This is a genomic window from Prosthecobacter sp. SYSU 5D2, from assembly GCF_039655865.1.
Lineage (GTDB): Bacteria > Verrucomicrobiota > Verrucomicrobiia > Verrucomicrobiales > Verrucomicrobiaceae > Prosthecobacter.
In genome coordinates this window covers 1-54,461 of the sequence record NZ_JBBYXL010000017.1, presented here as the reverse complement: position 1 = coordinate 54,461, position 54,461 = coordinate 1, and the positions used below count along the sequence as shown (strand labels likewise).

The following is a 54,461-nucleotide window of genomic DNA, read 5'->3' as shown; positions in this document are numbered from 1 at the left end:
CTGCTGGAGGCTGCCTTTGACAAAGGAGCCGGGCAGCAGGACCAGGGAGGGCCAGTCCACGAGGGCAGCGGTTTCAGCAGGCAGGTGGCGCTGGAAAAACGCCGTGGCATAGACAGGGTCGGAGAAGACGGCCTTGAAGTAGGCATCGTTAGGTTGGGCGGCCAGGTCAGCGTCGAGCACAAGGACACGGTGAACAATGCCGCCCGAAAACGCAAGGCCAGGGTGAGGGGACCAGAGCGAGGATCTCGGAGTTCGCCGGGACGTTCGCCGACGATTAGTAAGGCTTGTCCATCGCTTGGCTGTCAGCTTTAGGCAGTGCCAAAATAGTTTTGAAAACTTAAAATTCTATCAATTACGTTATTGATAATTACAAGATCGAGATATAATTTCCATATTGAGTGAGATCCTTACCCATGTGGAGCCTTCACGTCGCCCAATGTCAGCCCCTTCATTGTCATGAAAATCCCCCTTCTTCATCGCCTGGTTGTTCCCTTGGCTGCCCTGGCAGTTTTCCATGGGATTCCACGGGCGGATGCCAGCACCATCTTTTGGGAAAGTAATTTTAATGACCTGCTTTTTGATGCCAGTGAGCAGCCGCTAGACGGCGGTTTTACCTTTGAAGCGGGCATTTTTGCCGGCGGATTTGTCCCGACCTCGGAAAATCTGAATGACTGGGCGGCCAACTGGCAGGTCTTTGCCACGGCTTCTGAAAGTGATGGAAGCTGGGACCCTGGAGTCCAGTCATTTTCGAAAACCATTGATCACAATCCGGATGGAACCTCCAGTGATGCGCCCGTCCCCACGGACATCTTCACTCAGGGTGAGGTGGTCTATTTTTGGGTCTATAACACCAAAAACCGGGAGGCTGGCACCGAGTGGGCGCTCGTCGCAGACGGTACGAATGTGGGGGACAATGGCGACAACTGGATCATTCCAGATCCGGCAGATCCCATTGGTACTGTCTCCTACGTCTGGCTTCTGGACGATGCCAACACCGCCATTTACGGCAATCTGGACGGCACCTTCGGCGGTGGCCAGGGCTACACCCTCCAGACCAGTCTGGTGCCTGTCCCGGAACCGGGATCCGTGCTGCTGCTGGGCGTGGCCATGCTGGGCGGGCTGGTCCGCAGAAGGCGGGGCCGCGCCTGCAGCCTGAACCTGGCCCATTGATCGAGAATCCGCTGCCGCATGATCCGCCGTCCTTGTCATCTCTACTTCAGCCGCGCCATTTTATGGGGGCGGCTTTTTGCCTGGATGGCGGCACTGGTGGCCGGGTTTTTGCTGCTTTCAGCCGGAGAGGTGGCGGCTCAGACGTCGGATTTTGGGGATTACAGCTTGTTCGGCAGTGCCAGCAGCACCCGCAATGCCAACATCCGTTTGGGGGCCACCGTGGATGCCGAATCCACCGCCCAGACCAACGCAACGGCGACCGGGGATGACATCCACGGCAGCGATGACGAAGACGGGGTGACCTTGCCGGTCGCCTTCCGCAGGGGGGAGTCGAATTCCATCGTCGTCAATTTGACCAATCTGGGAACCTCCACCGTTTATTTAAACGCCTGGATTGATTACAACCAGAACGGTACGCTGACCAGTGATGAGCAGATCGCCAATAACATCACGGTGGCCAAGGGTACCTCGAACAGCAACCGCACGATCAACTTCACCATTCCCAGCACCGCTCTTTTAGGGAATGCCGGACTGCGCGTGCGCCTGACCACCAACAGCAGCCCCGGCCCGCTCGGTGCGGATGGCAGCGGGGAGGTGGAGGATTATCTGGTCTCCATCACCACCGGTCTCAGCGCGGGTAACCTCATCTGGAATGACACCAATGACAATGGTCGCTTTGATTCTGGTGAAAGCGGCATCAACAACGTACTGGTAGAGCTTTGGTCTCCTGGGGCAGACAATGCCATTGGCGGCACGGGCAGCAATGCCGATACCAAGCTGGCCACCACGACCACATCAGGCGGGGGCGGCTATTTGTTTACAGGCCTCACCGCAGGGAGGTACTTTGTCAAGGTGCCCACGCCGCCTCTGTCTCGGGTGAGCTCGGTCGTCGGCCCTGCGGACAATGTTTTTGACAATGACAATAACGGGTCACAACCGGGAGGCTCCGGCACGGCGGCCTACAGCGGCGTGTTCCAGCTCACTGCGGGAACGGAGCCGGGTTTTGGAGGTAATGTGGATGATACGATTGACTTCGGTTTCGTCTCCAACGTGGGCGCCCCCTTCGTCTGCGACAACCGCTTTTACATCATCCAGAACGTGCAGACGGCAGGAGTGTGGGACACCACTTTATATTATATTAATGAAGACCAGTCACTTGAGCCGCTTTTCATCTTCAGCGGCAAGAAGCTGAACGGACTTGCGGCCTACGGGGGCTACCTTTACTGCATTGATCAAAATGGTGCGCACCTGTATCGCATCAACGCTCTGGGCACCTTGGTGGACATGGGGGAAATCCCCGGCCTGCCCACTTCTGAAACGGACGGCCAGTGGGGCGGGGGGACGACTCTGACCAACGGGCAGATGATCATCAACCGCTATACTTTCAGCAATGCCAGGACCACCCTTTACACCATTGACCTGGGTTCTGCCACCCTGGTGGGCAGCCCGCTCGTCACCAGGTATGCCAGCACTGGCAATAATACGACGGGTAACTTTGGTGACATCGTCTGGGATCCGCTGACGGATAAAATTTACGGTTACAACACGAACGATTCCAACAACCTGGGCCTTCATGAAATCAATCTGGTCACCGGGCTTTGCACTCGGATCGCCTCCTCTTACCTGTCCACTTTCGGTTCCTTGACCATTGACGCGAACGGCCTGGCCTATGGTTACGGAAGCCAGAGCAGCTCCACCTCCCAGGATACCCTCTATGTCTTCAACCGGACCAACGGCGTGCTCAATGGCACCGTGACCATTATTGGCAGCGGCCCGGTGGTGACCAACTCCGATGGCGCGGCCTGTCCCGGGGCGGCCCCGTCCATGAAAATTGGCAACCACGTGTGGCATGATGCGAATAACAACGGCATCAAAGACGGCGGGGAGTCCGGTATAGATGGCGTAGCGGTGCAGCTCTTCTTGGGCGGGGAAAATCCCCTCACGGCAGCCCCGGCCGCTACCTCTACCACGGCAGGGGGCGGGGTTTATACTTTCAATGACCTTTCTCCCGGCCAGTATTTTGTTTACATTCCCACTCCACCGGCGGCCTTCCCTCTCAGCAGCACGAATACCGATACGGCAGACAATGGGGAGGACAATGATGACAACGGCATCCAGACCTCCCAGGGGCAGCCGGTCCGCAGTCCGCTGATCTCCCTCGTTGCCGGCACGGAGCCGACCAACGATGGTGACAACGACAGCAATACCAATTTGACCATTGATTTTGGTTTCCTGGCCTGTCCCTCCATCACTCTCAGCGGACAGCCGCCCAGCGTGATCATCAATACGGCCTACAGCCACACGTTGACAGCCAGCGGCGGCACCGCTCCCTACACATGGTCCGTGGTCAGCGGCACACTCCCTTCTGGCTTGAGCCTCAGCAGTGCGGGCGTGCTCAGCGGCACCGCCTCCGCACTGAACGGTAGCGGCGTATCCGTGACTTTCCGGGCCACCGATGCGCTGGGCTGTCAGGCCAGTGCGGCGCGGACCGTTGTGGTCACAACGAACACCGATTTCGGCGACTATGCCTCTTTTCCTAGCGCCTCCAGTATCATAAGTACCAACCTGCGCATAGGAGCACTGGTAGATGCTGAGGCCACCGCCACCACGAATGCCACCGCGACGGGAGATGACATCACCGGCACGGATGATGAAGACGGCGTGCTGATGCCCGCCACCCTGGAGCAGGGGGCCGCCGGCAGTGCCGCCGTGACCGTCACCAATACCAGCGGCGCGGCCGCCTACCTGAATGTCTGGATTGATTTCAACCGCAATGGCAGCCTGGCAGATTCCGGGGAGCAGATCGCGAGTAACATTGTCATTGCCAACGGCACTTCCAACGTGGCGCGCACCCTGAACTTCACCGTTCCTGCCGGTGCCAGCCTGGGAGCCACAGCCTTGCGTGCCCGGCTGACCAGTGTCAGCAGCCCCGGCCCTGACGGGGCAGACGGCATCGGAGAGGTGGAAGATCACGCCACGACCATTGTGCAGTCCATGCTGGATTTCGGAGACTTCTCCAGTTTCGGCAGTGCTTCGGCAATGGTGGATGCCAGCCTGCGCCTGGGTGCGCTGGTGGATAAGGAAAGCACGGCCACCACCACCGCCACCGCCACCGGGGATGATATCACGGGCCTGGATGATGAGGACGGCGTCGTCATGCCCGCGGGGATCGAGGTCGGAAAAACCGTCACTCTTCCTGTCACCGTGGTGAATGACACCGGCGCACCTGCCTACCTGCATGCGTGGATTGATTTTAACAATGACGGTGTGCTGAACAATGCCACCGTCACCAGCGGCGGCGAGCGGCTGGAACCGGCGCGTCTCATCACCGGTGTGACCAAGGGCGGCATCCTGCGGGAGTGGTGGCTGGGCATTGGTGGTACAGCCATTTCCGACCTGACCAACAATGCGGCCTACCCAAACAATCCGACAGGCTCTGATGTCCCCACCAGCTTTGAAGCCCCGGTCAACTGGGCGGACAACATGGGCCAGCGCATGCGCGGCTGGGTGTATCCGCCTGTCACCGGCACCTACACCTTTTATGTCGCGGGGGATGACGAGTCGCGGCTGCTGCTGAGCAGTGATGCCACCCCGGCCAATGCAGTGACCATCGCCAGTGTGCCGGGCTGGACCAATTCCCGTTCCTGGACCACCTATGCCCAGCAGAAATCCGTCGCCATCAACCTGGAAGGCGGCAAGCCCTATTATATTGAGGCGCTGATGAAAGAAGGCGGTGGCGGGGATAACTTGGCCGTTGCCTGGGAGCTTTCCGGTCTTGCAACTGGACCCGTGGTGATTGATGGCGCCTATCTGGCCCCCTGGTCTGCGTCCGGACCTTTCCTGACCAGCCAGGACATCACCTTTACCGTGCCGATGAATGCCAGCATCGGCAGCAACCGGGGCGTTCGCTTGCGGGTCAGTGACAGCGCCACCACCCTGCCCACCGGCGCAGCAGGTCTTGGGGAGGTGGAAGATTACGTCGTGGAGATCCAGGGGCCTGCCCTGGACTTCGGGGACTGGAGCGGCGCCGCAGATGCCTCCAGCATCGCCAGCAACAATCTCCGCCTCGGGGCCACTGTGGATACGGAATTTGTATCGGTGCGGAATGCGGGTGCAACGGGAGACGACATCACCGGCAGTGATGATGAAGACGGCGTGAGCCTTCCTTCCAGCGTCAGCCTGGGCAGCTCAGGCACGGCGGGTTATACGCTGACCAATACCAGCGGTGCACCTGCCTATCTGAATGCCTGGATAGACTTTAACGGCAATGGCAGCTTCACCGATTCCGGGGAGCAGATTGTCACCAACAACCTTGTGGCCAGCGGAACCGCCGGCGTCCTGCGCAATCTCAATTTCAGCGTGCCCAACAATGCCCTGCCCGGTGTGAGGGGCGTGCGCGTCCGGCTGACCAATTTACAGAATCCAGGACCCACAGGAGCCGCAGGCACGGGGGAGGTGGAGGACTATGTCATGACGCTGAATTGTCCCCAGCTGTCCCTCAGTCCGTCCAGCCTGACCACACCCACCGTAGGCTTCTCTTACAGTCAGGGCTTCACGGCCAATGGCGGCACCGGACCTTACACCTTCACCGTCTCCAGCGGCAGCCTGCCCACGGGGATGAGCCTCAGCAGCAGCGGCACTCTTACCGGACCGGCGGTGAATACAAATACGGCGAATTTCACCATCACCGCCACGGATGCCAACGGCTGCTTCATCACCAACAATTATACCGTCACCCCGGTATGCCCGGTCATCGCAGTGAGTCCTTCCTCGGTGCCGAATCCGGTCGTTGGCAGCTTTTACAGCCAGACCTTCACCGCCTCCGGCGGGAATGCGCCCTATACCTTCAGCCTCGCCAGCGGCGGGTTGCCGCCCGGACTGAATCTGGCCGGCAACGGCGTCCTCAGCGGCACCACCTCCCAGGCAGGAGCCCTCACCTTCACACTGCGCGTGGTGGATGCCTATGGGTGCGCCACCAATTCCCAAAGCTACACAGTCACACCTTCCTGCCCCACCGTCACCATCTCCCCCTCCAGCATGCCTGCGGCCACGGTGGGGACTAACTACAGCCAGAACGTTTCTGCATCCGGAGGATCCGGCTCCTTTACTTATACGGTGAGCGCCGGCAGCCTGCCTGCGGGCCTGAGCCTGAACAGCAGTTCAGGCCAGCTTTCCGGCATACCCACCAGCAGTGCATCCGCCAGTTTCATCATCCGGGCGACCAGCGCCAGCGGCTGTGCCGGTACCCGTGCCTATTCCTTCACCCCTACTTGCCCGACACTGAGCCTGAGCCCCAGCTCCCTTCAGAATGCGACGGTCGGGACCTCCTACAGCCAGACCATTTCCACCAGCGGCGGCAGCCAGCCTTACACGTACGCTTTTACCACCGGCAGCCTGCCTGATGGCCTGGTTCTGAACTCCAGCAGCGGTGCCATCACCGGTGCCGCCACGGAGGAGGGGACTTTTAACCTGACCCTTCTGGTCACCGACCAGTATGGCTGCTCCATCAGCCGGAACTACACCCTGACCACGGCCTGCCCGGTTTTGAGCATCAGCCCCGGTTCACTCCAGAATGCCACCGTCGGCAGCTCCTACAGCCAGACCATCTCTGTCAGCAATGGCAACCAACCTTACGTCTTCAGCATCAGCAGCGGAACCTTCCCGCCAGGGCTGAGCCTGAACTCCAGTACTGGAACCATCACCGGAGCCGTGTCGGAAGCCGGGACGTATAACTTCAACCTGCGGATCACGGACCCCTACGGCTGCGCGACCACCCGGAACTATACCTTAACGGCGGCCTGCCCCAACATGAGCATCAGTCCCGGCTCACTGCCAAACACGGCCGCCGGGGCCGCCTATAACCAGACCATCTCCGTCAGCAATGGCAACCAGCCTTACGTTTACAGCATCAGCAGCGGAACCTTCCCTCCGGGTCTGAACCTGAATGCCAGCACAGGGTCCATCACCGGCAGGGTGTCGCAGGCAGGAACCTATAACTTCACCATGCTGGTCACGGATGCATTCGGCTGCACCATCTCGCAGAATTATACGGTCAATGCGACATGCTCCACCATCACCATGACTCCCAGCAGCCTGTCAGCAGCCACGGCAGGCAGCGCATATAACCAGACAGTGAGCGCCAGCGGCGGCACCGCGCCTTATACTTATGCCATCAGCAGCGGCAGCCTGCCAGCAGGGCTTAGCCTCAGCAGCAGCGGGGCCATCACGGGCACTCCCACCAGCACCACGACCGCCTCGTTTATCATCCGCGCTACGGATGCAGGCGGCTGCACTGGCACGCGCGCTTATTCGCTGACACCCGGCTGTGCACCGGTCAGCATCAGCACTGCGTCGCTGCCCTTTGCCTATCTCAGTTCGTCCTATTCCACCACCCTGGTGGCTGCCTCCGGGGTAAGCCCTTATGCCTGGTCTCTCAGCGGCGGCAGTTTGCCCAATGGCCTGAGCCTCAGCAGCTCAGGTGTCATCAGTGGCACTCCCACGGCTCTGGGGAGCAGCACTTTCACCGTGCGGGCGGCGGATGCCAATGGCTGCGCCGGCACACGCTCGCTGACCCTCACAGTGAAGACCCTTTCTCTCGGCAATCTGGTCTGGCTGGACAGTAACAATGACGGCCTCAAGAACGGCAATGAAACCGGTGTCGCCGGGGCGACGGTGCAGCTTTTCAGGCCCGGCACGGACAATGCCATCGGCGGTACAGGCGGCGCGGCGGATACGCAGGTGGGTTCCGATATCGTCACCCCCTCCAGCGGAGCTTATCTCTTCACCAATCTGCAGCCGGGTAACTACTATGTGAAGGTCACCCCTCCTTATGGTTATACCCACACGGGTGGCACGCCTGTCACATTGGATAACAATGTGGATAACAACAATGACGGTGCCCAGCCTGCCGGACCCGGCACACCGTTGTTCAGCCCCATCATTGCCCTGCAGCCGGGCACGGAATCCATTACCGACAATGATTCCGATGCGGATACCAACCTCACCGTGGACTTTGGCCTGTGGGCACCTCTGGCCATCGGCAACCGGGTCTTCATGGACATCAACGGCGACAGCCGAATGAATCCCAACGAGGGCATCCGCAATGTCTTTGTGCAGCTCTTCCGCGCGGGTGATGATGTGAACACGGCAGAGGCCGTGAATGCCGCCATCACCGATGAAGGCGGCCGCTACCTGATGACGGACATTGACCCCGGCTCCTACTTCCTGCACCTGGCAGCCATCCAGTTTGAAAACGGAGGCGCTTTAAAATGGGCCAAACCCCTGACCAGCGTCGTCCCCGGAGATGACGATGTGGGGCAGGATCTGCTGTTCAACAGCAGCCCCATCATCAATGGGGCGAGCACGGCCGTCTTCACTCTCATTCCTGGGCAGCTCGCCGCAGGAAGTGCCGAATCCGGCGCAGACGGCATGGCGGATGATGAGGGCATTGATGAGAACACGGACCTCACTTATGACCTTGGCCTGGAGTGCCTGGACTGCTCGGAATTAGCCGCCGCTCCCATGGCCATGTCCATGGCGTTCTTCAACGAGGAAAGCCCTTCATCAGAGTCCGCCGGACCGGCATCCACCTTTGCGTCCTGGCAGGAGAGCCAGTCTCTGGGCGGACTGGCCGCACCTCTGGACAATCCCGATGCGGACCTTTACCCGAACCTGCTGGAATACGCCCTCGGCACCGATCCGGCAGATGGTCGCAGCGGGTCTGGACGTTTCCGACTGGAGATTCAGCCGGATACCGGCATGACCGATGTGCTGGTGAGCCAGCCGATGGCAGGCCGTCCGGACCTTTTCTTTATCCTGGAGACCAGCACCGACGCGGAGAACTGGAGCCCTGCACGAGTGCCGTCTGAGACCACCTTTGACGCCACTGGCGGACAGACCCAGCGTTACGCCCGGGTGGACAGCACTTTGTTCGCCGGGGCGGCACGCGGTCTGGTGCGCCTGAAAGTCAGCCTGGATGTGGATTTAAACGGCACGCCTGAAGCCTCCGCCACCACTCCGGCCTGGATGTTCAGCCGGGAGACTTTCCCGGTGGGCACCCGCAGCTTTTCCATGCCGCTGGAGCAGCCCGAGCTTTACGCCGGCCGGGTGGCGAGCCGGGAAGGGGAGCAGTCGGTCCGGCTGGAAGGCCTGTCCGGCCTGGAGCTGGAAGTGCCTGCGGATCTGGAGATTCTTGACGGCCCTTACAGCGGCCAGCGCTTCACTCTGGAAGCCGTGGAAGGCAGTCTCGTCACCACGGCTGAAGGACTGCCGGCGGACCTGACGGGCACCCGCGTTGCCATGCGTCCGGTGTGGACCCTGGAGAAGCTTTTTCCTACTGAACAGTTTGTTAGCGGAGCCGGTGAAGAAACCTCTGACCGTGTGCTTCATTATGATGCGGCCACCAACGGTTTTGCATCCAGTTGGTTAGGCTTGTCCGGCTGGAATTTCAATGCAGGTGCCTCATCCGTTCTTCGTCCGGGCGATGCCGTGCTGGTGCAGGCCCGCACGCAGGAAATCACCGTCCTGCTGGCCGGCCAGGTGCCCCAGGTCATCCGGCCGCTGCTGCCACAGGCAGGTACGCGTTTCGTCGGCACGCATCAGGTCATGGAAAAATCACCGCTGAATGTGAAGCTGACCGCTGCCGATGGATTCACCCCCAGCCCCGAGCCTGCCGGTGCCACGAAGTTACGCTTATGGTTAGGTGATGCGAATGCCGGCGCCAGCGGCTATGACAGCCTCTATCTGGCCCCAGCGCCCGGCGGCTCCGCCTGGCTGCGGGAAGGCGACATCTCCGGCACCGACCTTAGCGGCGAAGACCTGCTGAAACCCTTCCAAGGCCTGTTCCTCGTGCAGCCCCGCTGAAGAAGGAAGCACTCAGGAGGCAGCAGCTCTCCCCGCGCCCTCTTTTAAACCCGCAGCATAGGCACCGAAGACCAGACGGATCTGGTCCCGCACGCGCCGGAAATCGGCGAGGATTTCCTCCTCAGTGCCGGTGGTGTGGGCAGGATCGTCAAAACCCCAGTGATGCCGGTTCACCTGGCCCGGATACATGGGGCAGACCTGGTCGGCATTGCCACACACCGTGATGACGGTCGCAATGTCGCGGTCCAGAAATTCATTCATGTGCTTGGAGCTATGGGCGGAGATATCAATGCCGATCTCCGCCAGTGCCGCTATGGCCTTTGGATGTACGTACCCGGCCGGTTTGGACCCGGCGCTGTGGACTTCAATCAGATCCCCCGCCGCCTGGCGTAGGATGCCCTCCGCCATGTGGCTGCGGCAGGAGTTTCCGGTACAAAGAATCAGAACGCGAGGTTTCGTCAAGGTGTTCATCTCGAGTGATTAGCAGCAGCCGCTGCCCGGTGCGCAGCCGAGCAGATTCACAGTGGGGACCGGGCCGCACACGCCGGGCAGGCACAGTTCCTTGGCCAGGCAGTCGGTGTGTTTGAGTCCAAGCTGGAAGACAAGCACTCCGTCGGAAACGGAGGCATCCGTCACTGGAAACTGGCTGACGGAGAAGTCTTCATACTCCACTTCTACGGGCAGTTCATGGCTGGGCAGCACATCGCCTGCGCGGCCAAAGATCATGCTCAGTTTTCCGGCAACGAGGCGGTGGTCCGTATCGTCTGCGGTCCAGGTTTGTAGCAGGCAGCTCTCCGCGCTGCGGCGCGTACCGCCGCAATCAATGAAGTTCTTTTTCACATGGCCCACTTCCGTGATGTGAAAGTGCGCCGGGATGAAGCCGCCATCCGGCAGCACAAAGAGCAGCGGCTTGTCCGCGTGGGCAGTGAGGTGGGAGAGAAATTCGGTGATATTCATGGTGGTTGGGTTTTCGTTAAAGTCAGTCGCAGCAGTTGGTCCCGCAGGCCTCGGCCTCGGGGGCCAGTTCATCCACGCAGCGCAGAAAGCTGCCCAGGCAGGAGCAGGCCAGGCGGTAGTAAATATTGAGACCGCGTTTTTCACAGGCAAGGACGCCCGCCTTTCGCATCAGCGTCAGGTGCTTGGAGACGGTGGACATGTCCGCGCCGACGAGGGCTTGGAGGTCGCAGACACACTTCTCGCCGCTCATCAGGGTCTCTGCGATCAGCATGCGGGAAGGGTGTGCCAGGGCCTTGATCACCTCCACACGGCGCTGTGTGGTTGCTGTTGAAGATTGTTGAGTGACTGTTGACATTCTGCTTGGCTATTTAGCCAAATAGAGGGCTTTTTGCAAGTGGCAAATTTGATGACGGCTTGTGCTTGCCAGTTTCCACCTATCCTGCTTGCATGGCCTTGCATGAGAACTGCACCTACCTTCCTCCTCGTCGCCTCCCTTGCCGCCATCACCGGTCTGACCAGTTGTGGTACTTCTGAAGCTCCCGCTTCCGCCGCCACCAGCTCCCCGGCCGGATCCGCCCCGCCAGCCACGGCAGCACCTGCCACCAATGCCGAGGGAGACGTGACCAATCCTCTCAATGCCCGGAAAAGCTCACACCTGACCAAGGCTGCCGCCAAGATCCAGAACGGCGTGACCACGCGCCGCGATATCGTCGGCAAGCTGGGCCTTTTTTATACCAAGGGCACCAATGCTGCCGGGCAGGCCACCGGCACCTGGACCTTCAAGCCAAGCGAGACCACCGGCAAGGCCTGGATCCCTGGCTCCGCTTTCATCCCCGGCGCGATCATCACCTATTACCAGTCCGTCACCGCTGTGTTTGATGCCAATGACGTGGTCATCTCCCACAGCTTCCTGGAAACCACCAAGGAGAAGACTGGCATGGGCTTCAGCTACGGTTCATAAAACGAGTTTCGCCGTGGCGTGTGCGGGCTTTCTGCCTGCACACGCTTTTTTTATGCAATGATGGTTAGGGGGTGCCGGGGTAAAAAAGGGTTGATTCAGCGCCCAACGGAGGGCAAGTGACTGACTGCCAATCCCCATGCCCCGTCCGTTTAAAACCGCCATCACCTGCGCCACGCTTCCGCAGGTGAGTCCGCCATAGCCTGTCAAATCCCGCCACCTCACGCAGGTGGCTGACATGTATGTCAACCCCGGTGCAACCATGCAGCACCGTGGACCTGCCTTCACACCCCGGACTTTATTACTGGCCGGGCACGTCGATTTTCTTCCGTCTCCCCCCACTCACTCCTACTTCTCTGTGTTCTCCAAAAATCTCTCTCAAGAATGGTTCTCCAACATCCGCGGTGACTTGCTCGCGGGCATCGTCGTCGCCCTGGCTCTCATCCCGGAGGCGATCGCCTTTTCAATCATCGCCGGGGTGGATCCCAAGGTGGGGCTGTACGCCTCATTTTGCATCGCCGTGGTCACTGCCATCTTCGGTGGTCGTCCGGGCATGATCTCGGCTGCCACCGGGGCCATGGCACTGCTGATGGTCACCCTGGTCAAGGAGCACGGCCTGCAATATCTCTTGGCGGCCACGCTCTTGACAGGTGTCATCCAGATCATTGCCGGCATCGCCCGCATCGGCGATGTCATGCGCTTTGTTTCCAAATCGGTCATGACGGGTTTTGTCAATGCCCTGGCCATCCTCATCTTCATGGCGCAGTTGCCGGAGTTCAAAGGCGCAGGCTGGATGGTCTATGCCATGGTGGCGGGTGCACTGGCCATCATCTACCTGCTGCCGCGCGTAACCAAGGTGGTGCCCTCGCCCCTGGTTGCCATCATTGTGATGACCGTGCTGGCCATTGTTTTCAAACTGGATGTGCGCCGCGTGGGGGACCTGGGTTCCCTGCCGGATTCTCTGCCCATCTTCCTCTGGCCGCAGGTGGCGTGGACGCTGGAGACCTTTTGGATCATCCTGCCGTACTCGGCCGGCCTGGCCGCTGTGGGCCTGCTGGAATCTCTGATGACCGCGCAGATCGTGGATGAGATGACGGATACGCCGAGCAATAAAAACCGCGAATGCAGCGGCCAGGGTCTGGCCAACATCGCCGCCGGTCTGTTCGGCGGCATGGCAGGCTGCGCCATGATCGGCCAGTCCGTCATCAATGTGAAGTCCGGCGGCCGTGGCCGTCTGTCCACCTTTGTGGCCGGCGTGTTTCTGCTCATTTTGTTAGTCGTGCTCGGCCCCTGGGTGAAGCAGATCCCCATGCCTGCCCTGGTGGCCGTGATGATCATGGTGTCCATCGGCACTTTCTCCTGGGCATCGTTTAAGAACATGCGCCTGCATCCGAAGAGTTCCAGCACGGTCATGCTCTCCACCGTCATCGTCGTGGTGGCCACGCATAACCTGGCCATCGGTGTGGGCGTCGGCGTGCTGCTCAGTGCGCTGTTCTTCGCCCGGAAGGTCGCCCAGATCCTGCGCGTACGCAGCAGCCTGGATGCTGAGAAAGACTCCCGCACCTACACCGTTGCCGGGCAGCTTTTCTTCGCTTCATCGGGGGCGTTCATCACGCAGTTCGACTTCAAAGAAGTGCTGGCGAAAGTGGTCATTGACGTCAGCCATGCGCATTTCTGGGATCTCACCGCCGTCTCTGCGTTGGACAAAGTGGTGCTGAAATTCCGCCGCGAAGGCACGGAGGTGGAAATTCTGGGAATGAACGAAGCCAGCGCCACGCTCGTTGACAAGCTTGCGATTCACGACAAGCCCGATGCGCTGGACCGTCTGCTCGACCATTAAGTCAACCCGTCAGGAAACATCCAACCAAGATACACCCAACTTATGTCAACGATTCTTGCCTGCACCGACGGTTCCCAATACGCGCCGAGCGTTTATCAACACAGCGCCTGGGCGGCCTCACGCATGGGCGCTGGCATCCGCGTTTTACACGTGCTCGATCCCCATCGTGAACATGCCATGGGGGCGGATTTCACCGGTGCCATCGGCTTCGATGCCTCGGCTGAACTTACCGCAGAACTGGTCAAGCTGGAGGAAAATCAGGCCCGTGTGGCCCGCCTGAAGGGCAAGGCCATTCTGGAAGATGCCGAAAAGCAGCTCCAGGCCGCAGGCATCTCCCAGGTGGAGACTGTGCAGCGCCATGGTTCGCTGGCGGAAACGCTGGAGGAACTGGAGCCTGCCGCTGAGCTGGTGGTCATCGGCAAGCGCGGCGAGCACGCCAATTTTGCCAAAGGCCACCTCGGTGGCCAGGTGGAGCGCGTCATCCGTACCAGCGTGCGTCCTGTGCTTGTTGCCGCCCGTGCATTCAAGCCCATCCAGCGTTTCCTCATCGCCTATGATGGCGGCCCCAGTGTGCTGAAGGCGGTGGATTTTGTGATGAACAGCCCGCTGCTGAAAGGCTGTCATTGCCACCTCCTGCGGGCTGGCAAGGTGGATGACAACGCCCGTTACTTTCTGGAGGAAGCGGCTGAGAAACTGCGGAGCGTCGGTTTCACTGTCGTTGCTGCGGCAGAAGCGGGTTCCCCTGAGGAGATCATCGCCAACGTTGTCAAGACCAGCGAGATTGACCTCCTGGTCATGGGTGCCTATGGCCACAGCCCCATCCGCCAGTTCATCCTCGGCAGCACCACTACCACGATGGTGCGCACCTGCCAGATCCCGGTGCTGATGTTCCGGTAATGGAGGGCTGCTGATTCTGCCTTACTCTTTGTTATTCTCCTTGGCCCATTCCAGGTATTCCTGGACGGTGTAAAAGGTGCTGTTCTTATACAGGCGGCCGCCTTCTTCGACGATTTCAGAGGAGTTAAAGCTCCAGGCATCGCCATGTTTTTTCATCAGCGCGGTGAGCTGGGCATCCAGCTTTTCACGCAGGGGGGAGGCAGCGGCATCCGACGCCAGGTTTGTCATCTGGTGCGGGTCAGCTTTGTCATTAAACAGCACCCATGGCTCCTCCTCATACCGCGCATAGGTGTAGTCTGCGGTGATGATGCCGCGCCAGGGTCTGGCGATGCCATCGGGGTTAAAAGGGACGAAGATTTGCAGCAGCACGGCCTCGGGTCCTTCGGTCGTTTCACCCAGCGCCACGCGGGACAGGTCGGCGCCTTGCATCACCTCTGGCACGGGCAGTCCGGCCAGGGCCAAGAGGGTCGGGGGCATGTCCACATGGCTGAAAAGGGTGTCCACGGACTTGCCCTTCGGCACGCGGGCGGGCCAGCGGATGATGCCCGGCACGCGGGCGGATTCATCGTGCGGCTTGCGCTTGCGCCGCATGCCATGATTGCCCAGCATGTCGCCATGATCCGAGGTGAAAAGGATGATGGTGTTTTCATCCGCGCCGGTTTCTTTCAGGGTGGCCAGCAGGCGGCCCACCTGGTCATCAATGGCCGTGATCGCCGCATAGTAGGCGGCGATTTCCTCCTTGCCGCCGAGCGGGACAAAGCGGTTGGCCAGCGGTCCCCGGCGAAGACCCTTCTTCGGTGTCGGGCGAGTTTCGCTGCCCTCTTGCCAGCTTTTATCCGGCGTCAGTTTGGGGGCATCGTATTGATTCATGTATTCCTCCGGAGCGCCGTAGGGATCATGCGGCGGCCCCATCTGCACGGTCAGGAAAAACGGCCTCTCTTTGGGCTGTGATTTCAGGAACTCCACGGCAAAATCACAGGAGGCTTCCGGCTCAAATTTGTTCACCACGATGCGCTCCGGTGTATCCCGGAAGTAGTCCGGCTCAAAGTGCTTGTGATGGCACTCATAGGCGGCCCAAAATTCAAAACCCTGCCGGCGCGGCCCCGGTGGCACAAATCCGGGATCACGCGGCCCGCCATCCAGGTGCCATTTGCCGATGAACCCGGTGCGGTAGCCCGCCTCCTGGAGCTGCTCGGCAATGGTCACGTGCTCCTCCCGCAGCCGCAGATCATTGGCCACCATGCCGTTCACATGTGGATAAGTGCCCGTCATCAAAATGGCCCGCGCCGGACAGCACACCGGCACGTTGGCATAGGTGCGCTTAAACATCATGCCTTCCGCCGCCAGCCGGTCAATGTGCGGTGTTTTGACCTCTTCATTGCCATCGCAGCCCATGGCACTGGCACGCATCTGGTCCGGCAGTATCAGCAGGATGTTAGGCCGCTCAGCGAAGCCTGATGAGGCAATGGCAAGCGTGAGGAGGCAGGTTGAGAAAAGGGAAAAAAGGCGCACGGGCATCGCTACGGAACGCTGGAAGAAGGACGGTCTTGCGACCATCCTCGGCTGATATCCAGCTTCAGCACTCTTTGCAGGAGGCCCTCTTTTTCGGCTCGCACTCGACGATGCCGCCGCGCCGGTCGAATTCAAAACGGCAGCACTCCAGCAGCATCTCCTTCAGCAGTGCCCGGCCCCGTTGCACGCGGGATTTCGCGCCGGAAAGGGAGATGCCCATTCGTTCCGCCAGCTCCTGCTGGGTGAGGCCTTGCAGCTCGGTGAGTTCTATCGCTTCACGATACGTCTCCGGCAGCTCGCTGATCATCCGGCGAAAGGCCGCCAGCAAGGTGATGGCCTCCGGATCATCGCGGAAGCTGGAGAGCATCTCCGCAGGTGCGGTCTCCTCATCCAGCGGCTCAGCAGGTTTTACCTGGCGGTGATGGTCCACAATGGCATTGCGGGTGATTTGAAAAATCCAGCTCTCCAGTTTCTCCAGTCCACGCAACTGGCCAAGCCGCTGCTGGATCTTCACAAAAACATTTTGCAGGATGTCCTCGGCGGCTGATTCATCCGCCACCCGCCCGCGTATGAAATGACGCAGACGGGTGGCGAACTGGGACCAGATGTCTTCCAGGGTGACGGTCATGCTCAGGCGATGGCGGCGGGTTTGACAGCCTCAAGGGTGGCGGAGGCGAACAGTTCCTCCAGTCCTTTTCCAGGGAACCAGTCACGGATCACCTCGCGGCTTTCCGGCTTGGGCGTGATGCGGATGTTTTCAAAACCGGCTTCACCCAGCAGCTTTTCCAGCTCAGCGATCTCTGCCGCGCCGGAGGCACAGCCGGCATACAGCAGCATGTCCGTGCGCATCTCCTCCGGCACCGGCTTCAGCGCCACCACATCGGAGATGGCCAGTCTGCCGCCGGGTTTCAGAACACGTGCGGCCTCGGCAAAGACCTGGCCTTTGTCCGGAGAAAGATTGATCACACAGTTGGACAGAATCACGTCCACCGTCGCATCCGCCACGGGCAGATGCTCGATCTCACCCAGCCGAAAATCCGTGTTTTCCAGGCCGGTCTTCAGCGCATTTTCCCGTGCCTTGGAGATCATGACCGGTGTCATGTCCACACCGATGACCCGGCCCGCAGGCCCCACGGCACGGGCTGCCAGGAAGACATCGAATCCCGCGCCGCTGCCCAGATCCAGCACCGTCTGTCCGGCCTGCAAGGCGGCGATGGCATGCGGATTGCCACAGCCCACTCCCAGGTTGGCCCCTTCCGGCACGGCCCCTGTCTGCTCGGCACTGTAGCCCAGTTTTTGGGAAACCTCCGCCACATCCCGTTGATCTGCGCCCGGCGTGCAGCAGGTGGGCGCACAGCCGCAGCCGGTGGATTCCACAATCTTGGCGTAATGCTCCCGCACTCCCTGCCGCAGGCTGTCGTTCTGGTGCGTCTGTTTTTGAGTCATCGTTGTCATGGTCTTTTACTTTGATGGGTTTGGTTTGCCGTCCGGCGGAATGCCGTTGCGGTTCAGCGGGGGAGACGGGCCGAGGTGAAAAAGGACGCAGACTTTTTACGTCGCGGCACTGAGTCGGGCAGATGGGGTGCCTGCATAAGCCATTCATTTGGTAAAATTGCCAAATAAATCTTTACTTGGCCATAAAGCCAAACAACGGTGGTGCACCATGAGCAACGAAACCAAATCCATGAGTCTCTTTGAGCGCCAGCTCACCCTTTGGGTCGGCCTGTGCATCGTCGCCGGCATTGCCTTGGGCAAGGTGGCACCCGGGCTGGCGCAGACGCTTGATGGCATGTCCATCTACGTGAACGGCGCGCCGGTCGTCTCCATTCCCATCGCCATCTGCCTGTTTTTTATGATGTATCCCATCATGGTGAAAATTGATTTTGGAGAGGTGGTGAAGGCTGGGCGCAATCCCCGTCCGGTGTTCCTGACCCTCTTTGTCAACTGGGCTGTCAAGCCCTTCACCATGCTGGCTATCGCGACGCTCTTTCTTGGATTCTTTTTCAAGGACCTGCTGCCTGGCACGGAGGTCGTGAAAGACGGTTCGGAAGTTGAACTTTACCGCTCCTACATCGCCGGGGCCATCCTGCTTGGCATTGCCCCGTGCACGGCCATGGTGCTGGTCTGGAGTTACCTGGCCAAAGGCAACCAGGGGCACACGCTCATCATGGTGGCGGTGAATTCACTCACCATGCTTTTCCTTTACGGCCTGCTCGGCGGCTGGCTTCTGGGCATCAATCAAATGCCTGTGCCGTGGGAGGCGCTGCTGCTCTCCGTGGGCATTTATGTGGCGCTGCCATTGGTGGCGGGTTACGCCTCGCGCCTGTGGATCATGAAGGTGAAAGGGCCGGAGTGGTTCGCGAAGAAATTTCTGCACTTCCTCACGCCCGTCTCCATCATCGCCCTGCTCGCCACCCTGGTGCTTCTGTTCAGCTTCAAAGGTGAGACCATCCTGGCCAATCCGCTGACGATCCTGTGGATCGCTGTTCCGCTGACCCTGCAGACGCTGCTCATTTTTGGCATCACCTATCTGGCCGCCAAGGTCATGAAATTCAGTTACGAGGATGCAGCCCCCAGCGCCATGATTGGGGCCTCCAATCATTTTGAAGTGGCCATTGCGACGGCCGTCATGCTCTTTGGCCTCAGTTCCGGCGCGGCCCTGGCCACGGTCGTCGGAGTGCTCATTGAGGTGCCGCTCATGCTTTTCCTGGTGCGTGTGTGCCAGCGCACCCGGGGCTGGTTTCCTTTCGAGACGAAGACTGCCTGATGCAAAAGCAGCCCCTCTGACCGGAGGGCACAAAGGGGCTGTCATTGAAATGGCGCGCGGTAATGCCGCCGCCGGATCAGTCGTCAATTTTCAGAATACGGCCATCTGCGGCGACCTCAATGTCAATATCTTTGCCGCCGCTTTTGATCTCCACTTCATACTTCACCACACCGTTTTCAGTTTCTGCCTCAGCCTCGGTAAAACGGGCGTCAGGGAAACGGTCCAGGATGGCGAGGGTCACCGGCGGTGGTAGATTGACAATGGCCACTTTTTCGCCGGCATTGGCGTCAGGAAGGCTGGCGGCGACGGCAGCCAGGACTATCGCCAGGATGCCGACTTTTACATTGGAGCAGGGGAAGGTTTTCATAAGGATAGAAGGATTCAATGAAAGAGCGCCCGATGAACAAAAATGGCGCACATGACCAATTCGCCTCCGCCCTGGAAGATGGCTGTAAGTTTTACTTTCCCCTGTTGCGTGACTTCCCGTTAAAACAAATCTGCCTCCTGCGAATATCCGCGTCCGCCGTGACGTTTGACTCCTCCCTCCCAACCTCACTGATGAAGCTTCAATCCATCCTGCTTTTCGTCCTCACCGCCGTCTGTCTGCCTGGCATCCAGGCCGCCGCCCCGAACCCACCACCGAAACTCGTCGTCGCCATCGTGGTGGACCAGTTGTGCTATGAATACCTGGAGCGCTTTCATCACCAGTTTGAAGATGGCGGCCTGAAGCTGCTGACGGATGGCGGCGCGTTCATGACCGCCGCGCAGTATGATTACGGGCCCACCGTCACGGCCCCGGGCCATGCCAGTTTTTTCAGCGGCAGCTCCCCCATGATGCACGGCATCATCGGCAATGACTGGTATGACAAGCGTACCGGCCAGAGCATGTACTGTGTGCAGGACACTGATGTCACTGGCGTGGGCACGGACCCTGAAACCAAAGCTGGCAAGATGTCCCCGCGCAATTTTATCGGCTCCACCGTGGCTGACCAGATGCGCCTGCACTGGGGGTCCAAGGTGGTGGCCATGGCCATCAAGGACCGGGGCGCCATCCTGCCGGGCGGCAAAAAGCCTGCCGGGGCCTTTTGGTTCGAGTCCGCCACGGGCAACTTCATCACCAGCAGCTACTACATGAAGGAGCTGCCTGCCTGGGTGCAGACCTTCAACGAGCGCAAGCTGCCGGAGTCCTTCATCGGCCAGACCTGGGACCGCCTGCTGGATGCCAAGGAATATCCGAATCCCGATGACGTCGAAAGTGAGAACACCCTGAGTGGTGAGACCACCCGCACCTTTCCGCACAAAGTGCTCCAGGAGAAAAAAGGCGGCTACGAGGCCGTGCTCTCCACGCCGTTTGGCAACCAGCTTCTGGCGGAGTTTGCCAAGGCCGCCATCGAGGGTGAAAAACTGGGGCAGGGGAGCCAGCCGGACCTGCTTTGCATCTCCTTTTCCTCCAATGACTACTGCGGCCACAAGTTCGGCCCGTATTCCCAGGAAGTGCATGACCTCACCCTGCGCATGGACCGGCAGTTCAAGGATCTCTTTGCCTTCCTGGATCAGAAGATCGGCATGGAAAATATCTCCCTGGTTTTGACGGCTGACCACGCCGTCTGCCCCATCCCGGAGCAGGCCCGCACCCAGGGCCTGGACGGTGGCCGCCCGCCGATGTCTGAGATGATGACCGACCTGCAAAACAAACTGGTCGAGCGTTTCGGCCCCGGCCGATATTTCCTGGGAGCCAAGATTGGGAACAAGCCGACGCTCAGCAATAACAGCCTGTTCTTCAACCACCCTGCGCTGCTGGAAAAACAGCTCACCCCGGAAACCGTCACCGCCTTTGTCCGTGAGTGGGCTTTTTCCACCGGGGTGATCCACGCCGTGTATGGCCGCGACCAGCTCCTGGACGGTCGGGCGCCTGGCGTCATCGGCCAGCGCATAACCAAAGGCTTCAATGGTGAGCGCAGCGGAGACATCGTGTTTGTGCTAAAGCCCTACCTCATCCCCGGCAGCGGCAAGGCGGGCACCGGCACCACCCACGGTTCCCCTTATTCCTATGACACGCATGTGCCGGTGATCTTTTACGGCTCCGCTTTCAAGCCAGGCCGGTATGCCGATGCGTTTGGTATCTCCGATATCGCCTCCACACTGTGTGCGGCGCTGGGCATCCTGGAGCCTCCGATGAACATGGGCACGCCCATGGTGCGGATCCTGAAATAATCGTCTGTCCGGTGGCAGTGTGCGGTCAGAGCGTGCATATTTGGGGCTGGTCCAGTCAATGAACGCTCATTGACCGGCAGCAAACGCGCATCAAATTCATGCCGTCTTTCAGCGGCATTCGTTATTCTAGTTTACGCTTATGAAAACCAAGACCGCCCCGCCTCTCATTGACATTGGAATCAGCGAAAAGGACCGCACCAAGATCGCCGCCGGGCTTTCCCGCCTGCTGGCCGACAGCTACACGCTCTATCTGCAGACGCATAATTTCCATTGGAACGTCACGGGACCTATGTTCCAGACGCTGCATGTGATGTTTGAGACGCATTACACGGAGCTGGCGCTCGCCGTGGACACCATCGCGGAGCGCATCCGATCCCTGGGCATGCATGCGCCTGGCACGTATGCGGACTTTGTGAAGCTGAGCAGCATCAAGGAGGTCTCCGGCGTGCCGAAGGCCAAGGAGATGGTGGCGATTCTGGTCACCAGTCATGAGGCCGTCGTCCGCACCGCCCGCTCCATCTTCCCGGTGGTGGAAAAAGCCGCCGATGAAGCCAGTGCCGACCTCCTTACCCAGCGCATCCAGCTTCATGAAAAGACGGCCTGGATGCTCCGCAGCCTCCTGGAGGAATAACCACAAGTGCATTCACCGGTTCAGCTTGCCCGTTTATGAAATCTCTCTGCACCCTCCTCGCCAGCCTCCTGCTTGCCGCCTCCCTGGGGGCCCAGGAGACCAGTGTCAAACCGGGCATCAATGACAAGTTTCTCGACCCTCAGCTGAAGGTGGAGGAATGGACGCAAAGGTTCGAGGTCGAAAGCCGCGAGATCTATCACAACCGTGACCAGATCGTCTCAGCGCTCGGCCTCAAGCCGGGTATGACCGTGGCGGACATTGGTGCAGGCACGGGCCTTTTTATTCTGCCCTTTGCCCAGGCGGTGGGGGATGGAGGCAAGGTGTATGCCGTCGAGATCGCCAAAAACTTTCTCGAGCACATCCGTGCACGGGCCTCCAAGGCCAGCCTAACCAATGTTGAAACGGTGCTGGGCACGGAGCGCAGTGTGGAGCTGCCGGAGGCCTCCATTGATCTTGCCTTCATCTGTGATGTTTATCATCACTTTGAGTATCCCCAGGCCAGCCTGGCCACCCTGCACAAAGCCATCAAACCGGGCGGTGAAATTGTCCTCATTGATTTTAAACGCATCCCCGGTGAGAGCAGCGAATTCATCCTGGGCCATGTCCGCGCCGGGCAGGAAGTCTTTGAGGCCGAATTTACCGCCGCCGGTTTTGAAAAAATCAGCGAGGTGAAGGACCTTCTCAAAGAAAACTACCTGGTGCGGTTTCGCCGGAAGTAGCCTGTTCCGCACCCATCCTCTTTGCCATCCCATGCCTGCTGAATTTAAAGATTACTACGCCAGCCTCGGAGTCGCCCGGGAGGCCAGCGATGATGACATCAAAAAGGCCTTCCGCAAACTGGCCCGCAAGCATCACCCGGATGTGGCCAAGGACAAGCAGGGAGCCGAGGAAAAGTTCAAGGAGATCAACGAGGCCTATGAGGTCCTGAGCGACCCGGACAAACGGAAAAAATACGACCTCCTCGGCGCGCGTTGGCGCGATGATGAGGGCGGGTATTCACCACCGCCGCCGCCGCCCGGCAGCGGCCCGCAGCAGGAGTTCCACTTTGGCGGCACCGGCTTCAGCGACTTCTTTGAGCAATACTTCAGCGGCGGCACCCGCTACGGCTTCCCGCAGGATGAGGCCGGCTTCAGCCAGGCTTATGCCCAGCAAGGCAGCCCGCGCCCCCGCCGGGGCAGCGACATTGAGGGCGACATCCTGGTCACCCTTTCAGAGGCCATGCACGGCACCATCCGCCCCATTTCCATGCAGACGGTCAACCGCCAGACCGGCCAGGTGCAGACGCAGGAATTCCAGGTCCGCATCCCCCCGGGTGCCACCGACGGCCGCCGCATCCGCGTGCCCGGTCATGGGGAGCCCGGCCATGGTGGTGGCTCTGCGGGAGATCTCTTCCTGCGCGTCCGCCACGCCACCCATCCCGACTTCAGCAGCCGCGAGGCGGACATTTATCATGAGCTGGACATCGCCCCGTGGGAGGCCGTGCTCGGTGCCGAAGTCGTCGTTCCCACCCTGGACGGCTCCATCAAACTGCGCATCCCCGCCGGGGCCGAAAACGGCCAGAAGCTCCGTGCCCGGAACAAGGGCCTGCCCAAAGGCAAAAGCGGTGACCGGGGTGATTTTTACGTCGTCCTCAACGTCCAGCTTCCCACCAGCCTCAGCGATGAAGAGCGCGCTCTTTGGGAACAACTCCGCGCCACCTCCACCTTCCGCCCACGCGCCGTCTGATCACCTTTCGCCCCCTCCGCACGCCATGCCCGCTGATCCCACTTCCCACCGTGCAGACCTGCCTCTTTACGAGGCCGAAACGGATGCCCAATACACTCTGGATGTCATCACCAGCCTCACCGGCCTGGATGGCCAGACCATCATCCGTTATCAGGAGCAGGGCTTCATCCGCGCCGTCCCGGCCCCGGCGGAAGAGGCTCCCCTCTTCGATGAAGAAACGCTGCGCCAGCTCCGCCGCATCGAGCATCTCCGCGCCACCTGCGCCGTCAACGACACCGGCCTCAAGCTCATTCTCGACTTGCTTCATGAAGTCGAATGCCTGCGCCAGGAGCGCCTGCAGAGCTTGCGTTGATTTCACCGCTTCACCCTTCCCGAGCTGTCCCCACCCATCAGTGCCTCCACCTCTGCGCGGGTGGTGTAATTAAAATCTCCCTGGATGGAATGCGCCAGGCAGGAGGCCGCCACGGCGAAGGCCACGGCCGTTTCCGGCTCCTGCAAATCAGGTGTTGTGAGCGCAAAGAGCAGTCCGGCTGTGAAGGCATCGCCGCCGCCCAGACGGTCCACCATGTGGCGGATCTCATACGGCTCCAGCATGCCGTCCTCCTGCCGTAGAGGAGCCTGGAAAGCGGCATCCAAATCCGCCATATAGAGCAGGCCTGCCCAATTGTTATGCGTGGCGGAGATCCCCTCCCGCAGCGTCATCGCCACGCGCCGGATGCGGGGATATTCCTGCACGATGCGCCGTGCCACTTCCTCCGGCTCCAGCCCATCCACCTCCAGGCCCAGCATCTGCACCGCATCCTCCCGCCCGCCGATGAACAGGTCCACCATCGGCATCAGCTCCCGCATCGTCCGGGTGGCCAGTTCCGGTGCGCTGAGGCTAGGTTCCCAGCGCCATAGCTTGCTGCGGAAATTCATGTCACAGGCCACCTTCACGCCACGGCTGGAGGCCTCTTCCATGGCCACCCGCGCTACCTCCGCCGCGTTTTTAGATATCGCCGGCGTGATGCCTGAGATGAGCAACCATTCCGCCCTTTCGAAAATGCCCGCCCAGTCATAAGCCTCTGCCGGAGTCACTGCCATGGACGAGCCCTCGCGGTCATAGATCACCTGGCCTGCGCGCTGGTTTGCCCCTGTTTCCAGGAAGTACAAACCCAGCCGGCCCTCCGCTGTGCGCACGATGTGCCGCGTCTCCACACCCACGGCGCGCAGATTCGCCACACAGGCATCGGCGATGGCATGGTCCGGCAGCGCTGTCACAAACACCGCCTCACCGCCCAGATGTGCAATGGACATGGCCACACTCGCCTCCGCTCCCGCAAAGGTCACCTCCAGGCTGCCCGGCATCGCCTGCTGGAAGCGCAGATGCCCTGGTGCCGCCAGCCGCGCCATGATCTCCCCCAGCGTCACCACCCGGTTCATGATTCACCCCCGCGCAAACGGTTGACGATCTCCCGCACCGCCCGCGCATTCGCCGTGATGGCCTGCCAGTCCTTTTTCAGGATCAGCTCCCTCGGCGCCAGCCAGGATCCGCCGAGAGCCTGCACACAGGGCTCCTGCAAATAGGCCTCCGCATTGCCCAGATTCACCCCGCCTAACGGAATGTATTTCACGTCCAGATGCGCAAACGGGGCTGCAATTGCCCGCAGATAGTTCAGCCCGCCGGAAGGCTCTGAAGGGAAAAACTTCAGCAACCGGCAGCCCTGCTCCACCGCCAGCTCAATGTCCGTCGGCGTGCAGATGCCTGGCGCAAACGGCAGGCCGATGCGCTGCGCCTCCGCCACCACCTTCGGGTTCATCCCCGGGGCCACGCCAAAGGACGCTCCTGCCTCCTTCACCTCATTCACCTGGCCCAGCGTCAGGATGGTCCCCACGCCCACTTGCATCTCCGGCACTTCCGTCCGCAGGCAGCGCAGTACATCCATCGCCACCGGTGTGCGCAGCGTCAGCTCGATGCAGTCCACCCCGCCCGCCAGGAGTGCCCGTGCCACAGGCACCGCATCAGGTACCTCATCCACCACCAGCACCGCGATCACGCCCCGGGGATGGAGGAATTTTTTCAGAGAGTCAGAAAAGCCAGTTGTCATGCAGACCTCCGTCTTACCACCGGGAAGGCGTCCCAAGCAAGCCTGGAACCCTGTCTTCCACCACCCTGCCTCCCGGTCATGAACGAGATGACAAACTCCCCTCAAAATCACTTGCAGCCCGTCTGAGAAGGCACCATGGTATTAGCCCGCTGCCAGAAACGGCATCGGTAAACGGACAGATGCCAGAGTGGTCGATCGGGCTCGCCTGGAAAGCGTGTGAACAGTAAAATGTTCCGAGGGTTCGAATCCCTCTCTGTCCGCCATTCTTCGCCGACTTTGGGAGGTGAAGAATGCCCTCCGAAGCTCGAAGAGCGAAGGACCGGGCTGATCTTTACCCGCCCGGCTTCGAATGGCACGCCATCTTTCCCGATACGAAATGCTATGTACTACGTCTATCTGATCCGCAGCCAGGCAGCAACAGACCAAGTTTACACGGGATTCACCGAGGATCTGCGGCAGAGGCTGTTGGATCACAATGCGGGAAAGTCCGTTCATACCAAGAAATACCTGCCCTGGACTCTGGAAACTTACCTTGCTTTTTCAGATCGAAATCAAGCGTTGGATTTTGAGCGTTATATCAAAACAGGCTCAGGCATTGCATTTGCCAAAAAGCGGCTGCGCCCATCCCGGACAAACTCTTCGAAAATGCAGAATTTAGAGAGGTGATTCGAGTTTAGAATGCCCTCCGAAGCTCGTGGAGCGAAGGACGGGCTGATCTTCTCCCGCCCGGCTTCGAATGGCACGCCCGCTTTGTCCACCTAATGTCTTTTATGCCAGGGTTAACACAAAGCAATGCTTGCACAGTTGTGATACTCCATTTTTAAAATCATCCGGCGTTCCCTCCTGCGATAAAATCAGCCCAGCCGGCAGCGCAATAATCTCAGCATCTTCGCAAGGTGCCTTCCGTGAGCGCTGCTATCATGAGCCTATGAGAGCACCATTCCAGCTACATCCGGTGGTTTGCCGACATCACCATTGCTGACGTGCCTCTGGTGGGTTGCAAGAATGCTTCGCTCGGGGAGATGGTGCACAAGCTTTCTGCCAAGGGGGGGGCAAGGTGCCGGACGGCTTTGCCATCGCTGCTGAGGCCTACCGCAACTTTATTCCCGAAGCCGGGCTGGATGCCTTTATCTGGGCGACCCTGGCCGATCTGAATACACGGGAGATGGCCAATCTGAGCCAGTGCGGCCATAGGGTGCGGGAGGCGATTGGCCCTGGCGGCGCATCTGTAGCGGCTCATTGGGGAGGCCTCTGCACAGCTTCAGGGCGGCCGTGCCATACCGCTGGATGTGGCGGTGCGTTCCTCGGCCATGGCTGAGGATCTGCCGGATGCGAGCTTTGCCGGGCAGCTGCCTGAGATCATCGCCTGATGTTCATCAGTTAAGCAGTCGCTCAAGGGGGGCAAGTCACAAAAAACCCGCATCATGAAAACCGTGAGGCTTAAACGATGCGGGTTCGGAACAGGTTTTTAGGCTGTCAGCAGGGATTAATAACGGCCACCGCCGCCACCACCACCGTAGCCGCCACGGCCACCGCCGCCGCCACGGTTGCCACCACCGCCACCGCCGGAATAGGCAGGACGGTCTTCTTTCGGACGGGCTTCATTGATGGTCAGGGCGCGACCACCGAAGTCTTTGCCATTGAGAGCTGTGATAGCCTCATTCATGGCCATGGCAGAATCCATGGTGACGAAAGCAAAACCACGCGGCCGGCCGGTGGCATGATCCATCGGCAGGTGCATATCGGTCACGGTGCCGTAGTCATTGAAGAGGGCACGGAGTTCGGACTCCATGGCTGTGAAGGGCAGGTTGCCCACATACATTTTGGTATTCATAACGTTAACTTGAGCCGTTCCTCCTGATGAACACCACTCAAGCTCCGTTATCGGATTTCAGAACATCACCGAATCCAAAGAATCACCTGATGAACAACTTAGCTTAGCCTTCACCAGGGTAACTTGCAGGCGCAGACTCGTCCCGTTCCTGGCAATAGCAAATCATTGTTACGATTGTTTCGCGGCTCCGGCTTGACGGGCGGGCTCTCTGAGCGCAGGCGTGTGTGGTGCGCAGCCTCCTTCCCAGCCACCGTCCGGCCCTCGTCCTTGCCCCCATGCAGGACGTAACGGACCTGCCGTTCATGCGGCTCATCGCCCGATATGGCGCGCCGGATCTGTTTGTGACGGAATACTTCCGCGTCACCCCGGACTCCAAGCCGGATGCCACCATCCTCAAATCCATCACGGAAAATGAAACGGGGGTGCCGGTCATCGCGCAGATGATCGGCCAGGACATCCCCGCCCTCATCCGCACGGCGCAGCAGCTGGAAAAGTATCCCGTCGCCGGGATCGACCTCAATCTCGGCTGCCCCGCGCCGGTCGTCTGCCGCAAGGATGCCGGTGGCGGTCTTTTGCGCCAGCCCGAGCGTGTGGATGAGATCCTGCGAGTGCTGCGGGACACCGTGCAGGGCCGTTTCACCGTGAAATGCCGGCTCGGCTTCACGGACAAGGCCGAGTTTCCCCGGCTGCTGGAGGTTTTTCAAAAACACGCCATCAACGGCCTCACCGTCCACGGCCGCACCGTGCGGGATGCTTATAAAACGGCGGTGCATCCGGAATGTGTGGCCATGGCGGTGCAGGCGATGCCCTGTCCGGTCATCGCCAATGGCAATGTGGTGGATGTGCCCACGGGCATTGCTTACCTTCAGCAAACCGGAGCCGCCGGGCTCATGCTCGGGCGCGGGGCCATCCGTCATCCCTGGCTGTTTGACCACCTGCGCGCGCATTGGGAAGGCCGCCCTGTCCAGACCCGCACGGGCCGTAACATGCTGGAATACATCCAGGCCCTGTATGACGTCACCGCCGCTTTCCATCCGCACTTCGAGACGAACCTCCATGTGCAAAAGATGAAGCGTTACATGGTCTATATCACCACCGGCATCGCTGAGGGCCAGCTCGAATACCGCATCCGCCGTGTCAGCACGGAGCCGGAGTTCTTCGCCGCCTGCCGCGAATACCTGGACAATGATGAGCCGCTGCCTCTGCGCCCGCCGGAGAGCTCCAGTGTCTTCTGCGGATTCGCTGAACTAAAATAAGTTAGGCGCTGGGTCAAAAAAAGACCGGCCTGGAGATTCCGGGCCGGTCAGTCTAACAAGGGATAAAATAAGATTAGTGCTTGCCATGACCGCCGCCGCCACCTGTTGGCGACTGCCGCTGGGCGGCCTCACGGTCCAGGACGAGAAGGCTGGCAGGATCTGTGCCGGCCAGCTTCAGGCGGTCCAGCATGTCACGCACCGTTTTTTCCTCCTCGATCTGCTCATTGAGGAACCAGAGGAGCAGGTTCTTGGAGGAGTGATCTTTCACCTGCTCGGCCACATCATACAGGTCATTGATCTGCTGGGTGACCAGTTGCTCCTGCTTCAGGCTGTGCTCAAACACGTCAATCGGGGATTCAAAAACGGCCTTCGGTTTGGCGATGGGCTCCAGCACCACGACGGCATCACGGTCCACCACGTATTGGTAGAATTTCAGCGCGTGCATGGTCTCTTCGCGGCTCTGGTTAAACATCCAGCTCGCAAAGCCCATGTAGGGTGTCTGCTCGAACCAGGCGGCCATGGCCAGGTAAACATAGCTGGAGGACATTTCATTGTTGATCTGCTCATTCAGCAGCTTCGTCAGGGTAGGATTCAGTGTCATAAGTCGTATCGGGTTGCGGGTGGTTGTATTGATTCAAAGGGATAACGGCTGTAATGCAAGGATTGGATGGCTTTACCCCTAAGATGTGGTTGCGAATCAATTGCATGAAGCCTTTATAAATCAGCCTTTGAGCCTTGCTTGGGGCACCCATTCGCCCCTTTCCCAGTCCAGCTTTTCCAGGCCATGAAGCTGCTTTTTGTAGTCGTATTGGCTGGGCTCATGAGTGGCGTATCCTGGGTAATAAAAACGGCAGCCCAGCGCCTGGCTGTATTCGATTTCTTTTAGCATCGTATAGGTGCCCAGGCTGCGCGCGGAGTGCTCCGGCTCGAAGAGTCCATAGACTGCCGAGGTCGCGTTTTCACCCACATCCAGGTAGCTGATGGCGATGAGTTCCTCCCCCAGATACACCCGGCATTCCCGGCAGGGGCAGGGGAGTGTGGCGGGCGATTCGGATAAAAAGGTATCCAGGTCTTCCGGCACCATGTCATGGAACCGCCGCTTGTGCCGCTGAAACATCTGCCGGGCCTCATCGGACAAAGAGGCCGGGACAAACTCACAGCGCACATCTTCATTTTTCCTCAGTACCCGCCGCTGGCTTTTGCTCGGAGTGAACTTTTCCAAATCCAGGCGAAGCGGTGTGATGGTACGTATTCCATCCTTATCCAAGGTGAAGTTATACCGGAAAAAGGTGATCCCGAAATGCCGCCAGCCCGAGTTCCACAAACGGTCCATCATCTCCGGCGGAACGGATGTGCATTGGAAGGATTGGTCGAGGATTTCGGACACCTGGTAAATTCGCCAAGGACCGTGCTGTGTCCACACTTTCGCTTCCTATCATCCCACCCCCTCAACTAAACTTCCCGCGCACGTACGCCTCTGTCTGCGGATCCTTTGGTGTGCTGAAAAGATCCAGCGTGGGCCGGAATTCGATCAGCTTGCCCAGATAGAAAAACGCCGTCCGGTCTGCACAGCGTTTCGCCTGCTCCATGTTGTGCGTGACGATGACGATGGTGAACTCCTGCTTCAGGCCATGCATCAGTTCCTCGATCTTCAAGGTGGCCACCGGGTCCAGCGCGGCGCAGGGCTCATCCATCAGCAGGATCTGCGGCCGGTTGGCAATCGCCCGGGCGATGCACAGGCGCTGCTGCTGACCGCCGGAAAGGCCAAAGGCGCTCTCATGTAGCTTGTCCTTTACCTCATCCCACAGGGCCGCACCGCGCAGGCTTTTTTCCACCACTTCGTCCAGCTCGCTTTTGCCATTCCGGCCTGCCACGCGCAGGGAGAAGATGACGTTTTCGTAGATGCTTTTGGGGAAGGGATTGTACTTCTGGAAGACCATGCCCACGCGCTTGCGCAGGGAGATGACCTCCACATCCGGGTCATACAGGCTCTGGCCGTCAATGTAGATGTCCCCTTTGTGCTGGATGCCGTCCACCAGATCGTTCATCCGGTTGATGTTCCTAAGCAGCGTCGTCTTGCCGCAGCCGGAGGGGCCGATGAAGGCCGTGATCTCATTCTCCGGGATGTCCAGGGTGATGTCATGCAGCACCTGCTTCGGCCCATACCAGAAGGAAAACTGGTCCACCTTGATGAAAGCCGGGCTGGGGGAAGGATGGGACATTGGGGATAAGAGAACTGAGAACCAAGGAGTCTGATAAACAAGCGTGCCGAATCAAAAAGCACTCGCCTGATACTTCTTCCGCAACCGTGCGCGGATATTGATCGCCGCGAGGTTCAGGGCGACGACGAGGAGGATCAAAAGCAGCGTGGTGGCAAAGACCATCGGCTTGGCCCCTTCGGAGTCCGGGGACTGGAAGCCCAGGTCATAGATGTGAAAGCCCAGATGCATGAATTTGCGCTCCGCATGGATGAAGGGCCAGGAGGTGTCCAGCGGCAGGGAAGGGGCCAGTTTCACCACCCCGGTAATCATCAGCGGTGCCACCTCACCCGCACCACGCGCCATGGCCAGAATGACGCCTGTCATGACACCCGGCAGGGCACTGGGCAGGACGATGCGCTGGATGGTCTGCCACTTGGAGGCACCGCAGGCCAGCGCGGCCTCGCGCACGCCGCGCGGCACGGCCACCAGGGCCTCTTCCGTCGCCACGATGACCACCGGCAGCGTCATCAGCGCCAGTGTCAGCGATGCCCAGAGGATGCCTCCGGTGCCAAAGGTCGGCGTGGGCAGGCTGTCGCTGAAAAAGCCATGGAAATACGGGCAGCGGGCGACGGTGACGATCAGCAAAAACACACTCGTGATCCACAGCAGCCCTTCCACCCGGTGAAGGAATTTCTGCCGCTTCTGCTGGGTGGGGATGGCCGTCCGGTTGTGGGTGGAAAGATAGACTGCGATGCCGATGCAGCCGATGGACCCAAAGCCGGAGGCAAACCACCAGGCGGGGGCCATGGGATACTGCACCCCGCCATCAATGAACCCGCCGACGCCATAAACAAAGAAGCCCAGGCCAAATACACCGAACACAATCGAGGGCACCCCGGCAAGATTGTTCACGCAGATGCGGACGATCTGAACCATCAGCCCCTGCCGCGCATATTCCCGCAGATAAATTGCCGCGATGATGCCGAACGGCGTCACCATGACGGCCATCAGCAGCGTCATCACAAACGTGCCGAAGATGGCCGGGAAGATGCCGCCCTCCATGTTCGCCTCGCGCGGTTCCGCCGTCAGGAACTCCCAGATGCCATGCAGAAAGACGCCCGTCTGACCGATCAGGCCGATGTCATTCGGCTGATAAAAATGCAGGATGTCGCCGAGGTTCTGAGTCCGCTCTTCGCCTGAGGCCAGCTTGTAGATGAGCTTGTCCGCCGTTTGCTCCGTACGCAGCTTTTGCGCCTGGTCGGCCAGGGTTTGATAAAGCGCCTGCTCCTCCGCGATCTCCGCCTTCACATCCTCCGTGCGGGAGCGGATCTCCAGCCGCTTCATACGTGCATTGATGTCGCCAATCTGGTGCTTCTCGATCTTCAGGATCTCCGCCCGGCGGTCATTGCCAGCCTTGACCAGGCGTTTGAATTCTTCGGCGAAAGCGGCGTCTTCTCCATTGATCTTCCGGCCATCCGCCAGCTCCAGCCGCACCGGGGTGAAGATGGAGTCGCCATATTCCATGCGCTCCGCCACATAAACGCCCTTGGTCTCCGTCCGGGCCACAATGTCCAGGTCATTGATGTAACGGAAGCCCAGGTTATACGCATCCTTGTTGCCGGTGAAAAGCTGGTGCTCGGTGGCAAAGCTGCCGTCCGCCTTCCGGCGCTGCTGCGTCTTCACCAGCCTGCCGGCGATCTGTTTTTCCTGGTCGCCTTCTTTGAGGGTATAGACCGCCACCCGGTCCGGCCAGAAGACCGACAGGCCGTTGGCCGCGATGAGCAGCAGCAGGCCGCTAATCATGAGCAGGCCCACGGCCAGACCGGCAGCGGTGAGCCATACTTTGACCTCGCCTTTCGTGCGGGCCGGGGATTGGGGAGTCGCGTCAGGCATCAGACGATTTTAAATTTCTCGCGCAGTTTCTGGCGCATCACCTCGGCGGCGGTGTTCAGGACAAAGGTCATCGCAAACAGTACCAGGGCACCGAGGAAAAGCGTGCGGTAATGCGTGGAGCCCTGGGCGGCCTCCGGCAGTTCCACCGCAATGTTGGCCGAAAGTGTGCGCATGCCGTTGAAGGGGTTCCAGTGACTAGCCAGCGGAAACTGACCATTGCCGATGCCAAAGTCGCCCAGAATGAAATTTCCAGATTCATCAAACAGCGGCGTGTTTCCCGTGGCCATCACGACCACCATCGTTTCCCCCACCGCACGCCCCAGGCCGATCATGATGGCTGAAAGAATGCCAGCGGAGGCGATCGGCAGAACCACCGTCCTGACCACCTGCCAGCGGGAGGCCCCGAGCGCTTCTGAGGCCGAAGTGAGCGATGGTGGCACGTTTGAAAGCGCATCCTCCGCGATGGTGAAGATGACCGGGATCACCGCAAAGCCCATCATGAAACCGACCACCATGCAGTTGCGCTGGTCATAGGACATGCCCGTGAAGCGCGGCCACCACAGGCGGAAGTCCGCGATCTGGGAGCCGTCCGGCATGGTGGCGACGAACACCGCCTCCTCCAGCGCAGGCCCCAGATGCCAGCCCGCCCAGGCAAAGACAAGCATCACGGGGGCGATGAGCATGTATTCGGTCCCCTTTGGCAGACGGTTGCGGCGGGCGATGGGCATCTGCCCCCAGAGAAGGCCCAGCAGGCTGGCGGAAACCGGGATGGAAACGATGGCCAGCAGGATGGAGGGTATCCGGTTTTCGATCAAGGGCGCCAGCCACAGCGCCGCCAGGAAACCCAGCACCACGGAGGGCAGGGAGGCCATGATCTCCATGGAGGGCTTTACAATCCGCTTCATGCCCGGTGCCAGAAACTGCGAAGTATAAATCGCCGCCAGCAGGGCGATGGGCACAGCGAAAAGCATCGCATAAAACGTCCCCTTCAGCGACCCGGCGATCAGAGGAATCAGTGACAGCTTCGGCTCAAAGTCATCTGTGCCGCTGGTGCTCTGCCACTCATACTTGGGCTTTGCGAATCCTTCATACCACACCTCGCCAAAGAAGGCCCGCCAGCCTGCTTCCGGGTGCGGATCGCTAATCTCATAGAGATGCATCTTGCCCTGGGTGTCCAGGAATCCCATGTGCTCCGCCTTGGCATCCATCGCCACGGAAACGGCCTCAAACGGCAGGTCCACATGGCGGCGCACACTGGCTGTCGTGGCATAACAGAGAGCGCATTCCTTTTTATTGCCCACCAGGAAGGATTTGTTCCGCTGGCTGGCCCGATAGAAAGTGATGGGTCCGTCAATGGGCTGAAATTCCTTGGTCAGGCCGAACAGCCGCATGGTTCCGCCTTCCGGCACAAACAGGCTGTAGATGCGCACCTGCCCCTTCTCATTGTAACAGACCACACTCACCTGGCCGAAGAGGTAGTCCACCCCTGTCACCTGCCCGCCATCGAAGGGCTTGAACCGCTGCCGCAGCTCCCAGCCGCTGCTCAGACGGAAGAAATACATCACCTCACCCGCGTCCGTCAGTGCCAGCAGGCTGTCTGCCGTGCCTGCCACCAGCACCCGCTGCGGCCTGGCACCTTCCATCAATGCCGTCAGGTCATCGCGGCCATCCACCTCCGTTTTGCCTTTGCCCATCAGGCTCTTTTTCTGCCTCAGGCTAAGTGTTGTCAAAGTCCGCTGGCCGTCCACTTCCTGGATCGCCGCAAACAGCTTTTTGTCGCCCGCGTCCGCATAGTCCATGTCCAGCACCGGGGCGGTTACGCCCTCTTTCATTGCCAGCAGCGGCTCAGCTTTCACAGACGGTTTCACCAGGGCCGGACCTTCCGCCTGATATTCAGACAGATACGTCACGCCCACAAATCCCACCTGCCCGTCCGCCGTGCCGATGACCACGCGCCCCTTCAGGGGATCATGCCGCTTGGCTGTGATCTCGGTGCCCTCCGGCAGGCCCGTGGGCAGGCGCTGGGCTGCGCCCCCCTTCACAGGCTGAAACACCACCCCGGCTCCGCCATCGAAGTAAAACGGCAGTTCGGACCATTCATCCAGCCCCACCACCGCGCCCTCGGGCGCGGCCAGCAGCACCTGGCTTTTCTCCTCAATATGCGCCCCTTTGAACAGCGGCGCGATTTCCAGGGCAATGAAAGCAAAGATGCCAAACACTGCCACGATGATGCCGATGCCACCAAAGACGATGGCCGAATTCATGAAGCGATCCCAGCGCAACGTGCCCTTGGAAACGATGAACCGCTCAGGAACTGGACGTGATGGCCCCGTGGCGCTGCTGGTCGGCTGGGAATGAGCGTCTGAGGGACTGGGTGACATGTCGGGAGGAGAATCGGATCTCACCAGACCCGAACCGCTAGAAAGCCGGGGACACGCTGCTTTGCAAATGACAAAAACGTCGCAAAGGTGACGGAATTGTCACACTGTTAAAATAATCGTATAAGTTGGATTCTTAATCGTATTCGGTGCAATCACAGACACGCAAAACCCGCGTCAGGCACGAATCTCTCCTGCCCGGCAAAAAAAATCGCGCCGGAGCAAAGCCTCATCTCTGATGGCAGGTTCATTCTGTTTTCAGCTGGATGTCTGGCACCTTCTTCTTGCTCTCGTGCGTAACGCCCTTTACCTACCTTTCTAACCCAAACCAAACATTATGGCTCATACACTGCCCGCACTCCCCTACGACAAGACGGCGCTCGAACCGCACATTGACGCCGCCACGATGGAGATCCATCACGGTAAGCATCACAACGCCTATGTGACCAATTTGAACAACGCCATCGCCGGCAAGGCCGACCTTGAGGCGCTTTCCATCGAAGATCTCTGCAAAAACATCAGCTCTGTGCCTGCCGATATCCAGGCAGCCGTCCGCAACAACGGCGGCGGTCATTTCAACCACAGCCTGTTCTGGAACATCATGGGCCCCAATGCCGGTGGCGCGCCGACCGGTGAGCTGGCCGCAGCCATTGACGCCGCCTTCGGCAGCTTCGATGCCTTCAAGGAAGCCTTTGCCAAAGCCGGTGCCACCCGCTTCGGTTCCGGCTGGGCCTGGCTCGTCGTCAAGGACGGCAAAGTCGCCGTCACTTCCACACCCAACCAGGACAATCCCCTCATGGACGGCAGCGGCACCCCCATTCTGGGCTGCGATGTCTGGGAGCACGCTTATTATTTGAAATATCAGAACAAGCGCCCTGACTACATCGCTGCCTGGTGGAATGTCGTCAACTGGACCGCCGTGGCAGATCTCTTTGCCAAGGCCAAGTAAGACCTCCTCATTCTTCAGCGGAGCTGCCCACAAAGCAGCTCCGCTTTTTTATGCGTGAGTTTGGCCGTCTGTATCTGCAGCGGTTTTGATTGAATCCCCGTCATCAAACCGATACTGTTTTCCTATGATGCGTTACGTCCTGCCCCTGCTCCTCGCCACCAGCCTCCATGCTGAGAACTGGCCGCAGTGGCGCGGTCCCCGCCTGGATGGCACCAGTCATGACCGGGGTTTCCCCATCGGACTGACGGAGAAAACGCTCACCTGGAAGACTGAGCTGCCGGGCGAAGGCCATGCCTCCCCCATCGTCTGGGGAGACCGCGTCATCACCGTCGCCTCCTTGCCGGATGAGCAGCAGCGCGTCATCCTCTGCCTGGACCGCGCCAGCGGCAAACTCCTCTGGCAGAAGCCTGTCCTCACCACCGGCCTGGAAGGCAAGCACCGCCTCAACAGCCACGCCTCCAGCACCCCGGCCACCGATGGCGAACTCATTTTCACCGCCTTTCTCGATCAGACTGAGGTCGTCGTCAGCGCCCATGATTTCTCCGGCAAACAAGTCTGGCAGGTCCGCCCCGGCACCTTCGCCAGCAAGCACGGCTTCTGTTCCAGCCCCATCCTTTTTGAGGACAAAGTCATCGTCAATTGCGACCACGACGGCCCCGGTTACATCGTCGCCTTCGCCCGTGCCGATGGCCGCGAGCTCTGGCGCATCCAGCGGCCGAATCAGACCCGCAGCTACTGTGTGCCACTCATTCGTGAAATGGCCGGGCGCACTCAGATGGTCCTCAGCGGCAGCAAATGCATCACCAGTTATGATCCCCGCACCGGCAGCCTCATCTGGATGATGGACGGCCCCACCGAGCAGTTTGTCGCCTCTCCTGTCTTCGATGAAAAGTCCGGCCTGTTGCTGGTCAGCGGCGGTTTTCCAGAGCATCACATCCTGGCCATCCAGCCCGATGGATTTGGCGATGTCACCCAGACCCACATCGAGTGGCGCACCAACAAAGGCGTCGCTTACGTGCCCAGCCCCATCTGTGAAAACGGTTGGTTCCTCATCGTCAGCGATTCCGGCATCGGCCATTGTTTTGATGCCAAGACAGGCGAGATCGCCTGGGAGGAGCGCATGAAAGAGCACCATGCCTCCCTCGTCAGCGCGGAGGGGAAAGTGTTTTTCATCAATGACTTCGGCACGATGCGCAGCCTCAAGCCCGGTAAAAATTACGACGTCCTGGCCGAAAGTGAACTCGATGAAAAAGTCTTCTCCTCCCCCGCCATGAGCGAGGGACAGATCTTCATTCGCGGCAGCCAAAGCCTCTTCTGTCTGGGCAAGCGCACAGCAGCGACGGCGGCAAGGTGATTTCAGGGTTCGGAGTGCCGCATTTATGGGGTGATTGGGGGGCTTCGAGGCTCATTGATTCCGCACAAACGCGGTACTCCGAACGCCGAACCCCATCACCGGTACTCCATCACGCTCCCCGCCTCAAAGCGCACCTTCGGCAGGCTGGCATAGCGGTCATCCGGGTGCCGGTAACCTGCCGGGCACAGCACCGCGGCTGTCCATCCCTCCGCCTCCAGGCCTAACAGCTCATCAAACTTGGCCGGCACAAAACCCTCCATCGGGCAGGTGTCCACGCCCAGCAGCGCCGCGCTGAGCATGAACTGCCCGAGCGCGATGTAAGCCTGCAGTTTGGCCCATTGTTCCAGCCCGCCCTGGGCTTCCATGCCATCGCGAAAACCCGTCAGCATTTTGCGGAATCCCATCAGCGCATCTGGGGTGCCGCCGCGCACCTCCGCCATGCGCATCAGGTTCGCATCAATATGCGCCTCCGGCATCACCTTCGGCACCGCCATGACGATGAGATGAGATGCATCGCTGACCTGCCTCTGGTTCCAGGCATGAGGCACCAGGGCCTCACGCAAAGCCGCATCCTGCACCACGATAAACCGCCACGGTTGCAGGCCGAAGCTGGACGGCGTCAAAACCAGCGAGGCCTCCAGCGTCGCCCAGGTCTCGGCAGGGATTTTTTTGGCCGGGTCGAAGACCTTGCAGGCATAGCGCCAGTTCAGGGCGGAAAGGAGATCGTTGGCAGAAGTCATACAGGCACAGCTAAGTGCCCGCAGGTTTCCCCAGGGTCAAACAGGAAGTGCGTACATCCACCGCACCTGCCAGGGTTACTTCTTCTTCAGGATCACATCGCCCAGGCTGAACATCGGCCCATAGATCGCATAGATCAGGAAGCCCACCATCACGCCGAGGATGAGCATCGTCAACGGCTCGATCAGCTTGTCCAGGGAGGCGGCCATGTTGTCCAGCTCCTCCTCATAGTCATCGGCGATCTCTGCCAGCATTTCCGTACCAGAGCCCGTTTCGGAGGCCAGTTCAATGAGACCGCATAGGTTTCTCCCGTCCGCCCCCAGCCAGTGGGATTCCATCAAAAAGCCCTCATGCAGAGTCCGGCCCACGCTGATGTGATCCCGCAGGCGGTTGAAGAACTCTTTGTAATGATAGTGCCAGGTGGCCGAAGACGTGATCTCCAGCGCACTCGTCAGCCTCACATTGGATTCTGTGAGCATGGCCAGCGTGCGAAACCCGGAGGCTGCTGCCGATTTGCGCACCAGCATCCCTACCACCGGGATCTTCAGAGCCAGGTCCTGCACCCACTTCAGCGCAGTAAACTTGCTGAAGTTGGAAAAGAAGATGTACAGGGCCACCAGCGGGGCCGCTGCCATGTAAGGCTGATGGATGAACAAATTGGACAGGGCGATGAGTGACTTGGTGGCGAAGGGAAGCTCCGTACCGAAGTTCAAAAACAGCTTCGACATGGCAGGCACCAGCGTGAAGCTCATGATGATGACCACAATGACGCCCAGCACCGTCACCACCGCAGGATAGATCATCGCGCCCTTCAGTTTTTTGAGGGTCTTCGAGGACTTCTTTTGGGCCACGCCGATGCGCTTGCACACGCGGGCAAGCTGGCCGGCCTCTTCACCTGCGATGATCAGGGACAGGATGTCCTCAGAAAAAATATCGCGATAGCGGGACATCGCATCGCTGAACTTTTCCCCCATGGAGATGGAGTGGATCACTTCGGCGATCATGCCTTTGTAGCGGGCGGAGACGACGCGGTTGACCTGCAGCTTCAGGCTTTTGGTCATGCTGATGTTGCGCTCCAGGCAGCGGCCCAGGCCGGAGAAAAAGGCGGCGCAGTCATCCGTGCCACCTTTGGGCGAGGTCATCCTCTGCAGCTTTTCATCCGGGCCGGTGATGTCTTCGATGGAGGCCGTTTCATTAGCGGAAATGCCGGACCCGATCAGCGCCTTTTCATGCGTGTCCGTATCCACCATGGAGATGCTCTTGTGGCCCGTGTTGACATTGGTGATGGTGACTTTTTTCAGCATGGCGGCGGGGTATGGAGATCAGCGGGTCACGGTGCTTGTGCGCAGCAGCACAGGCAGGCTGGGCCGATAAACACTGAGGGTGAAATTGGAGCCCTGAATTTTCTCTGCGGGATTGGCGGCGACATTCACCGAAGCGCTGACGATGGCGGTCTGCAGCGTGCCCAGGCCTTCCGGACTGGTGGTGCCGGTCTCAATGAGAAAGGGGGTTCCGTTGATGGCTTCATTCAGGCGCACACTGTTGGCGACGGAGGGCATCACCGCCCCGATGTTGGACGGGTCCTTGCTGCCGGTGGGGCTCATGCCGAGCTGCCACAGCCGGGCCATGTTTTCCTGATAATTACGTGTGATGGCGGTGCGCCAGGCCAGCTCCTCCTGCAGCATGAGCGAGCTGCTCAGGCTCACCGCCGCAGCGGCGCTGACAGCGATGACGGCGGCTGCGGCCAGCACCTCGATGAGGGTGTAGCCACGGCGTAAACCGGTTGCAGCAAATACCGTTTTCATAAGTCCTTTGGAGGAGGGTCCGGAAGAAAGAAAGTTTCCAGCCACGCATCCCGCGGCAGCAGGGATTCATACGTCGGGCTGGTTTCAGCCTTGGTTGGTACGGCCTTGTCAGATTTAAAAGTCAGCCTTTCAGCTCTCGGACCGGTATTCCTGTCACGGATGAAGGTCCAGTTGGTCATCACCCCGCCGATCCAGGTGATGTCATAGGCGCTGTTATCATGCAGCCTCAGCCGGATGTTCTGCCCTTCATTGATGAGCGTCATGCGCCAGCGCAGTTCACGGCCCGTCAGGGGATCCCCGGTCCATGTGAAAATCATCTCCGTTTTGTCGAATTTCAGGGAGTTGGTATTGAGCGAGCTGAACTTCTGAATGCCCAGGATCAAAGGCCGGTTGTTCTCGTTTTTGAAGGCGATGTTGCGCAGCGGCTGGGAGGTGCCTTGCAGGAAAGTCACGATGACCGGACTCTGCTGTCCTGCCTTTTCGTACTGGTCCACAGTGTTCTGTCCTTCAATGACGATCTGGTTTACAATGCTGCCCAGCCGGCTGTCAATGAAGAGGTGCTTTTTCAGTCCGGCCACGTTGATGTACAGGGTCCTGAAAGGAACAGGGTAGCCGCCGTTGGCATAGTCAGGCGGCGGGACATCGGGCGTGTCATAGAATTCGGCCAGCCGGCATCCCGAAATAACTTTGGTCTCGTCATAAACACTCAGCAGATCATATTTTTCCAGTGGCATGGCCATCAGGGAATTTTCCGGATTGGCCTCGTTGTTGATGACATTCAGGTACCCGTCAAACAAACGGCCGTCCGTGCTGCTGTCAGGGCCTGAGGAGCTTGGCACAGCCGAAAGATTGGAAGGGATCAGCTTTTCATTTTCCAGTCCGGTGCCCCGGATGGGATAGCTGCCGGCGGCATCATAGGACTGGATGTAAACCGCCTTGGACTGCATCGGCAGCGTGACCGCTCCTGACCCCCTTGCAAACAGGGAAGGGGGATGCCGGACGACCACGCGTCCTTCCACCCGGTAAGGTGCGGTGGTCCGGTGGACATCCAGGATCTCATTGTCGGGATACTTGTCCGGTTTCCGGTAAACCACCACCAGGTCGCCATTGAGCACTGGACAGTGGCTTTTGAGAAGCAGATGGGCCGTGAAGGGATCCAGCGCTACGCCCGTGGGCATGGAGGGCCGGAGAAATTTCAGAGGCAGGAAATAGCTGCCTCCAGGGCGCAGACCCGTTTGATTATACGGGGTGACTCTGTCAGTGCCAAGGACACTGTAAAGCCCCAGGTCTTTCCAGCCGCCCGCAGTATCAATGCCGCCACCGTTGCCCCCCAGGAGCAGGGCCGATTTCGCAGCCAGATCTGTCTCAGGGTCAAAACCCTGGTTCATGGCTGTCTGCCAGGACAGCAGGCGGGAGTTTTCCAGGGAAATGCGACGTTGCACCGCAGATTCCAGCCAGCTCACCTGGATGGCACGGGTGCTGATGATCGTCACCCAGGAGGCCAGGAACAGCCCGCTGCACAGCATCATCAGCAGGGCCACACCCATCAGGGCGCCGCGCTTGGAGGATGCAGGATAGGGGAGACGGGATTTCATGGAAAACCAAGGTCAAAGGGCAGGGAACATCGGCACGGTAAACATGAAGGAGGTGCGTCCCCCCATGTGGTTGTAGGCGTGCTGCGGGGTCGTCGGAGCCGCCGTATTGGCCTGGGCTCCCAGATGGCGTGCGGCAGGATCAGGCCACCAGACAAAATAAAAGGGGCGCTCGGCGGCCAGCTTAAAGCGGTCAATGGGCATGCCTTCCTCAAAGGCCCGGCGTGTGTGGCGCTCGAAGGTCACAAAGAGAGGCGTAAAGCCATCCGTGCTAAAACCTGCCGCACTGGTCGCCAACGGATTGGCCGGTGGATAGAATACCCGGTATGCAGAGGAAAATACCAGTGAATAAGCATTGCCCTCAGGAACAGGGGACGGATCGGCATATCGTTTGACACTGGCGTGAAACCCCATGGCCTTTTTGGGGTCGGTGAAGCGGATCACATCAATGTCATAAATGGCCTGCACGCGCAGATAGGAATCCGTGCCTGTGTAGCTGAGGATGAAGATGCTCGCATTCGGTGGCAGGCTGTTGTTCCCCATGCCTGGATTGCGGAAATCCACATATTGGGTCAGTGGCACGCCCGCCACGCGGATGATGTGATTGCGGAACTTCTGCGGCATGTCCAGCTCGTCATCCGTCTCCGCATTGTAAGGGATGTAGGCAGGCTTCCAGGTGTTGTCCACGCCCTCATTTCGCGGCAGGCAGAACACCGCCGTGGCACTGAGCACATCGTGGTAAAACTGTTCGCGCAGTTTTTCCGCTTCAGCCAGGCTGCCAAAGGAGGGCGCGACATGGGTGTCCCGGTAATCGCTGCTGTTGTTGTTAAAAAACGTGCTCAGGCGGTCGGAGGTCAGTGGCACATCCACCACGGTAGCCACCTGCGGCTGGCTGCGCACCAGGGTCCCGTAGCTGACCACCATGGCGCCCATGACCAGGGCGGAGAGGGCAAGCACGACCACCAGCTCCATGGAGCTGAAGCCGCTGCGTGCTGCTGCTGGCCGGCCCAGGGTTTTCATTTGGCTTCAGGCGGACGGTTGCCAAACAGCATGCGCAGCACTGATGCTTCCGGAACATTGGCCGGTGGCGGTGCAGGCTGCGGGGCTGCTGGTGCGGGAGTTTTAGGCGCTGCCGGAGGGGTGGCTGGTGCGGGCTCCGCCGGGCGGACCGTGGCCACTGACGAAGCGTCCTCTCCTGAGCGGGGAGAGAATGCGGAGACCCCGGACCGGCGCAGGGTGCCCATGCCATTCCCCCCGGAACCTGAGCTGGTGCCACCCGCTGGCATGCGGTAGCGCACTGTGGGTGACCCGTCCATGGGGATGACAAGAAGCTTGGGGGGAAGCCCTGTGGGCTTTTTTTCCACCCAGACCAGTTCGATGGCGGACGTGGTGATGGATTTCACACGGAGAACCACCTGCTGGTCTGGAATGACAGGCGGAACCTCCATGCCGGGTTCCAGCCGCATCCCGCCCAGCATCACCCGCATGCCGTTGAGGCCGGAGGCCGCACCGCCAACGGGCATTCGCAGCAGCAGGTCACGCACCTGGTTTTCTTCTGTGCTGCTGTCATCATCCTGGCTGCCGTCTGAAAGGGATTCAAAAGGGTTGTTTTCTTCCGGCTTCACCATTTCCGGGGTTTTTTCTTCAGGCAGGATGAGGGTGTATTGAACACGCTCATTTTCATCACCCGCTTCATCCTGTGCCCGGGCGCTAAGCCCGGAAAGCACGGTGATGAGCAGGCAGCCTGGAATAACAAGAAATCGTTTCATGGGAGGTCAGGCCTTTTTCTTGGATTTCGCAGCATCCGGTGCTGCGGAGAGATTGATCAGCGGGGTCTCCAACGACAGGTCCAGCCGCAGCTGCCGGGCAGAGCTGCCGCCGGTGATCCGGCAGGCCTTTACCCGGGCCAGGGGCAGCCTTTTTTCGATATCCCCCAGCCAGTTCTGCACTTTCGCGTACTCATCCTCAATGACCAGGGTGGTGAGGACACTTTTGGGAATGATTTTGTTGTCGCGTGCGGTTTTAACCTCCGTTTTACGGGAGCGCACCAGGGTGATGCCGCGCTCACGCAGGCTGAATTCGATGATGCCCTCCACCTCCTGCTCGGTCTGCGCTTTGTCCACATACGGGACCCAGGCCTGCAGGAAGCGGCGGATCTCCTCGGTTTCGGCCTTGGTACGGGCGGTCAGGATTTCCGAAGCCTGGCGGGCTCCTTCTGCGGTGAAGGCATCCTGCTTGGCCGTTTCGGCAGAGTTTTTCATGGCGGTCACCTTGTGGTGCACCGTCTGGGCAAAGTAGGTCACCAGGCCGATGAACATCATCAGCACCACACAGGCGAGTTGCTTGGGATTCATGTATTAAAGGGGGGGGAAGGGGTTACTGCTCCTGGCGGACCAGTGTGGAGCGATATTCAATGACGTCTCCCGTCTTGGTCTGCTGGGGGGAATAGGACCGGTAGTTCAGGCGGGAGATGCTGCTTTCGATCAATGCGACCTCGTTGGCGGAGCCGCCGTTGATGCGCACCGTCAGGGACAGGTTGGAGGGCACCTGGTCGCTGCGCTCGATGGAAAGGTCGGAGAGCCTGACCTCAGGCGGCATGGCCCGCGCGATGGCCACGCTGATCGGCTGCAAATTGCGCGCACCTTCCACCCACTTGGCCACGTCTTCCGCCCTGGCCGTCTCTTCGTCCAGAGCCAGCTTTTCGGCCATCTGCTGCTGGGTCGCGCTTTCATGCTCCAGCTTCACTGATTCTGCCGCCAGCTTGTCTTCCTGCGCACGCTTGTAGGCCATGTAGTCCATGGTCATGAAATAAGTGCCGCCGACGAGGGCCAGGTAAAAGGCCACCGGCACCAGCTTGAAGGAGTTTGGCAGCCGCTTGGAGGTGTCGTTGCGCGGCGTTTTGAAATCGTGGCAGATGTATTCGGACATGGTCGCGGATGGGAAAGGAGGGCTGGCAGTCAGTGGCTGCCGATGATTTTCCAGAGCAGGTCTTCCTGGGTGAGGTCGCTGGCGCCGATGCGCTCCAGATGCACAAAGAGTTCGGAGCGGAACTTGGCGTCCTGCCCGTCACTGATGAAATAGATCGGGCTGCCTTGCGGCACCTTTTGGATGAGCGGACTGATGATTTGGAGGGATGTCTCCACGGCATCCGGGCCCAGGCCGCTGCGGCAGCGCAGCTCCTTCCACTGGCCCTCCTGCTGCACCAGCACGGCGATGGAGCCCTCACATGCGGAGATCAATATCATGTTAGGCTGTACGCTGCCACGCTGCGCCACATAGAGCTGGTGCACGGCATATTCAGTGAGGGCAAACAGCCCACAGCAGACGCGGCCGGGCCGGATGCCAATGGTCTTCAGCACATCCTCCGTCACCTTCACCATGCTTTCCTCACAGGCCAGCAGCATGCTGCCGGAGCTTTCCGGGTGATGGCAGATGGCGTAGCGCTTGCCCCGGTCAAACTTGGGTCCCAGCACGGCACGCGGATTGGTGCGCAGCAGGTTCACGCAGTTTTCACCGCGCATCATGTTGTTCTCCAGGCTCATGATGAAACGGTTGTTTACCGAGACCACACACCAGCCTCCGTCCGCCATCTGCCGCCATTCATCGGCACGCTGCGGGGCGATGTCGGCAAACTCGCCCTCCATGACGCCGCCGTCTTCAAAGCGGCCCTTTTTGTTGAGCCCCCGCCAGCTTGTCTGGTTGCGGCCGACATTAAGAAGAAGAGTCTTGCGCCCCTCAAAGCGCTTGCTCCAGGACACGCTGGCATCGTCCGCCTCCGGATTGAAGGCGGCGAAGCTCAGTACAGATTTGATTTCATCCAACAGCATAAACAGAAGTCAGGTTTTCACGTGATAAGTAGTCATACACCTCATGCTCGGCGTATCCGGTCTTGCGCGCCTGGGTCGGCTTCCAGCCGTCCTGCTGGCGGAATGCCAGGCACCGTTCAAAGCTGATCATCCCGCGGGTGAAGCCGGCCTCCAGCTCCTGCTCCAGGTTCTTGAACTCCCCCCGCCGGATCATTCCGCACACGGAGTCATAGGGCAGCAGCAGCTCATGGATGGGGAAGCGCTTGCCGCGCGTTTCATCAAACAGCAGCCGCTGGCAGAGGATGCCACGGAAGCTGTCGGCAAAGGAGAGCATCGCATTTTCCATGCGGTCACTGGGGATCAGCTTCAGGTAGCGCTGCACCGTCTGCGCCGCGCTGGAGGTATGCAACGTGGCCACCACCACATGCCCCGTTTCCGCCGCCTGCAGGGCGATCTCTGCCGTTTCCCCATCACGAATTTCCCCCACCAGGATCACATCCGGTGCCTGGCGCAAAGCTGCGCGCAAGGATTTGTTAAAGTCCAGTTCATCCGTGCCGATTTCGCGCTGGGAAACCAGGGAAGGCGTGCCTTCCGGATACACAAACTCAATCGGGTCCTCAAAGGTCAGCACATGCTCCTGTCTGCGCTTGGCGCGCTCCAGGATCATGGAGGCGATGGTGGTGGACTTGCCTGAGCCGGTGGCACCGCAGACCAGAAACAGGCCGTTCTTGGCTTCCAGAAAGGCTTTGATGGCCGCCGGCGGCACCATCAGCTTGCTGATGTCCGGGATGCTTTCCGGCAGCAGGCGCATCACCCAGCGGGGACGGCCACGGGTGACCATCCTGTTCACCCGGTAGCGGCGGTTTCCCAGCGTCAGCGCATAGTCCACGCAGCCGGCGGTGAATTCCAGCGGCCTTTCCGGCTGGTAGATGAAAGAGTCAAAGAACAGCTTGCCGTTGCGCTTGTAGGTCAGCGGCTCCCACGGGGTGATGTAAAAGTCACTCACGCCCGCATCCTTGGAAAGATGAAGCATTCGGTAGCCCAGCTGGCTGCGTTCGTTGATGTCTTCCATGAACTTGAAAAGAATTATTGGTTTGGCACAAAGCGGCCTCTCAGCACCGCGCTGGCCGTGGCGGTTTCATAGATGTAAAACTGGTTGCCCTGAACCACGCCGGCTCCTGGGTCCAGTGTTTCCCAGCCCAGTTGCAGGCGGTACTCCACTCCATCTACGGTCACTTTGAAATCGGTGTTGGGGTTGCGCAGTTCCACGATGTCGGCGCTGGCCAGCCTGTCGGAGGTGTTTTCGGTGCTGATGAGCCCCAGGTTGATGTGCACCACGGTGGAGTGGGCGGGCTCTGTCAGGTTCAGGTTGATGCTCAGCGTCACGGCGCTGGCCTCGCTGTTATAAAAGGTGTTGCCGTTGAGCATCACCAGGTTGCCCAAATCAAACCAGACATTGGGTGTGATGGTTTCAAACTGTCCCGGTGTGAAGGTCAGAACGTTCTCCACCCCGGCATCCAGGAACTCTCCGTTGCCCAGATCCAGCTTGGTATTGCCGTGCTGGAACGTGGAGCTGGTGCTGCCGTTCTGCACCGAGGTCACCAAATTGGACCCGCCGGCAGCATTCCCCCAGGTGCCGGTGCCGGAGCCGCTGAAGCCTGAAACCAGCCGGTAATAAGTATCGGAATCCGGACTGCTTGTCCTGTACAAGGTGGTATCCGTGGCAAAGTTGCGTGCTTCCACCTTGTCTCCTGAGCTCAGAGGGATCGGGCTGCCGGAGTAGGGTTTCCATTCGCCGCCATTGACCCGGTAATCCAGTCTGGAGCCGCCGGCAGGAACATCACCTGGACTGATGGCCACTGAGGCAGGAAATGCTGCATACGGGAAAGAACGGTTGCCATCTGGCAGGATCCTGGGCCTGGGCAGCTGCTTGATGGAGGGTGCCGGTGGATCATCATCTCCACCCCCTGTATCACCCCCTCCGTCATTTCCCGCGCCGTCATCTCCGCCGTCTCCAGGATCAGGCAGCGGGGCTGGCTGGCTCGGATCAAAGGGGTTGCTCGCGCCTTTGCCATCGTTGCTGCCAGGTGTGTTGTAGGCGATATTGCCTGTGGCGGAATAGCCCCACACCCAGCCCTGGTTCTTCCCGGCCGCAGAATTGTATTTCACCACCGGGGCCGTGCGTGACTCAGTACCTGGCTGGCTGGCTGCCAGGGATTCGTCCAGGTAAAATTCGCTCACGGCATTGCCCCCTTTGGTGGTGAGTTCAAAGCGCTGGGTCTTGGGATTCCAGAGGGCCCTCTCCTGGCCGTTTTTTTCGGCGGTGCTGGTGGTCCGGGCCATGAGCCGCACATCTACCAGCCTGCCGGAGACCGGGCCTGTATGCTGTTTCCACTCAGCTTGCGGACGCGCCTTCTTCAGCCTGTCAAGCACGGTCTGGGCATTGGTCAGTCCGGCCAGCCTGCCACCATCAGAGACATAGACGGAAACCATCTGATTCAGTGTCGCCACGTCTGAAGCCAGTTTTGCGTTACGCACCGCCACCGGTTGGGAACCCATCATCGTCACTACGACGGTGATGAGGACACCCATGATGGCGATCAGCACCACCAGCTCCATCACCGAAAATCCCAAACGCGACCGCCGGGCAGGCGGAGCTGAATGAAAAGAGTGACGGGCTGCTGTTTCCATAATGGTTATGGTAAATATTTAAAGATAGCGAAATTTGTGGGTGAAATCAAATGGAACTGAAGCATTTTTATATTTTCCATATTCCAAAAGTCCAGAAATGAGGTTTTCGTTTTGAGATTGACCATGAAGAACGGCGGTCTTTCCAGAAATGAAGATATTTAGGACTTACGGAAAATATTATCATCATGGAGATAAATAATGTTTGAGTGAATTCATTGCTTCCACTATATTTATCATAACAGCCCCTTTTCGATGCATACCCCTCGTTTTCATCTCCTGGTTTTTGGCCTCGGCATCTGCCTGTCGCTGCATCCCGCTTCCGCGCAGATGGGAGGGGCGGGATTCAATTTCTCCTCTGCCCAGTACGACATGGAGTCGCAAAAGCTGCGGGATGCCCCGGCTCAGCAGTATGACTTCTCCAACGCCATCCTCTCGGATGTGCTCCGTTTCCTGGCCACAGATGCCGGGATTTCCTTTGTCTCCTTGCCCAATGACAGTCCTGAGGGATCCAGCCAGATAACCTTTTCCATCCGTTCCAGCCCGTTTCGCGTACTGGAGACCCTGTGCAAAGCCAATGGCCTGGCCATCATTCCTGACAATGGCATCTGGTATATCCGCCCGGCAGATGACAAAGAACTCATCGGCCGGGCCTACCAGATCCGCCACAATGCCATGGAAAGAGTGGACCGGGTGAGCTCGGGCGGTGGCCTGAGCCTCACACCTGTGGGTGGCGCTGGAGGTGGCGGCGGCGGCTCCGGCGGTGTCAATCTCCAGGGAAACCAGGAAACCTTCTCCGTGCGCCGTAGCGGCATCATCAACGCCATCCGCAACCTCCTCAGCCTGCCGACCGAGGAGCAGGAAAACGGGCAGGGGATGGCTGCTGATATGGGGGCTGCGATGGGGGCGGCTCTCGGCGGACCCGGTGGCGACCAGACCAAGGCGATGAATTCCAATGAACTCAGCAGCTACCGCAAGCCTAAGGTCATCTGGCAGTCCGATTCCAACACGTTGTATGTCGTCGCAACACGGCTTCAACATTTGTGGATCGAAGAATATCTCCAGGTTTCTGACAAGCCTCAGACGCTCATCGCCATCGAAGTCAAGTTCATCGAAACCACCCGTGATCCCAAACGTGAATTTGGCATTGACTGGTCAGGCACCTTTGAAACCGGCAACTTCCGGGATGTGCAGTCTGTGGAGACTGCCGTGGATTCTGTGACCGGGGAAAGAACCATCAACGTGGAATATGAAAACACGCCAACCAACGGGGGATACCGCGCGGACCTGACCAACCTGTTGAGCCCCACCAACCTGAATGCCGCCGGCGGAGCCCTCGGCTTTCCGGCTCTGGGCATCCTGAGCTCCCAGGACATCAACGTGAAACTGCGGGCTCTGTTACGGGATGAGGAAACCCAGATGACCTCCTATCCACGGATGGTTACTTTGAACAACAGCGAGGTCTCTTTTCGCAGCGTCGTCAACCAGCCCGTGCTGGATGGTACGGCCTCCGCCACCGTGGGTGCCGGGGCCACTACCACATCCTCCATCGCCTATCTCCCCATCGGCACGGTGCTGAACATCCTGCCGAAGAAAATGGATCACGACAAAATCCTGCTGAACATGGCGGTCACCGTTTCCAGCATCATCAGCACCGAGGTCATCAACGGGAACCCTTATCCCGTGGCCTCCTCCCGTGTTTATAATGCGCCTGTTGAAGTGAACTCAGGATACACGGTCGCGGTGGGCGGCCTGGATGAAGCCCGCGAGCGGGAGGGGAAAAGCGGCGTTCCTTTCCTCCACAGCATCCCTCTCCTCGGCAAGGCGTTCAAATATGACAGCAAGAGCAAAAACCACAAAAACCTCATGCTCTTCATTACTCCGCAGATCATTGATGCCCGTGACGGCGGCCTGCCCGCTGAGCCCCAGTCCGTCATTCCGCAGAAGCCTTCCCAGTATCTCCCCAAGATCCCACAGGTGGATCCCAACAGCGGGGCTATCATCGGTGGCCCGGAGTCACTTCCGAATGCCGTCGCCTACCTGACGCGCGAGACCGACATCCTGCACCACACCATCTACGAAAGCCGCATCACCCCGGATGAAAGCCGCAAGGTCAAAGAGCTCAAGATTGCCGTGGAGCAGCTGGATGCCCAGTGTGAAGTGCTGAAGGTCCAATATCCCGGCCAGCTTCACATCATCTATACCAACCAGCAGCAGCTCAAGGCGCTCCTGGACCGCAACCAGCAGATGGCCCGGCTGCTCTTCTCCAAGAAGTACTTCTGATAGGGCTTCCCACGAACCCTGTTTTTCAGGCGCGAAAAAGGCAGGAACACGGGAGATCAAACTCCTGCATTCCTGCCTTTCCGTTTTATCAAAGATCAGACCCAAGTCACGTTACCGTGAGGGGCGGCCAGACGAAGAGGAACGGGAAGACGATGGACGGGACATCGAAGGCCGCGAAGAAGAAGGAGCTGACCGTGACATGGACGGGCGGGATGAGGTTGTCGTCACCCGCGGCGAGGAAGGCCGGATTGACGGAGCGGACGAGCGGATTGAAGGACGTGAACTCGAAGGCCTGGAAAAGCTGCCACTGGAAGGGCGGCTAAGCTGGCGCGGGGCTGAAACCGACGGGATGCGTGGTGGCGCACTGGTCACCGTGCCCCGGTGGGAACTGGGACGCGCTACCCTGGAGGCATAACTGTTGTTCGCAGACTGGCGGTAGCCGCTGTGACCATGGTGGTGATGACCACGGTCATAATAGGAGGAACCAAATCCCCGGCCACCGAGGCCGAAGAAGCCCACACTGGAATACGCCGGGTAACCGCCCCAACCGCCCCAGCCACCGCCCCAGCCGCCCCAGCCACCGCCCCAGCCAACATTGTTGTAGCCGACGTAATTGTCCACCACCACGCCACGGCTGACCAGCGGTGCTCCGCCGTAATAACCGCCGCCAGCGTAACCGTAATCATCGTACGCCACACAGGAACTCAGGGCTGCGACACAGACTGCAACACCTGCCATAGAAAGGAGTTTTGTTTTCATAACTTGGGATAAGACACCTGATGCAGCCGATTTATTCAAAACCATCCGTTCTGTGCGCATTCAGTGCCTTTTGCAACACAGACAATTCCCCTTTGCAATACAGCCGTTAGCATGTCTCTTTCAGGTCACCAACCGTTATGAAACATCATCTTCCGCTTCTTGCCGCCCTCGCTTTCACGTTTGCCGGCTCGACCGGTTTAACCCAAGCCCAAGAGACCCCTGTGAGCGATACCCCACCTGTCAAAGTCGTGATGGAAACCAGCAAAGGCACCATCGAAATCGAACTCGATGCCGCCAAGGCCCCTGGCAGCGTAGCCAACTTCGTCAAATACGTGAAGAAAGGTCATTTTGATGGCACCATCTTCCACCGTGTGATCCCGGGTTTCATGATCCAGGGCGGCGGATTCACCGCTGACATGGATCAGAAGAGCACGGACGCCCCCATCCAGAACGAAGCCAAAAACGGCCTCAAAAACGTCCGTGGCACCCTGGCCATGGCCCGCACCTCCAATCCCCACAGCGCTTCCAGCCAGTTTTTCATCAACCTGAAGGACAACGGTTTCCTGGACTATCCTGGCCAGGACGGCTGGGGCTACTGCGTCTTCGGCAAGGTCAGCAAGGGCCTGGAAGTCATAGACGCTATCGCCGCAGTGCCGACGACCACCAAAAGCGGTCACCAGAATGTGCCGGTCGAAGCAGTGACCATCACTAGCGCCAAGGTCAGCGAATAAGCTTTGCAGACATTCGCCCTCTAAATTCCAGGCCGGTCATCTTCCCGATGACCGGCCTTTTTAATGTGGGCACCAGCAGAAAATGAGGTTAGCGAGCCAGGACGCAGGAGATGCGTCAATGGAATGCACATGCAGAGGATATGTGAAGGCTTCGAAGTTCGAGATCCCTCTGCCTCATATCACTGCAAGCACCTGGGCCAGATGCTCTTCCGGCTTCACCTTGGGAAACACCGCCCGGATCTTCCCATCGGGGCCGATGACAAACGTCGTCCGCTCCGTGCCCATGTATTTTTTTCCGTACATGTTTTTCTCCACCCACACGCCATAGGCGGTCACCACCTGCTGGTCCTCATCGCTCAGGATGGGGAAGGGTAGGGCGTGTTTCTGGATGAATTTTTCGTGGCTCTTCACGCCATCTGTGCTGACGCCGAAGACCTTTGCCTTTTCACGGATCTCCTCCCAGCCGTCGCGCAGCGCGCAGGCCTGTTTGGTGCAGCCGGGAGTGTCATCCTTCGGGTAGAAGTAAAGCACAACCGTCTGCCCCCGCAGGTCCGCCAGCCGCAGCCGCTCACCCTCCGCATACTCCCCGCCCACTACGGCGGCATCAAAGTCAGGGGCATCACTTCCGGGTTCAGGCTTGGCATTCATGGGCAGGAAGAACGTCCGGAGAATCCGCCTTGCCGCACCAAAAGTCAAAAAAACGGCCAGGTGCGGGCGGCCATGCACCCGCAGCCTCACCGTCTCCCTCACCCCCCCTCGGTATCAGGCTCAATGGCATCGTCCCCGGCCTCATCTGCACCCCTCACCTCCACCTAGGCGGAGCCTCAGGTTCTCCTTTTCCAGCTCCGTGAGCCGTTTGACGGTGCTCTTCTCCGCCCCTCCATGCTGTTCCTTACAGCGATGGTAAGTGGGCACGCTGACGGCCGATCTGTCGGGCGGCCTCTTCACCGGTTTTGCCTCCTGCAAAGAGACCTGCCGCCTCACGCAGCTTATTGTGATTTCTTCCGGGGTATGTCTTTTGCCCTGGGGTGTGTTTGCCGCACACTTCAGACTCTCATAACCCGTGGGGCAACTTTCAGGGTACATTCCAACCCCAGGAATCCCGCCAGCGCCACCGGGCATAACAACCCGGTCCGGCTTCTTTGAGCCCTCAAAATCAACCCCAGATGTCACAGAGAGCACAGATATCGAGAAGCCAAGGCAGCCAATCTCTGAGATCGCATCTGTGTTTATCTGTTTCATCTGTGGTTAAAAGGGTTGGCTTCTTTGAGCCCTCCAAACCTAACCACAGATGTCACAGATGTCCAAGACCTGAGCCAGCACCGCGTACAATCCCGAACAAACCACGAATGCCCACTAATGTCAGAAGCTTAAACGGGATCGTGGGAGGGATTTGGACATGAGTGCCAATTGCTGAGCATGAGCCTGTCCCGCGACAGCGGCGATGGTTTAAAGAATCCCCTCCTTTCCCCAGGCAAGCGGACGATTTCAAGGAGCGGTGACAGGCGCTAACGTGGCGGCGGGAGAAGCTGCCGGTTGTGGCGGCGGGCTGCTATTGGCAGGTACAGTGGGCCGGGACGGTGAGGGGCATAAGCTAGCTGATTTAATTAACTTCGTTTTTTGAAACGCATCCACAGCAAGGTTGTGACCGACAAGATTATCAGCAAAAGTACATATGAGTTGAAGACCTTTTCAGGCGTAACATTTGTATTGATTGCATTTACCAATTTAGAATCATGTTTTGTTTTCTTTTGAATTCTTGAATTATCGAAACGTTTTATTTCGGGAGAGGGTATGGCAGTGTCATTTAGCCGTCTATTCAACCGTTTGATATCTGGTTCTATCACGAAAGCTACTTCGGCTACCGGATGACTCGCCATTTGTAACAATATTTTTTTATCTTCCTCACCTCCATGATGGCTGAGTATCCATGCCATAGCATAACAAGTTCGTGGCTCGATCTGAATCCCTTCTCTCCTCCAAAGGTCACGCGCCGCATTAATAAAGGGCTCTTTATTAATGGAGGAAAAAAATCCAATTTGGTGAGCAAATCCGCCCTGAAGCTGTTTTCTGGATTATCATTAAAAAGCTCTAAAAGCAATGGGGTTAAATCATCCCCCCTTTTTTTAAGTTCATTTGCTGTAGCAATGTACCACCCAGGTTTCGTTCCCTCTGGACGACGAAGGATTACTTGAGCCAACGCGTACCTGAACAAAGGTGAATCATTGGGCAAAGACGCAATGCTAACTGAATCTAAGTTGACTAGATTTGTGTATGAATATTCCTCAGCAGCCAACGCATAAAGATGTATATTTAAGCATATAATGAAAGTGACATTAAACTTAATGATCATAATAGCTGGATTGCTTCATCGTTTCTATTTCACTTTCTCTAAAGCGCTTCAAATCATGATAGGTATTTGCATGAAAAACACCCATATCAGTCATAAGCAAATGTTTAATTTGTATGCCTTCTGGAAAACGGGGTCAGGCGACATGAAGCCTGATAAATCAAGGGTTCCAGCGGTATTTCCTGGGTAAAATGGCGTTTGTTATAGTGGCGGTGTCATGAGCA

The 54,461-nt window shown here is 59.1% G+C and carries 48 protein-coding genes and 1 tRNA gene; 18 read left to right on the top strand and 31 right to left on the bottom strand.

Going from position 1 to position 54,461, the window contains the following annotated elements:
* A partial coding sequence (locus tag WJU23_RS22970) for an Rpn family recombination-promoting nuclease/putative transposase (RefSeq protein ID WP_346334254.1) occupies positions 1-180 on the bottom strand: 180 nt, incomplete at its 3' end.
* A 276-nt stretch (positions 181-456) separates the two neighbouring features.
* On the opposite strand from WJU23_RS22970, the gene WJU23_RS22965 reads away from it, so the two are divergent.
* Positions 457-1,170 carry a PEP-CTERM sorting domain-containing protein gene (locus WJU23_RS22965; protein ID WP_346334976.1) on the top strand — a complete coding sequence of 238 codons (714 nt, stop codon included), beginning with the start codon at positions 457-459 and terminating at the stop codon, positions 1,168-1,170.
* 18 nt (positions 1,171-1,188) lie between these two features.
* Positions 1,189-10,032: a putative Ig domain-containing protein gene (locus WJU23_RS22960; protein ID WP_346334975.1), complete on the top strand. Its 8,844-nt coding sequence runs from the start codon at positions 1,189-1,191 to the stop codon at positions 10,030-10,032.
* Between the two features lie 12 nt (positions 10,033-10,044).
* Here the strand turns inward: WJU23_RS22960 and WJU23_RS22955 are convergent, their stop codons facing one another.
* The 3 genes from WJU23_RS22955 to WJU23_RS22945 are packed head-to-tail and all read right to left on the bottom strand — an operon-like array spanning position 10,045 to position 11,344.
* A complete protein-coding gene (locus tag WJU23_RS22955; protein ID WP_346334974.1) occupies positions 10,045-10,503 on the bottom strand; it encodes an arsenate reductase ArsC in 459 nt (152 codons plus the stop codon).
* A 9-nt stretch (positions 10,504-10,512) separates the two neighbouring features.
* Entirely contained in the window at positions 10,513-10,989 is a 477-nt protein-coding gene (locus WJU23_RS22950) for a DUF6428 family protein (RefSeq protein ID WP_346334973.1), read from the bottom strand.
* Between the two features lie 22 nt (positions 10,990-11,011).
* A complete protein-coding gene (locus WJU23_RS22945; protein ID WP_346334972.1) occupies positions 11,012-11,344 on the bottom strand; it encodes a metalloregulator ArsR/SmtB family transcription factor in 333 nt (110 codons plus the stop codon).
* A 102-nt stretch (positions 11,345-11,446) separates the two neighbouring features.
* Here WJU23_RS22945 and WJU23_RS22940 point away from each other — a divergent pair, with 102 nt between their 5' ends.
* The 3 genes from WJU23_RS22940 (at position 11,447) to WJU23_RS22930 (ending at position 14,684) form a co-directional block, all read left to right on the top strand.
* Complete coding sequence (locus tag WJU23_RS22940) at positions 11,447-11,950, top strand: hypothetical protein (protein ID WP_346334971.1); 504 nt, start codon at positions 11,447-11,449, stop codon at positions 11,948-11,950.
* Between the two features lie 355 nt (positions 11,951-12,305).
* A complete protein-coding gene (locus WJU23_RS22935; protein WP_346334970.1) occupies positions 12,306-13,787 on the top strand; it encodes a SulP family inorganic anion transporter in 1,482 nt (493 codons plus the stop codon).
* Between the two features lie 42 nt (positions 13,788-13,829).
* Positions 13,830-14,684: a universal stress protein gene (locus tag WJU23_RS22930; protein ID WP_346334969.1), complete on the top strand. Its 855-nt coding sequence runs from the start codon at positions 13,830-13,832 to the stop codon at positions 14,682-14,684.
* 21 nt (positions 14,685-14,705) lie between these two features.
* Here the strand turns inward: WJU23_RS22930 and WJU23_RS22925 are convergent, their stop codons facing one another.
* From WJU23_RS22925 to WJU23_RS22915, 3 genes are read right to left on the bottom strand one after another with little or no spacing between them, the layout of a single operon-like run.
* Complete coding sequence (locus WJU23_RS22925; protein ID WP_346334968.1) at positions 14,706-16,202, bottom strand: sulfatase; 1,497 nt, start codon at positions 16,200-16,202, stop codon at positions 14,706-14,708.
* 58 nt (positions 16,203-16,260) lie between these two features.
* The gene (gene sigZ / locus WJU23_RS22920) at positions 16,261-16,824 is read right to left on the bottom strand and encodes an RNA polymerase sigma factor SigZ (protein ID WP_346334967.1); all 564 of its coding nucleotides are present in this window, start codon (positions 16,822-16,824) and stop codon (positions 16,261-16,263) included.
* Between the two features lie 2 nt (positions 16,825-16,826).
* Positions 16,827-17,642 carry an arsenite methyltransferase gene (locus WJU23_RS22915; RefSeq protein WP_346334978.1) on the bottom strand — a complete coding sequence of 272 codons (816 nt, stop codon included), beginning with the start codon at positions 17,640-17,642 and terminating at the stop codon, positions 16,827-16,829.
* Positions 17,643-17,859: 217 nt separating this feature from the next.
* Here WJU23_RS22915 and arsB point away from each other — a divergent pair, with 217 nt between their 5' ends.
* On the top strand, positions 17,860-18,963 hold the full coding sequence (gene arsB / locus WJU23_RS22910) for an ACR3 family arsenite efflux transporter (protein ID WP_346334966.1): 1,104 nt from the start codon (positions 17,860-17,862) through the stop codon (positions 18,961-18,963).
* A 76-nt stretch (positions 18,964-19,039) separates the two neighbouring features.
* On the opposite strand, the gene WJU23_RS22905 is transcribed toward arsB, so the two are convergent.
* Entirely contained in the window at positions 19,040-19,330 is a 291-nt protein-coding gene (locus WJU23_RS22905) for a hypothetical protein (protein WP_346334965.1), read from the bottom strand.
* A 191-nt stretch (positions 19,331-19,521) separates the two neighbouring features.
* Here WJU23_RS22905 and WJU23_RS22900 point away from each other — a divergent pair, with 191 nt between their 5' ends.
* The 5 genes from WJU23_RS22900 to WJU23_RS22880 all read left to right on the top strand — a co-directional run bounded on the left by WJU23_RS22900 (position 19,522) and on the right by WJU23_RS22880 (position 23,885).
* Positions 19,522-21,177, top strand: a complete 1,656-nt coding sequence (locus tag WJU23_RS22900; protein WP_346334964.1) for an alkaline phosphatase family protein — start codon at positions 19,522-19,524, stop codon at positions 21,175-21,177.
* A 139-nt stretch (positions 21,178-21,316) separates the two neighbouring features.
* The gene (locus WJU23_RS22895) at positions 21,317-21,808 is read left to right on the top strand and encodes a Dps family protein (RefSeq protein WP_346334963.1); all 492 of its coding nucleotides are present in this window, start codon (positions 21,317-21,319) and stop codon (positions 21,806-21,808) included.
* A 35-nt stretch (positions 21,809-21,843) separates the two neighbouring features.
* Entirely contained in the window at positions 21,844-22,527 is a 684-nt protein-coding gene (locus WJU23_RS22890; protein ID WP_346334962.1) for a methyltransferase domain-containing protein, read from the top strand.
* A gap of 31 nt (positions 22,528-22,558) precedes the next feature.
* Complete coding sequence (locus tag WJU23_RS22885) at positions 22,559-23,533, top strand: J domain-containing protein (protein WP_346334961.1); 975 nt, start codon at positions 22,559-22,561, stop codon at positions 23,531-23,533.
* Between the two features lie 25 nt (positions 23,534-23,558).
* Positions 23,559-23,885 carry a chaperone modulator CbpM gene (locus WJU23_RS22880; RefSeq protein ID WP_346334960.1) on the top strand — a complete coding sequence of 109 codons (327 nt, stop codon included), beginning with the start codon at positions 23,559-23,561 and terminating at the stop codon, positions 23,883-23,885.
* Positions 23,886-23,887: 2 nt separating this feature from the next.
* Here WJU23_RS22880 and WJU23_RS22875 read toward each other — a convergent pair whose 3' ends face one another.
* Together WJU23_RS22875 and eda are read right to left on the bottom strand one after the other, a co-directional pair.
* A complete protein-coding gene (locus tag WJU23_RS22875) occupies positions 23,888-24,955 on the bottom strand; it encodes a sugar kinase (protein WP_346334959.1) in 1,068 nt (355 codons plus the stop codon).
* On the bottom strand, positions 24,952-25,620 hold the full coding sequence (gene eda / locus WJU23_RS22870; protein ID WP_346334958.1) for a bifunctional 4-hydroxy-2-oxoglutarate aldolase/2-dehydro-3-deoxy-phosphogluconate aldolase: 669 nt from the start codon (positions 25,618-25,620) through the stop codon (positions 24,952-24,954). Before eda ends, WJU23_RS22875 begins: the two co-directional genes overlap by 4 nt.
* A gap of 173 nt (positions 25,621-25,793) precedes the next feature.
* Here eda and WJU23_RS22865 point away from each other — a divergent pair.
* Together WJU23_RS22865 and WJU23_RS22860 are read left to right on the top strand one after the other, a co-directional pair.
* A tRNA-Ser gene (locus WJU23_RS22865) sits at positions 25,794-25,883 on the top strand.
* Between the two features lie 118 nt (positions 25,884-26,001).
* A complete protein-coding gene (locus tag WJU23_RS22860; protein ID WP_346334957.1) occupies positions 26,002-26,286 on the top strand; it encodes a GIY-YIG nuclease family protein in 285 nt (94 codons plus the stop codon).
* Between the two features lie 820 nt (positions 26,287-27,106).
* On the opposite strand, the gene WJU23_RS22855 is transcribed toward WJU23_RS22860, so the two are convergent.
* The gene (locus WJU23_RS22855; protein WP_346334956.1) at positions 27,107-27,454 is read right to left on the bottom strand and encodes an RNA-binding protein; all 348 of its coding nucleotides are present in this window, start codon (positions 27,452-27,454) and stop codon (positions 27,107-27,109) included.
* 275 nt (positions 27,455-27,729) lie between these two features.
* Between WJU23_RS22855 and WJU23_RS22850 the strand changes: the two genes are divergently transcribed.
* Positions 27,730-28,710, top strand: a complete 981-nt coding sequence (locus WJU23_RS22850) for a tRNA-dihydrouridine synthase family protein (protein ID WP_346334955.1) — start codon at positions 27,730-27,732, stop codon at positions 28,708-28,710.
* Between the two features lie 73 nt (positions 28,711-28,783).
* On the opposite strand, the gene WJU23_RS22845 is transcribed toward WJU23_RS22850, so the two are convergent.
* From WJU23_RS22845 to WJU23_RS22825, 5 genes are all read right to left on the bottom strand, one after another.
* Complete coding sequence (locus WJU23_RS22845; protein WP_346334954.1) at positions 28,784-29,311, bottom strand: ferritin; 528 nt, start codon at positions 29,309-29,311, stop codon at positions 28,784-28,786.
* A 120-nt stretch (positions 29,312-29,431) separates the two neighbouring features.
* Positions 29,432-30,046 carry a GNAT family N-acetyltransferase gene (locus WJU23_RS22840; RefSeq protein ID WP_346334953.1) on the bottom strand — a complete coding sequence of 205 codons (615 nt, stop codon included), beginning with the start codon at positions 30,044-30,046 and terminating at the stop codon, positions 29,432-29,434.
* Positions 30,047-30,158: 112 nt separating this feature from the next.
* On the bottom strand, positions 30,159-30,932 hold the full coding sequence (gene pstB, locus WJU23_RS22835; RefSeq protein ID WP_346334952.1) for a phosphate ABC transporter ATP-binding protein PstB: 774 nt from the start codon (positions 30,930-30,932) through the stop codon (positions 30,159-30,161).
* Positions 30,933-30,983: 51 nt separating this feature from the next.
* Positions 30,984-32,804, bottom strand: a complete 1,821-nt coding sequence (locus tag WJU23_RS22830; protein ID WP_346334951.1) for an ABC transporter permease subunit — start codon at positions 32,802-32,804, stop codon at positions 30,984-30,986.
* Positions 32,804-35,185, bottom strand: coding sequence for an ABC transporter permease subunit (locus WJU23_RS22825; protein ID WP_346334950.1), 2,382 nt, complete (start codon positions 35,183-35,185; stop codon positions 32,804-32,806). The genes WJU23_RS22830 and WJU23_RS22825 overlap by 1 nt, the downstream gene beginning before the upstream one ends.
* Positions 35,186-35,519: 334 nt before the next feature.
* Here WJU23_RS22825 and WJU23_RS22820 point away from each other — a divergent pair, with 334 nt between their 5' ends.
* Both WJU23_RS22820 and WJU23_RS22815 read left to right on the top strand, forming a co-directional pair.
* Entirely contained in the window at positions 35,520-36,131 is a 612-nt protein-coding gene (locus tag WJU23_RS22820) for a superoxide dismutase (RefSeq protein ID WP_346334949.1), read from the top strand.
* A 124-nt stretch (positions 36,132-36,255) separates the two neighbouring features.
* The gene (locus WJU23_RS22815) at positions 36,256-37,485 is read left to right on the top strand and encodes a PQQ-binding-like beta-propeller repeat protein (RefSeq protein ID WP_346334948.1); all 1,230 of its coding nucleotides are present in this window, start codon (positions 36,256-36,258) and stop codon (positions 37,483-37,485) included.
* A 95-nt stretch (positions 37,486-37,580) separates the two neighbouring features.
* Here WJU23_RS22815 and WJU23_RS22810 read toward each other — a convergent pair whose 3' ends face one another.
* The 11 genes from WJU23_RS22810 to WJU23_RS22760 all read right to left on the bottom strand — a co-directional run bounded on the left by WJU23_RS22810 (position 37,581) and on the right by WJU23_RS22760 (position 48,117).
* Entirely contained in the window at positions 37,581-38,225 is a 645-nt protein-coding gene (locus WJU23_RS22810; protein ID WP_346334947.1) for an NAD(P)H-dependent oxidoreductase, read from the bottom strand.
* 75 nt (positions 38,226-38,300) lie between these two features.
* Positions 38,301-39,527 (bottom strand): type II secretion system F family protein, encoded by a 1,227-nt coding sequence (locus WJU23_RS22805; RefSeq protein ID WP_346334946.1) that lies wholly within the window; start codon positions 39,525-39,527, stop codon positions 38,301-38,303.
* Positions 39,528-39,545: 18 nt separating this feature from the next.
* Positions 39,546-40,028 carry a prepilin-type N-terminal cleavage/methylation domain-containing protein gene (locus WJU23_RS22800; RefSeq protein ID WP_346334945.1) on the bottom strand — a complete coding sequence of 161 codons (483 nt, stop codon included), beginning with the start codon at positions 40,026-40,028 and terminating at the stop codon, positions 39,546-39,548.
* Positions 40,025-41,623 (bottom strand): hypothetical protein, encoded by a 1,599-nt coding sequence (locus WJU23_RS22795; protein WP_346334944.1) that lies wholly within the window; start codon positions 41,621-41,623, stop codon positions 40,025-40,027. Before WJU23_RS22795 ends, WJU23_RS22800 begins: the two co-directional genes overlap by 4 nt.
* A 12-nt stretch (positions 41,624-41,635) precedes the next feature.
* The gene (locus tag WJU23_RS22790; protein WP_346334943.1) at positions 41,636-42,640 is read right to left on the bottom strand and encodes a hypothetical protein; all 1,005 of its coding nucleotides are present in this window, start codon (positions 42,638-42,640) and stop codon (positions 41,636-41,638) included.
* Entirely contained in the window at positions 42,637-43,389 is a 753-nt protein-coding gene (locus WJU23_RS22785; RefSeq protein WP_346334942.1) for a hypothetical protein, read from the bottom strand. The genes WJU23_RS22790 and WJU23_RS22785 overlap by 4 nt, the downstream gene beginning before the upstream one ends.
* A gap of 6 nt (positions 43,390-43,395) precedes the next feature.
* Positions 43,396-43,974 (bottom strand): hypothetical protein, encoded by a 579-nt coding sequence (locus WJU23_RS22780; RefSeq protein ID WP_346334941.1) that lies wholly within the window; start codon positions 43,972-43,974, stop codon positions 43,396-43,398.
* Between the two features lie 22 nt (positions 43,975-43,996).
* Entirely contained in the window at positions 43,997-44,548 is a 552-nt protein-coding gene (locus WJU23_RS22775; RefSeq protein WP_346334940.1) for a hypothetical protein, read from the bottom strand.
* A 29-nt stretch (positions 44,549-44,577) separates the two neighbouring features.
* On the bottom strand, positions 44,578-45,447 hold the full coding sequence (locus WJU23_RS22770) for a hypothetical protein (RefSeq protein ID WP_346334939.1): 870 nt from the start codon (positions 45,445-45,447) through the stop codon (positions 44,578-44,580).
* Positions 45,434-46,498, bottom strand: coding sequence for an ATPase, T2SS/T4P/T4SS family (locus tag WJU23_RS22765; protein ID WP_346334938.1), 1,065 nt, complete (start codon positions 46,496-46,498; stop codon positions 45,434-45,436). The genes WJU23_RS22770 and WJU23_RS22765 overlap by 14 nt, the downstream gene beginning before the upstream one ends.
* A gap of 14 nt (positions 46,499-46,512) precedes the next feature.
* Entirely contained in the window at positions 46,513-48,117 is a 1,605-nt protein-coding gene (locus WJU23_RS22760) for a choice-of-anchor K domain-containing protein (protein ID WP_346334937.1), read from the bottom strand.
* A gap of 252 nt (positions 48,118-48,369) precedes the next feature.
* Between WJU23_RS22760 and WJU23_RS22755 the strand changes: the two genes are divergently transcribed.
* The gene (locus tag WJU23_RS22755) at positions 48,370-50,397 is read left to right on the top strand and encodes a hypothetical protein (protein ID WP_346334936.1); all 2,028 of its coding nucleotides are present in this window, start codon (positions 48,370-48,372) and stop codon (positions 50,395-50,397) included.
* Between the two features lie 111 nt (positions 50,398-50,508).
* Here the strand turns inward: WJU23_RS22755 and WJU23_RS22750 are convergent, their stop codons facing one another.
* Positions 50,509-51,156 (bottom strand): hypothetical protein, encoded by a 648-nt coding sequence (locus WJU23_RS22750; protein ID WP_346334935.1) that lies wholly within the window; start codon positions 51,154-51,156, stop codon positions 50,509-50,511.
* 251 nt (positions 51,157-51,407) lie between these two features.
* On the opposite strand from WJU23_RS22750, the gene WJU23_RS22745 reads away from it, so the two are divergent.
* Positions 51,408-51,887, top strand: coding sequence for a peptidylprolyl isomerase (locus WJU23_RS22745; protein WP_346334977.1), 480 nt, complete (start codon positions 51,408-51,410; stop codon positions 51,885-51,887).
* 174 nt (positions 51,888-52,061) lie between these two features.
* Here the strand turns inward: WJU23_RS22745 and bcp are convergent, their stop codons facing one another.
* The 3 genes from bcp to WJU23_RS22730 all read right to left on the bottom strand — a co-directional run bounded on the left by bcp (position 52,062) and on the right by WJU23_RS22730 (position 54,240).
* Positions 52,062-52,535 (bottom strand): thioredoxin-dependent thiol peroxidase, encoded by a 474-nt coding sequence (bcp, locus tag WJU23_RS22740; RefSeq protein WP_346334934.1) that lies wholly within the window; start codon positions 52,533-52,535, stop codon positions 52,062-52,064.
* Positions 52,536-52,676: 141 nt separating this feature from the next.
* Positions 52,677-53,129 carry a hypothetical protein gene (locus tag WJU23_RS22735; protein ID WP_346334933.1) on the bottom strand — a complete coding sequence of 151 codons (453 nt, stop codon included), beginning with the start codon at positions 53,127-53,129 and terminating at the stop codon, positions 52,677-52,679.
* A 619-nt stretch (positions 53,130-53,748) separates the two neighbouring features.
* Positions 53,749-54,240, bottom strand: coding sequence for a hypothetical protein (locus WJU23_RS22730; RefSeq protein WP_346334932.1), 492 nt, complete (start codon positions 54,238-54,240; stop codon positions 53,749-53,751).
* Between the last annotated feature and the right edge of the window lie 221 nt (positions 54,241-54,461).

What these genes read in the sequence shown, in the direction of transcription:
- WJU23_RS22965 (WP_346334976.1), top strand. Translation starts at nt 457, where the DNA reads ATGAAAATCCCCCTTCTTCATCGCCTGGTTGTTCCCTTGGCTGCCCTG.
- WJU23_RS22960 (WP_346334975.1), top strand. Translation starts at nt 1,189, where the DNA reads ATGATCCGCCGTCCTTGTCATCTCTACTTCAGCCGCGCCATTTTATGG.
- WJU23_RS22955 (WP_346334974.1), bottom strand. Translation starts at nt 10,503, where the DNA reads ATGAACACCTTGACGAAACCTCGCGTTCTGATTCTTTGTACCGGAAAC.
- WJU23_RS22950 (WP_346334973.1), bottom strand. Translation starts at nt 10,989, where the DNA reads ATGAATATCACCGAATTTCTCTCCCACCTCACTGCCCACGCGGACAAG.
- WJU23_RS22945 (WP_346334972.1), bottom strand. Translation starts at nt 11,344, where the DNA reads ATGTCAACAGTCACTCAACAATCTTCAACAGCAACCACACAGCGCCGT.
- WJU23_RS22940 (WP_346334971.1), top strand. Translation starts at nt 11,447, where the DNA reads ATGAGAACTGCACCTACCTTCCTCCTCGTCGCCTCCCTTGCCGCCATC.
- WJU23_RS22930 (WP_346334969.1), top strand. Translation starts at nt 13,830, where the DNA reads ATGTCAACGATTCTTGCCTGCACCGACGGTTCCCAATACGCGCCGAGC.
- WJU23_RS22925 (WP_346334968.1), bottom strand. Translation starts at nt 16,202, where the DNA reads ATGCCCGTGCGCCTTTTTTCCCTTTTCTCAACCTGCCTCCTCACGCTT.
- sigZ (WP_346334967.1), bottom strand. Translation starts at nt 16,824, where the DNA reads ATGACCGTCACCCTGGAAGACATCTGGTCCCAGTTCGCCACCCGTCTG.
- WJU23_RS22915 (WP_346334978.1), bottom strand. Translation starts at nt 17,642, where the DNA reads ATGACTCAAAAACAGACGCACCAGAACGACAGCCTGCGGCAGGGAGTG.
- arsB (WP_346334966.1), top strand. Translation starts at nt 17,860, where the DNA reads ATGAGCAACGAAACCAAATCCATGAGTCTCTTTGAGCGCCAGCTCACC.
- WJU23_RS22905 (WP_346334965.1), bottom strand. Translation starts at nt 19,330, where the DNA reads ATGAAAACCTTCCCCTGCTCCAATGTAAAAGTCGGCATCCTGGCGATA.
- WJU23_RS22900 (WP_346334964.1), top strand. Translation starts at nt 19,522, where the DNA reads ATGAAGCTTCAATCCATCCTGCTTTTCGTCCTCACCGCCGTCTGTCTG.
- WJU23_RS22895 (WP_346334963.1), top strand. Translation starts at nt 21,317, where the DNA reads ATGAAAACCAAGACCGCCCCGCCTCTCATTGACATTGGAATCAGCGAA.
- WJU23_RS22890 (WP_346334962.1), top strand. Translation starts at nt 21,844, where the DNA reads ATGAAATCTCTCTGCACCCTCCTCGCCAGCCTCCTGCTTGCCGCCTCC.
- WJU23_RS22885 (WP_346334961.1), top strand. Translation starts at nt 22,559, where the DNA reads ATGCCTGCTGAATTTAAAGATTACTACGCCAGCCTCGGAGTCGCCCGG.
- WJU23_RS22880 (WP_346334960.1), top strand. Translation starts at nt 23,559, where the DNA reads ATGCCCGCTGATCCCACTTCCCACCGTGCAGACCTGCCTCTTTACGAG.
- WJU23_RS22875 (WP_346334959.1), bottom strand. Translation starts at nt 24,955, where the DNA reads ATGAACCGGGTGGTGACGCTGGGGGAGATCATGGCGCGGCTGGCGGCA.
- eda (WP_346334958.1), bottom strand. Translation starts at nt 25,620, where the DNA reads ATGACAACTGGCTTTTCTGACTCTCTGAAAAAATTCCTCCATCCCCGG.
- WJU23_RS22860 (WP_346334957.1), top strand. Translation starts at nt 26,002, where the DNA reads ATGTACTACGTCTATCTGATCCGCAGCCAGGCAGCAACAGACCAAGTT.
- WJU23_RS22855 (WP_346334956.1), bottom strand. Translation starts at nt 27,454, where the DNA reads ATGAATACCAAAATGTATGTGGGCAACCTGCCCTTCACAGCCATGGAG.
- WJU23_RS22850 (WP_346334955.1), top strand. Translation starts at nt 27,730, where the DNA reads ATGCAGGACGTAACGGACCTGCCGTTCATGCGGCTCATCGCCCGATAT.
- WJU23_RS22845 (WP_346334954.1), bottom strand. Translation starts at nt 29,311, where the DNA reads ATGACACTGAATCCTACCCTGACGAAGCTGCTGAATGAGCAGATCAAC.
- WJU23_RS22840 (WP_346334953.1), bottom strand. Translation starts at nt 30,046, where the DNA reads ATGATGGACCGTTTGTGGAACTCGGGCTGGCGGCATTTCGGGATCACC.
- pstB (WP_346334952.1), bottom strand. Translation starts at nt 30,932, where the DNA reads ATGTCCCATCCTTCCCCCAGCCCGGCTTTCATCAAGGTGGACCAGTTT.
- WJU23_RS22830 (WP_346334951.1), bottom strand. Translation starts at nt 32,804, where the DNA reads ATGCCTGACGCGACTCCCCAATCCCCGGCCCGCACGAAAGGCGAGGTC.
- WJU23_RS22825 (WP_346334950.1), bottom strand. Translation starts at nt 35,185, where the DNA reads ATGTCACCCAGTCCCTCAGACGCTCATTCCCAGCCGACCAGCAGCGCC.
- WJU23_RS22820 (WP_346334949.1), top strand. Translation starts at nt 35,520, where the DNA reads ATGGCTCATACACTGCCCGCACTCCCCTACGACAAGACGGCGCTCGAA.
- WJU23_RS22815 (WP_346334948.1), top strand. Translation starts at nt 36,256, where the DNA reads ATGATGCGTTACGTCCTGCCCCTGCTCCTCGCCACCAGCCTCCATGCT.
- WJU23_RS22810 (WP_346334947.1), bottom strand. Translation starts at nt 38,225, where the DNA reads ATGACTTCTGCCAACGATCTCCTTTCCGCCCTGAACTGGCGCTATGCC.
- WJU23_RS22805 (WP_346334946.1), bottom strand. Translation starts at nt 39,527, where the DNA reads ATGCTGAAAAAAGTCACCATCACCAATGTCAACACGGGCCACAAGAGC.
- WJU23_RS22800 (WP_346334945.1), bottom strand. Translation starts at nt 40,028, where the DNA reads ATGAAAACGGTATTTGCTGCAACCGGTTTACGCCGTGGCTACACCCTC.
- WJU23_RS22795 (WP_346334944.1), bottom strand. Translation starts at nt 41,623, where the DNA reads ATGAAATCCCGTCTCCCCTATCCTGCATCCTCCAAGCGCGGCGCCCTG.
- WJU23_RS22790 (WP_346334943.1), bottom strand. Translation starts at nt 42,640, where the DNA reads ATGAAAACCCTGGGCCGGCCAGCAGCAGCACGCAGCGGCTTCAGCTCC.
- WJU23_RS22785 (WP_346334942.1), bottom strand. Translation starts at nt 43,389, where the DNA reads ATGAAACGATTTCTTGTTATTCCAGGCTGCCTGCTCATCACCGTGCTT.
- WJU23_RS22780 (WP_346334941.1), bottom strand. Translation starts at nt 43,974, where the DNA reads ATGAATCCCAAGCAACTCGCCTGTGTGGTGCTGATGATGTTCATCGGC.
- WJU23_RS22775 (WP_346334940.1), bottom strand. Translation starts at nt 44,548, where the DNA reads ATGTCCGAATACATCTGCCACGATTTCAAAACGCCGCGCAACGACACC.
- WJU23_RS22770 (WP_346334939.1), bottom strand. Translation starts at nt 45,447, where the DNA reads ATGCTGTTGGATGAAATCAAATCTGTACTGAGCTTCGCCGCCTTCAAT.
- WJU23_RS22765 (WP_346334938.1), bottom strand. Translation starts at nt 46,498, where the DNA reads ATGGAAGACATCAACGAACGCAGCCAGCTGGGCTACCGAATGCTTCAT.
- WJU23_RS22760 (WP_346334937.1), bottom strand. Translation starts at nt 48,117, where the DNA reads ATGGAAACAGCAGCCCGTCACTCTTTTCATTCAGCTCCGCCTGCCCGG.
- WJU23_RS22755 (WP_346334936.1), top strand. Translation starts at nt 48,370, where the DNA reads ATGCATACCCCTCGTTTTCATCTCCTGGTTTTTGGCCTCGGCATCTGC.
- WJU23_RS22750 (WP_346334935.1), bottom strand. Translation starts at nt 51,156, where the DNA reads ATGAAAACAAAACTCCTTTCTATGGCAGGTGTTGCAGTCTGTGTCGCA.
- WJU23_RS22745 (WP_346334977.1), top strand. Translation starts at nt 51,408, where the DNA reads ATGGAAACCAGCAAAGGCACCATCGAAATCGAACTCGATGCCGCCAAG.
- bcp (WP_346334934.1), bottom strand. Translation starts at nt 52,535, where the DNA reads ATGAATGCCAAGCCTGAACCCGGAAGTGATGCCCCTGACTTTGATGCC.
- WJU23_RS22735 (WP_346334933.1), bottom strand. Translation starts at nt 53,129, where the DNA reads ATGAAACAGATAAACACAGATGCGATCTCAGAGATTGGCTGCCTTGGC.
- WJU23_RS22730 (WP_346334932.1), bottom strand. Translation starts at nt 54,240, where the DNA reads ATGATCATTAAGTTTAATGTCACTTTCATTATATGCTTAAATATACAT.